Consider the following 56193-nt stretch of genomic DNA (forward strand, 5'->3'; position numbering starts at 1 on the left):
GCGCCCCGGGTGCGCGGTGGCGCGCTCGCGCCCACCGACCACCAGGTCGACCCCCGGTTGCTGGTGCCGGCGCTGCGCACGGCCGCCCGGCGGGCCGGCGCGGTGCTCGTGTCGCAACCCGTCCGGCACCTCGGCGAGGTGGACGCCCGGGTCACCGTGGTCGCCGCCGGCTGCGGCGCCGCCGCCCTCACCGGCCTGCCCGTGCGGCCCGTGAAGGGTCAGATCCTCCGGCTGCGGGCGCCCGGCGGCGTCGCGCCGGGCTTCCGGCACGTGATCCGGGGGTACGCCGACGGCGAGCCCGTCTACCTGGTGCCCCGCGCCGACGGGGAGGTGGTGCTCGGCGCGACGGTCGAGGAACGGTCGGACACCACCGTCACCGCCGGTGCCGTGCAGCGGCTGCTCCGCGCGGGCGTCGACCTGCTCCCGGAGCTGGCGGAGTACGACCTGGTCGAGGCGGTCGCCGGGCTGCGCCCGGGCACCCCGGACAACGCGCCCATCCTCGGGCCGCTGCCCGGCCGGCCGGACGTGCTGGCCGCCACCGGACACCACCGGCACGGCATCGTGCTCACCCCGGTCACCGCCGACCTGATCGCCGACCTGGTGACCACCGGCGTGCCCGATCCGCTGCTCGCGCCCTTCCGGCCCGACCGGTTCGGCAGCGACGCCCCGGCTTCCGTCGGCGCGGCCGGTTCCGGTGCGCCGGCCGGGGCCGACGGGCCCGATTCGACGATGGAGGAGGACCGGTGGAGCTGACGGTGAACGGGGCCGGGCGCAACGTCCCGGGTGGCGCTTCGGTGGCCGACCTCGTCCGCGACATCACCCCCGAGCAGCGCGGGGTGGCGGTCGCGGTCAACGGCGAGGTGGTGCCCCGGGCTGGCTGGCCGGCCACGGTGCTGCGCGACGGTGACCGTGTCGAGGTGCTCACCGCCGCGCAGGGCGGGTGAGCGGGATGCCGTTCGAGCTGGGTGGGGCGACGTTCACCTCGCGGCTGATCCTCGGCACCGGCGGCGCCGCGAACCTGCACGTGCTGGAGCAGGCGATCCGCGCGTCGGGCACCGAACTGGTCACTCTGGCGCTGCGCCGCGTCGACACCGCCCCCGGGTCCGCGGGCGGGCTGCTGGAACTGCTGGACGGGTGCGGGGTACGCCTGCTGCCGAACACCGCCGGCTGCCACACCGCCACCGAGGCGGTGAAGGTGGCCCGGCTCGCCAGGGACGCGTTCGACACCGACTGGGTCAAGCTGGAGGTGATCGGCGACGAGCGGACGCTGCTGCCCGACGGGGTGGAACTGCTCCGCGCCGCCGAGGAGCTGGTCGCCGACGGCTTCACGGTGCTGCCGTACACCAGCGACGACCCCGTGCTCGCGCGCCGGCTGGCCGACGTGGGCTGTGCCGCCGTGATGCCGGCCGGCGCGCCGATCGGCTCGGGACTCGGCATCGGCAACCCGCACCACATTCGACTGATCCGGCAGGCCGTGGACGTGCCGGTGATCCTCGACGCCGGCATCGGCACCGCCTCGGACGCGGCCCTGGCCATGGAGTTGGGCTGCGACGCGGTGCTGCTGGCCAGCGCGGTCACCCGGGCCGCCGACCCGGTGGCGATGGCGACCGCCATGCGGTACGCCGTCGAGGCCGGCCGCCTGGCCGCCGGCGCCGGCCGCATCGCCCGCCGCTTCCACGCCCTCCCCTCCACCCCAGACGAGGGAAGACCCGACCTGTGACCCCGACCCCTGCGCCGCCGGCCCGTCGTTCCCGCACCCTGCCGTCGGGCGTCGTGGTGCTGACGGATCGGCTGCTGACGAAAGGGCCGCTTGATCGGGTCGTGGCGAGGGCTGTGGCCGGGGGAGTGCGTTGGGTGGTGCTGCGGGAGAAGGACCTGCCCCGCGCCGAACGCGCCGCCCTCGCGGCCGACCTGCGCGCGATCCTCACCGAGGTCGGCGGAACCCTGATCGTGGCCGGCCCCGACCCGCTCGGCGGCGACGCCGTCCACCTCCCGGCCGCCGGCCCGTACCCGCCACCGACCCACACACTGGTCGGCCGCTCCTGCCACAACGAAGCCGAGCTGCACCGACTCACCACCGAGCACTACGCCACCCTCTCTCCCGTCTATCCGACCAGGACGAAGCCCGGCTACGGCCCACCCCTCGGACCCGACGGACTGCACAAGCTAATCGGGGCCAGCGGCGTGCCCATCCTCGCGCTCGGCGGCATCGAAACCCCGGCCCACATCGCCGCCTGCGTCGAGGCAGGAGCCGTCGGAGTGGCAGTGCTCGGCGCAGTCATGCGAGCCGCAGACCCCACCGAAACAGCCGCCACCCTGACCGAAGCCTTCCAAGAGGCGGTCACCCCTGAGCCCGCCAAAACCGGCGCGGAGGCACCCAGGTCCCCACGAACGGGGCTGCGGCCGACCGTGCCCACGCAGGGATCAAGCCTGACCGCCCGGAGTGGGCACGGTCGGCCGCAGCCCTCAACCGCAACCGCAGACGGTCGGCCGCAGCCCTCAACCGCAACCAAAGAGGCAGGATGACACCGCGCACAGTGCTCACCATCGCCGGCTCAGACTCCGGCGGCGGCGCGGGCATCCAGGCCGACCTCAAGGTGTTCGCGGCGCTCGGCGCGTACGGCACCAGCGTCCTCACCGCCGTCACCGCGCAGAACACCCGGGGCGTGGACGCCGTCCTGCCACTGCCCCCGCGCACGGTCACCGATCAGTTGGACAGCGTGCTCGCCGACTTCACGGTCCGCGCGGTCAAGACGGGGATGCTCGGCACCCCCGCCGTCGCTGACGCGGTGGCCGAGGCCGCCCGGGACGGCCGGCTGCCCCAGCTCGTCGTCGACCCGGTGCTGGTCGCCACCAGTGGTCACCGGCTCGGCGTGGTCGGTGCGGTCGAGCGGCTGCTCCCGTACGCCAGGGTGGCGACACCGAACTGTGCGGAGGCCGCGGCCATCACCGGACGCCCGGTGGACGACGTGGCCGCGATGGTCGCGGCCGCCGAGGCGCTCGCGGCCGGCGGCCCGGAGCACGTGGTCGTCACCGGCGGTGACCTGGACGGGGGAGAGGCGGTCGACGTCCTGCACGGCGGCGGCGTCACCACCCTGCTGCGCGCCCCTCGCGTCGACACCCGGCACACCCACGGCACCGGGTGCTCGTTCTCGGCGGCGATCGCCGTGCGGCTCGCGCTGGGCGACGAGGTGCCGGCGGCGGTCGGGGCCGCCAAGGAGTACGTGCTCCGTGCGCTGACCGGCGCGCGGGGTTGGGAGCTGGGCGAGGGCCGCGGGCCGCTGGATCACTTCGGCTGGTCCGCTTGATCACCAGGGAGGCTGTCATGCAGGCACGAGGCAAGGTGTACGTCGAGGGGTCCCGCCCGGATGTCCGGGTGCCGTTCGCCGAGGTGACGCTGACCGGGGACCATCCGCCGGTGCGGCTCTACGACACGTCCGGTCCCGGCTCCGACCCGGAGGTGGGGCTGCCGCCGCTGCGCGGGCCGTGGATCGCCGAGCGGGGTGACGTCGCGCCGGTGCGGGGCGCTGGCACGCCGCTGGCCGGGGCTGCCGGGCGTCGCCCGACCCAGCTCGCGTACGCGCGGGCCGGTGTGGTGACGCCGGAGATGGAGTTCGTGGCGATCAGGGAGAACGTCGACCCGGAGCTCGTCCGGTCGGAGATCGCCGCCGGTCGGGCGGTGCTGCCACTCAACGTGAACCACCCCGAGTGTGAGCCGGCCATCATCGGCAAGGCGTTCCTGGTCAAGGTGAACGCCAACATCGGTACCTCGGCGGTCAGCTCGTCGGTCGCCGAGGAGGTGGAGAAGCTGACCTGGGCCACCCGCTGGGGCGCGGACACCGTCATGGACCTGTCGACGGGCAGGCGCATCCACGAGACCCGTGAGGCGATCGTGCGGAACTCGCCGGTGCCCATCGGGACGGTGCCGATCTACCAGGCCCTCGAGAAGGTCGGCGGCGACCCGGTGAAGCTCAGCTGGGAGGTGTTCCGGGACACCGTGGTCGAGCAGGCCGAGCAGGGCGTGGACTACATGACGGTGCACGCCGGGGTGCTGCTGCCGTACGTGCCACTGGCCGTGGACCGGGTGACCGGCATCGTGTCCCGAGGCGGCTCCATCATGGCGGCGTGGTGCCTGGCGCACCACGAGGAGAACTTCCTCTACACGAACTTCGCCGAGCTGTGCGAGATCCTGGCCCGCTACGACGTGACCTTCTCCCTCGGTGACGGGCTGCGGCCCGGCTCGATCGCCGACGCCAACGACGAGGCGCAGTTCGCCGAGCTGCGTACTCTCGGCGAGCTGACCACGGTCGCCTGGGAGCACGACGTGCAGGTGATGATCGAGGGTCCGGGGCACGTGCCCATGCACAAGATCAAGGAGAACGTGGACCTGCAGCAGGAGTGGTGCCACGAGGCGCCGTTCTACACGCTCGGCCCGCTGACCACCGACATCGCGCCCGCGTACGACCACATCACCTCGGCCATCGGCGCCGCGATGATCGGCATGTTCGGCACCGCCATGCTCTGCTACGTCACCCCGAAGGAGCACCTGGGCCTGCCGGACCGGGACGACGTGAAGGCGGGCGTGATCGCCTACAAGATCGCGGCGCACGCGGCGGACCTGGCCAAGGGGCATCCCGGCGCGCAGGACTGGGATGACGCGCTGTCGAAGGCGCGGTTCGAGTTCCGCTGGGAGGACCAGTTCAACCTGTCGCTGGACCCGGAGACCGCGCGCTCGTACCACGACGCGACGCTGCCCGCCGAGCCGGCGAAGACAGCGCACTTCTGCTCGATGTGCGGCCCGAAGTTCTGCTCCATGAAGATCACCCAGGAGCTCAAGGAGTACGCGGCCCGCGGCATGAAGGACAAGTCGGAGGAGTTCGTCTCCGGTGGCGGACGGGTCTACCTGCCGCTGGCCTGACCACCCACCCGGTGTGCCGGCCCGCTGGAACAGGCGGCGGGCCGGCACACCGGTGCGGCGGTCGGTGGACGCGTCAGTCGCGGTGGTGGCGACCGGTGGAGCGCAGCGAGCGGCGGCCGTTCTCCTGCTCGGGCTCGTTGTCCGCCACCGGCTTGCCGAGGCCGGCGACCCAGTCGACGAATTCCTCGTCCTGCGCGGGCAGCGCCTCCGGCGTGTCCGACGGCGTCGCGCTCTCCTCCTCGGTGCGGGACCGGTTGCGGCGGAACAGTCCGCCGAGCCGTCCTCGCCGCGCGGGCTGGTCGGCGTCGCCCCGGGGCGTCGGCGCGGCCGGTCCGGCGTCGGTGCTCGCCGCGTCGCCGGTGTCGCTGGCGGCCTCGGACGGGCCGGTCTGCTCCGGCGCCACCGGAGACGCCGACGTCGGGGTGGTCGGTCCCGTGGGGGTGCCGGGGTCGGAAGCCTCGGCTGCCCGGTCCGACATGCCGGTGGCGCGTCGCCACCGGGCGGCTGCCCGGTCCGACGCGCTGCGACGGCCGGCTGGAGTGGCGGGACCCGCCGGTGCCGTCGGGCTCGACGAGTCGGCGGGAGCCGCGTCCTCGACGGCCGCGGCCGAGCCCGCCGACGCCGTCGGGGAGACGGCCGGCGAGCTGTCCTGCGGGTCCGCCGAGCCGGCGGGGCGGGCGGTCCTGAAGGCGTCCCAGCTGCTGGCACGGCTCAGGTCGGGCAGCGGCGCCCGGTGCCGGGGCCGGGGCGTCCGCTCGGTCGGCTCCTCCGGCCCGGTCGTGGCGTCCGGGGCCGTCGACCCGGCGTCACTCGTCTGGGCCGGAGCCGTCCACGCCGGGGTGACCGGCCAGGCCGGCGCGGCCGGCGTCCACCGGTCCTTCTCCGGTTTGCTGGCGGTCGCCGCCTGGAACAGCGGCTCCACGGGACCACGCCCGGTGTCGGAGCGCTCGGTGTCGGTCGTGTTGGCGGCATCGGTGGCCGCGCCTGCCGGCGTCGAGGTCGCCGTCGGCTCGGCCGCGGCGGGCGGCTCCGAGGTCGCGGCGGGGTCGGTGCCGGCGACCGGAGTGGGCCGGGTGCCCCGACGGGATGCCGGATCGGGGGTCTCCTCGCCGGGCCGGGAAACGCCACCGGCCTTGCCGGACCGGGCGTCGCCGCTCGTCCTTCCCGCTTTGCTGGCGGCGGGTTTCGTAGCGGGGTCAGCGGCAGCTTCCGGGTCGGTCGGCTTCGTGCCGCCGGCGACGGCCGGGGTCGTGGCCGACGGGGTGGACTTCGGCTTGCGGGTGCGACGCGGCTTGGGCGCCGGCGTGGCGGTCGCGCCCGCCTCGCTCGTGGCCGCGCTGGTCGTGCCCGTGCTCGCCGTCCCCGTGTCGGCCGTGGCTGCGCTGGTCGTGCCCGTGCTCGCCGTCCCCGTGTCGGCCATGTCCGCGCTGGTCGGCTGGGCCGTGCCGCTCGTGCCCGTGTCGCTTGCAGCCGCGCTGGCCGGCTGGACCGCGCCGGCCGTGGCGGTGCTGGTCGTGGCCGTGTCGGTCGTGGCCGTGCTGGTCGTGGTCGTGCTGGTCGTGGCGGCGCTGGTTGGCTGGGCCGAGCTGTTCGTGGCCGTCGCCGCGGTGCTGGCTGCGTCGTCATCGTTGCGCGTCGGGCCGTCGGCCCTGGTGCGCGTCGCCGTGGCGGGGGTCGACACCGGGGTCGGCTCGCTCGGGAGGGTGGCATCGCTGGTGGTCGGGGCCGACTCGGTGCCGGTCGGTGCGACATCCGGGCGGCTGGCAGGAACCGTCGGCTCGGGCTCGACGACGGGGGAGGTGCTCGTCTCGTCGTCGCGGCTCGGGCTCGTCCCGTGTCGTGCGGCGGTGAACTCGCCGGTCGGCTCGGTCAGCCAGGCGGCGGGGGCGGTCGGGGTGTGACCACCGGTGCGGCGCGGTGACCGGCCCTCGGCCAGTCGGGAAACGGCGACGTCCTCGGTGGCGGTCGGGTCGGCGGGGCTCGGGCCGTGCTGGCCGCTCGCCGTGGTCGCCGGCCAGTCCCAGTGGGCCGGCACGGTGCGGACGGTGGCGGTCGTGTCGCCGTCGCTCGGGGCGCGCCCGATGCCGGCGGGCTCCACGGCTGCGGCGGTCGGCTTCGCGGCGGCGGCGCGCTCGGCGGCGGCGGTCGGCTCGGCGGAGTCCGCCGACTCGGTGCCGGGCAGGGCCGGGCCGGCGGGCAGCGGGCGCAGGATGTCGGTGGGCTCGATCGGCTGCGCGTCGGTGGCACCGGCACGCACCGGCCAGCGCAGCAGCGCGGCGGCGGCCGCGCCGAGCGCGCCGGCGAGGACGGCGATCAGCGCGCCGTAGTAGGGGGTGGTCTGGTAGCGGTCGACCGCGTCGCCGGGGCCGGCGGTCAGATAGGCGAACGCCACCAGCACCGGGCCGGCGACCCCGGTGGCCCCGCTGATCAGCGGCACCTGGCCCCGCCAGCGGGCCAGCCCGGCGGTCGCCGCACCGGCGAGCAGCGCCCCGATGGGCAGCAGGAGCAACGCCAGCCGCTGTGCCGCGCCGTCGTCGAGCCAGGTCGGTTCGAGCACGCCGAGCCGCACCGTGGGCAGCGGGCCGGTGGTGCCGAGCGACGGCAGGACGGAGACCAGCGCCAGCACCCACACGATGCCGGCCATGGCCGCCACGTTCCAGCCCAGCTCGGGTCGGAGCAGGACGGCGATGGCCGCGCCGGCCCCGATCAGCGCGCCGAGCACCGCGCAGATCCCGACCGCCCAGACCGGGTCGATTGAGATCAACTCGGCGGCCCGGGCTGGCTGCATGCAGAGCGGGGCGACGACGGTGGCGCCGAGCGCGGCGGCGGCACCGACGGCCAACTGCCGTCCGGTGCTGGCCGGCAGCCCGTCCCGGCGGGCCAGGCGTCCGGTCAGGACGGCGCCGGCCACCGCGGCGTTCGCGGCGAACCAGCCCACCCAGACGAGCTGGGCCGGCCACTGGTTGACGGTCGTACCGGTGAAGGCGCCGGTGAGTCGGATGATGCCGAATCCGTACGCGACGCCGAGCTGGCCGGCTCCGGCCAGCACGCTCACCCCGAGCGCCGTGAGCAGCAGTCTGCCCCAGGTCCGAAAGGCCATGTCCGGCACGTTACGCACCTGGTACACCGGATCGCCACCGGCGCGCCGCGCGGCGTGGCGGCCCGCCGTCGGCGGGTCTACTTGAGTTCGACCAGCCGAGCCAGGTAAGTCGTGTCCCCGACATTGGTCAGCATGTGTACGGCTCCGGGGTCCCGGTAGACCACTCCGCCGGTGGGTTCGTCGGCGTCGATCCGGGTGCCGTCGACCGTCTGTACGACGTTCTTCGCGCCCTCGATCGCCACCACCAGATAGGGGTGGTCGTGCCGGTGCAGCGGCTGGCGCTCGCCCGGTTCGAGCCGGATGTGCCAGACCCGGACCCGGTCGTTCTCGTACACGATCTCCTGGCCCACCGGGCCGAGTTCGATCCCGTCGGTCACGTCGCTCATCGTTCTCCGTCCAGTTGCGGGAGCACCTCGGCGGCGATCAGCTCGAGGTGGTCGAGGTCAGCGAAGTCGATCAGGCGCAGGTGGACCCGGGTGGCGCCGACCGCGGCGAACTCGCCGATCCGCTGCACGAGCTGCGCGGGCGAGCCGACCACCGGGTCCTCCGGCGGCAGCGCGCTCTTCTCGTGCAGTGGTGCGGCCCGTCGCTGTGCCTCCGCGTCGGTCCGGCCGATGGCGACCACGATCCCGGCGGAGAGCACCAGGGGAGCGCGCCCGGACTCGGCCCGGCCGGTGCGGTCGCACGCCTCGCGCACCCGGTCGTACGCCCCGGCGGTCTGCTCCACCGACTTGAACGGCATGTTGAACTCGTCGGCGTACCGGGCGGCCAGTTCCGGAGTGCGCTTGGGCCCGCGCCCGCCCACGATGATCGGCGGTCCGGGCACCTGCACGGGCTTGGGCAGGGCCGGGGCGTCCACCAGCCGGTAGTGGTCGCCGGTGTAGCTGTACGTCTCGCCGGGCGGGGTCCGCCACAGCCCGGTGATGACCTCAAGCTGCTCGGCCAGCCGGTCGAAGCGCTCGGCCACGGCCGGAAACGGGATGCCGTACGAGGTGTGCTCGCGCTCGTACCAGCCGGCGCCGATGCCCAGTTCGACCCGGCCGCCGCTCATCTGGTCGACCTGCGCGACCATCACCGCCAGCGGACCGGGCAGCCGGAAGGTGGCCGACGTCACCAGGGTGCCGAGCCGGATCCGTTCGGTCTCGCGGGCCAGCGCGGCGAGGGTCAGCCAGGCGTCCGTGGGGCCGGGCAGGCCGGGGTCGGCGCCCATCGACTGGTAGTGGTCGGCGCGGAGGAACCCCTCGAAGCCGCCGGCCTCGACGAGCCGGGCGAACCGGAGCTGGTCGTCGTAGCTGGCCCCCCGGTGCGGCTCGGTGAAGACCGACACCCGCATGGTCATCGTCCTTCCGCGCCGGCCGCGGCCGGCTGGTCGCGTTCCATCAACAGCTCGTGCAGGTCGGCACTGACCTGGGCGACGTCGGCGAGGTGGGCGTTGCGGCCCAGGGTGCGGGGCCGGGGGATGGTCACCTCGACGACCTTGCGGATCCGACCGGGGCGAGGGCTCAGCACGACCACCCGGTCGGCGAGCAGCACCGCCTCGTCGATCGAGTGGGTGACGAAGACGATGGTCGGCTTGTTCTCCATGTGCACCCGCTGGAGTTCGCCGGAGAGTTCCTCACGGGTGAGCGCGTCGAGCGCGGAGAACGGCTCGTCCATCAGCATCACCCGGGGCTCGCCGATGAGCGACCGGCACAGCGACACCCGCTGCTGCATGCCGCCGGACAGCTCGTGTGGCAGCCGCTTCTCGAAGCCGGCCAGCCCGGCCACGTCGAGCAGTTGCCGGGCCCGTTCGCGGTGCTTGGCGCGGCTCCAGCCGAAGATCTCCACCGGGAGCAGGACGTTGTCCAGCACGGTGCGCCAGGGCAGCAGCGCGGGCTTCTGGAACAGCATGGCGATGTCCCGCCGGGGCCGGGTGATCGGCGTACCGGCCACGGTGATCTCGCCGGCGCTCAGCGGGAGGAGCCCGGCGATCAGCCGCAGCAGGGTGGACTTGCCGCAGCCCGAGCGCCCGAGCACGGCGACGAATTCACCCTCGGCGACGTCGAGGTCGATGCCCCGCAGCGCCTCCACCCGGCCGGATCGGCCTTCGAAGGTACGGGACACCCCGGACAGTCGGATCATCTCGGGTGGACCTCCGCTGAGTGGACGGTCAGGAATCCGGCAAAGGCTAGCCCGCTCGTCTGCGTAACGCACCGTCCGGGGTGGTCGTCAGGTTGTATCCGTTCCGCAACCCGATACGCCTGGCGTCGCAAAGGTGGGTTTCTCGTACGCTGTGCCCGCGAAGAGTCCCCTCACGACGGCGGTGCCCGGCTTCCACCCCTCCCTCCGGTCCCGCCACGACAACCCCCTCCGGTGGCCAGCGGCCCCGGTCGGAAAGGACATGGTGCACTGATGAGAAGGCTGACCCGTACGGTCGCTACGGCCGCGCTGGCCACCGCCCTCGCCCTCGTCTCCGCCTGCAGCAGCGGGTCGGACTCGGCCGACGACGCCAAGGGCGGCAACGGCGGGGCGTTGGAGAAGGTGACCTACCTCACCTCCTTCGGCAACTTCGGCCGTGACTCCTACGCCTGGGTGGCGAAGGAGAAGGGCTTCTTCAAGGAGGCCGGCTTCGACGTCGAGATCAAGGCCGGCCAGGGCACCGGCGGCGTGATCCAGACCGTCGTCGGTGGCCAGGCCGACTTCGGGCCGATCGACCTCACCGGTGGCCTTCTCCAGCTCGGCAACGGCCAGGCGAAGGACTTCATCGCGGTGGCCGCGATCCAGCAGCGCACCATGGCCGGCATCGCCACCGTCGAGGGCAAGAACATCGCCTCCCCGAAGGACCTGGAGGGCAAGAAGCTCGCCGACACCCCCGGGTCCGTGGTCCGCAACCTCTTCCCGACGTACGCCCGGCTCGCCGGTGTGGACGCCAGCAAGGTGACCTGGGTCAACGGTGAGGCGCAGGCGCTCATCGGCACGCTGGCCTCCGGTTCGGTGGACGGCATCGGCCAGTTCGTCGTGGGTCAGCCGACCATCGAGGCGGTGGCCAAGAAGAAGGCCGTCATGCTGCCGTACAGCAACGTGATGCAGGACCTCTACGGCAACGTGCTCATCACCTCGGCGAAGATCGCCAAGGAGAAGCCCGAGATGGTGAAGCGGTTCACCGCTGCGCTGCTCAAGGGTCTGGAGTACAGCCTGGCGAACTCCAAGGAGGCCGCCGACATCCTGAAGAAGAACGTCGACGCCACCAACCCGGTCGCGGCCGCCGCCGAGCTGGACCTGATGGCCGCGTACGTCCGTTCCGGCAACTCCGGCACCGCCATCGGCACCCTGGACAGCGGCCGGGTGGCCAAGAGCATCGCGATCCTGCAGGGTGCTGGCGCGCTGAAGCAGAACGTCACCCCCGAGCAGATCATCGACTTCAGCCTCGCGCCGAAGGCCTGATCGTCCGGTCGTCACCAGGGGGTACGTTCCGCCGATCCGGGTGGGGCGTACCCCCGTCGCTCGTCGGCCCTCGCGGCCGTCGGATATCGAGGAGGACAAGATGACCGACGTCCGGTCAGCGGAGCCGGTGGCGGGGGTGCCCGCAGCCCCGGGCGCCGGCCCCGAGGCGGGGCGGGCGGGTCGGGGTGTCGGCCTCCGCGCGGGGACCGGGGCGGCGCTGCTGCCTGTGGCCGGCCTCCTGGTCGCCCTGGCGGCGTGGTGGCTGATCGCCCGGCTGGAGCTGGTCCACCCGGCCGCGCTGCCACCGCCGGGCGACGTGCTCGCCGCGTTCGTCGACAAGCCTGCCCGGATGCTGGAGCACACCTGGGACACCCTGTTGGAGATCCTGATCGGCTTCGCCCTGTCGGCGGCGGCCGGTGTCCTGATCGGACTCTCCCTGGCCAGCTCCCGCACGGTGGAGCGGATGTTCACCCCGCTGCTGGTCGCCATCAACGCGGTGCCCAAGATCACCCTGGGTCCGCTGCTGGTGGTGGCGCTCGGCTGGGGTCAGAAGCCGATCCTGACCATGGTGTTCCTGCTCTGTTTCTTTCCGATCGTGCTGTCCACCGCGACCGGCCTGACCACCACCCCGGCCGACCTGGCCGAGTTGGTGCGCTCCTGGAACGCCTCCCGTTGGCAGGCGTTCCGCAAGGTGCGCTTCCCGGCCGCGCTGCCGCAGATCTTCGTGGGGCTCAAGGTGGCCATGCCGCTGGCCGCGATCGGTGCGGTGATCGGTGAGTTCCAGGCCGGCGAGAGCGGCCTGGGCTACGTGATCCTCCAGTACGCAGGCGTCGGCGACACCGCCACCGCCTGGGCGGCGATCATGCTGGTGGCGCTGGTGAGCATCCTGCTCTACTCGGCGCTGGTCCTGGTCGAGCGGCTCGCGCTGCCCTGGGTGCGGGAGACCACCAGCCGCTGAGCGGTGTGGCCCGCCGGGTACGGCGGGCCACACCCTCGCGCTATCCGGCCAGTCGCCAGCGGCCGTTGCGGGCGACCAGCGTGGTGAGCGCCTGTGGCATCAGCCCGGAGTGGTTGTCCGGCGTCATCCGGATCGGGCCGGAGAGGCCGTCCATCTGGGACGTCTCCAGCACGTCGCGGATGCCGTCGCGGTCGACCTGCCCGGCCGCACCCCCGGCGCGCAGCTCGGCGTCGGCGATCAGCTGGACCGCGTCGGCGGCGAACGACGAGGACCCGTTGTAGCCGCCGAAGCGTGCGGTGTAGTCCTGGAACCACTGCCGCCGGGCCGCCTTCGCCGGCGTGGTGGCGATGACGTCGTCGATCACCATGGTCTGGGTGAAGATCAGCGTGGCCCGCTCGGTGGCCCGGGCGGCCGCACCGAGGAACAGGTCGCCGGCCGCGCCCGCGTCGAAGAAGAGCGACCCACGGAAGGCGGCCTGCTGGGCGCTGTTCGCGGCGAGCGTCGCCTGCTCCGGCGGGGTCCAGATGACCAGGGCGTCGGGCTTGAGCTTGGTCAGCCGCGTGATCTGCTGGCCGACCTCGGTGTCGGTGGTCTTCACCGACTCCTCGCCGACCGCCTTGATGGTGGTCTTGTCCAGCTCGCGGCGGAGCGCGAGCGCGCCCTCCCGGCCGTAGTCGTCGTCGCTGTAGAGCAGGCCCACCTTGCGGACGTTCTTGCGGCGCAGTTCGGTGGTGAGCGCGGCGGCGCTGTCCACGGCGTTCGGGCCCAGCTTGAACACGTAGCGCCGTTCGGCGACTGGGCTGGCGATGGCCCCGGAAGCGGCGAGCGCAATGGTGGGAATCCGCTTCTCGTTGATGGTGCCGACCGCACCGACCGCACATTCGTTACAGCCGCCCATGATGATGGCGCTGACTTGGGAATCGCTGCTGAAGTCGGCGATGTTGCGCAGTGACTCGGCGGCGTCGGAACGGTTGTCCTTCACCTTCAGCTTGATCTTCCGGTCGTTCAGTGCTCCGGAGGAGTTCAACTGCTCGACCTTGAGATCCAGGGCCCTCTGGTATGCCCGGCCCACCGGTGCGGCGGCGCCGGAGAGTTCGAGGTCCGCAGCGATCACGATCGGACTCGTGTCCTTGTCGTCCCCGCCGAACTGGCAGCCGGTGAGCGTGGTGGCCACAACGGCCGATGCGAGCGCCGCGATGGTCGCGGAGCGGATGGGGCTCAACTCAGTCCTCCAGGTGCGGGCGCGGGCGCTGCCCGGTCACCGCCGCTAATCCGTCCTCAGTGGAGGACGGGATCTCCTCTGCCGTACGGTGTGCGCGAAGCCTGCAAAACCTTGCCAATGGCCAGCGCTGTGGTCAAGCGCGGACGTTGGTCGCATTTTCGGGACGGCCATCCCACATGCTGGGGTAACGCAATGTTTGCAAAAGCTCACTTTGCATACACGCGCGACCACTCTGGAGTTACATGCCCTGTTCAGGGGCTTGCGGAAATGAAGGTATCAGTTGACCGGATCACGGGATGCGCGCCGTCCGACCGTTTCCTACCCCACTGCGGCTTCCCAAAGAGTGTCTTCTCTGATGAAATCGCGGCCGTGCCGCGCGTGGTCCCCTCCGCCCGCGGCATGGTTCGGCGGGTCAGGCGGGGAAGAAACGACGGAGGCGATGTCGTGAGCACCGGACCGACGACCCTGCCCGCGCTCGGCGACAGTGCCGGGCGTACGCGCCGACGGTTGCCGAGACTGCGCGACGCCCGGATCCGGTCCAAGCTGGCGCTGATCCTGGTCGTCCCGGTGGCGGCGGTGATCGCGCTGGCCACGGTCCGGCTCATCTCGGTCGGTGAGGGCGCTCTCGACGCCACCCGGGCACGGTCGCTCACCGCGCTCTCGATCGACGTCAGCGCGCTGACGCAGGACCTCCAGTCCGAGCGGATGGCCGCGGCGGCCTACCTGGCCACGCCGCAGCAGCCGGCCGACGCCTACAACCTGCGGGTCCGCCAGACGCAGCAGCAGGTCGACGAGTACCGCGCCGAGCGGGGCCGGATCGGCGAGGTGCCGGCGGCGCTGCGGGACCGGCTGGCGGCCATCGACGACCACCTCGCCACGCTGGACGGCACCCGTCAGGAGGTGCTGGACCGCCGGCAGATGGCCGTCGCCGAGGCGGTGCTGCGCTACGGCGTGATCCTGACCGACCTGGTCGCGTACGGCGACGGGCTGGCCCAGCTGCCCGGCGAGGAGCGCCTGTCCGACAGCCGCCGCGCGGTCGCCGCGTTCGCGCGGGCCAAGGCGTCCGTCGCCGAGGAGCAGGCCGTCGCCTTCACGGCGCTGACCGCCGGTCAGCTCGACTCGGAGCAGTTCTCGTCCTTCGTGGCGACGCTGACCAGCCAGCAGGAGGCCCTGCTCGCCTTCTCGCTCGCCGCCGACCCGGCGCAGCGGTCCCTGGTCGACAGCACCGTCTCCGGTGACGCGGTCGGCTTGGCCGACCGGGTCGCCACCGACATCACCCGCTCGGTCGGGCAGCGGCCGCTGGTCAGCGTGCAGGACGCCAGCGCCGCCATCGGCGCGGTGAACGACCTGATGCGCTGGGCCGAGGTGCAACTGCAGAACCGGCTGCTGGAGCAGGCCGACTCGGCACGCACGAACGTCATCCGGCAGGCCGTGGTCGAGTCGGTGCTGGTGCTGCTGACCCTGCTCATCGCCGTGTCGCTGGCCGTGGTGCTGGCCCGCTCGCTCAACCACTCGCTGCGCCGGCTGCGTGAGGGCGCGCTCTCGGTGGCCAACCACGACCTGCCCGACGCCGTGAAGCGGCTGCAGAACATGGGCAGCGTGGGCGACGGCGGGGTCGAGGAGATCGTCCGACAGGTCCGGGACCCGATCCAGCTCACCAACCGCGACGAGGTCGGCCAGGTGGCGTTGGCCTTCAACGTCGTACACCGGGAGGCGGTGCGTGTCGCCGCCGAGCAGGCCGCGCTGCGGACCAGCGTCTCGGCGATGTTCCTCAACCTGGCCCGCCGCAGCCAGACCCTGGTCGACCGGATGATCGGCGAGCTGGACGCGATCGAGCGCGGCGAGGAGGACCCGAAGCGGCTGGCGCAGCTCTTCGAGCTGGACCACCTCGCCACCCGGATGCGCCGCAACGACGAGAACCTGCTGGTCCTGGCCGGCGCCGACTCCGCCGTACCGCGTCGTGACGACGCGCTGGTGGTGGACGTGTTGCGCGCCGCCCAGTCCGAGGTGGAGCTCTACAACCGCATCGAGTTCGGCACCGTCGACACCGACATCTCGGTCGCCGCGCACGCCGTCAACGACGTCGTGCGGCTCGTCGCTGAGCTGCTCGACAACGCCACCCGGTTCTCGCCACCGAACACCACCGTGGTCGCTGACGGTCGCCGGATCCGCGACTACGTGCTCATCCAGATCGAGGACCGTGGGCTCGGCCTCACCGACGAGCAGCTCGACTCACTCAACCGGCGGCTGGCCGCGCCACCGAGCGTGGACGTCGCCGCGTTCCGGCTGATGGGTCTGGCCGTGGTGAGCCGGCTCGCCTCCCGGTACGGCATCCGGGTGGAGTTGCGCCGCAACGTCGAGGGCGGCACCGTTGCCCAGGTGACGCTGCCCGCCGCGACCGTGGTGCTGCCGGCCAACCGGGGCCGCGAGCAGGTGCTCACCCGGCCGCGCCAGCCCATGGCGGTCGAGCAGACGCCGCTCACCCCGATCGGCCACGCCGAGCCGTTCGCCGGCGCCACCACCGCGGCGGCAACGCTGCCGGACCAGTGGCGGACCAACGCGCCGGCCCCGGCGCAGTGGCAGTCCCCGCTGGACGCGCGCGACACGACCCCGGCCGTGCAGGCCGGCGGGTTCACCGGTACGCACGCGACGGTGCCGCCCGCCGCGGCTCCGCCCGCCCCGGTCCCGCCCGCCCGACCCTCGTTCGGCACCGGCTCGGGTCGCTCGACGGGCAGCCCCACGGTGGCCTACCCGACCATCGACCCGCTGCCCCGGCGTGGCTCGGCGGACGCCACCGACGGGCGGAACGCACCGGTGCTGCCGGTCGGGCCGGTCGCCGGCCCCGGCGCGGTCGCGCCTCCACCGGCGCCGACGGTGCCGGCCGCCCCGGTCAGCACCCGGCCCGAGTTCCCCGCCGAGGCGCCGATCTTCCGGGAGATGGAGGCGGTCTGGTTCCGGTCGCACGGCGACGACGCCACCGCGATCTTCACCCGGCCGAAGTTCGACGGGCCCCCGCCCGTCGCCAGCGCCACCCCGACCGAGGCACGTGCGGGCAACAGCGGTCAGCCGGCCGCCGCGTCCGCGCCGGCCAAGGCACCGGCCCGGCCGCCGCTTCCCACCCGCACCCCGGGCAGTTCCAACGCCGACGGCATCGGGACGTCGGGCACCGGGACCACCAACGGGTTCGGCACGAGCGGGGCGGGCACGGCGCCGCCGTCGTACACCCCGCCGCCGGCCCGGACGGCCCCGCCCGTACCCGCCGCCCCGAGTGCACCCGCCGCCCCGGCCACGCCCGCCGCGCCGGCCACGGACACGAACTCCTGGCGGACGGCGGCCGACGAGGGCTGGTCCCGGGCCAGCAGGGCCGCGGAGCCGGCCCCCGCCGGGACGACCCGCTCGGGGCTGCCCAAGCGGGTGCCGCAGGCGCAACTCGTGCCGGGCGGCATCGAACCGAAGGGTGGCCGGGACCGCAGCCGGCGGACCCCCGATGAAGTACGCGGCCTGTTGTCGGCCTACCACCGCGGCGTGCAGCGCGGCCGGACGGCCGGAACGGACCTGAACAGCACCTCGACCAAGGAGAGCCGATGAACAGGCCAGCTGCCATGCAGGACATGGGTTGGCTGCTCACCAACTTCGCCGACAGCGTGGCGGGTATCGCCCACGTGGTGGCGGTGTCCGCCGACGGGCTGCTGCTCGCCTCCTCCCGGGATCTTCCGGGGGACCGGGCCGACCAGCTCGCCGCGATCACTTCGGGTGTGGTGAGCCTGACCGAGGGCGCGGCCCGGATGTTCAGCGCGGGCGGGGTGTTGCAGACCGTCATCGAGATGGACAGCGGCTACCTCTTCCTCATGTCGATCAGCGACGGCTCGTCGATGGCCGTGCTCGCGGCGCGTAGCTGCGACGTGGGCCAGGTGGGCTACGAGATGGCGCTGCTGGTCGAACGGGTGGGTGCCGCGCTGGTGCCGTTGCCGCGCGACGCGGTGCGCTCGTAGCACCTAGACACGGCGCGCGGTTCGCGCGCCGGACCAGGGACGGGAGGCGGTGTGGACCGGCTCCGCAGGGGACGAGGAGGTGATCGGGGATGGACCAACGACGCGCTGACCCGCGCGGCGCTCTGGTGCGTCCGTACGCGGTCACCCGTGGTCGTACCGAACCCCGGCAGGACATCGCCCTCGAGGCGGTCCTCACGGCTTCTCCCACCCAGGTCGCCGAGTCCCGCTTCGCCGGGCATGACAAGCACCGCATCGCCACGGTCTGCGAAGGCCGGGCACAGTCGCTGGCGGAGATCGCCGCGTACACCCGGATGCCGCTGGGCGTCGCCCGGGTGTTGGTCGCCGACATGGTGGCCGAGAGCCTGCTGACGTTACACACTGCTGCTCCCGCCGAGGGATTCGAGGAGCGGATGGAACTGCTTGGAAGGGTGCTAAGTGGACTTCGCAGGCTATGACCCCGCTGGGGGGCGGCAGAGCCGGGGAATCGTCTCGGCGAAGATCGTCGTCGCGGGCGGCTTCGGCGTCGGCAAGACGACCCTGGTCGGTTCGATCTCCGAGATCACACCGCTGACCACCGAGGCGGTGATGACCGCGGCCGGTGTCGGCATCGACGACCCGTCCAAGGTGCCGGGCAAGGAGACCACGACCGTCGCCATGGACTTCGGCCGTATCACCATGGCCCAGGACCTGATCCTGTACCTCTTCGGCACACCCGGCCAGACCCGGTTCTGGTTCATGTGGGACGAGATCATCCGGGGTGCGGTGGGTGCGGCCGTGCTGGTGGACACCCGCCGGATCACCGACGCGTTCGCCCCGCTGGACTACTTCGAGAACCGCAACCTGCCGTACGTGGTGGCGCTGAACCGGTTCGACGGCGCTCCGGAGTACGAGCTGGAGGAGATCCGCGAGGCGCTGGCCATCTCGTCGCAGGTGCCGCTGGTGATGACCGACGCCCGGCACCGGGACTCGGTCAAGCAGGTGCTCGTGACGGTGGTCGAGCACGCCATGCTCCGGCTCCAGGCCGAGCACGGTCGGGGCTTCCCCACGCCGGTCGGCTGATCCGGGTGGCCGGCCGGTGCACGCACCGGCCGGCCACGACCCGTCAGTCGACCCGCAGCCGGTAGCCGCGCTTGACCACGGTCTGCACCACGCGGGGGGCGCGCAGGCCGGCCCGGAGGCGGGCCACGGCCATCTCCACCGCGTGCTCGTCGGCGCCCCGGGGCAGGGTCCGCAGCAGCGCCGTGCGGGACAGCACCCGGCCGGGGGACTGGGCCAGGGCCCGCAGCACCGCCATCGGGGCGGGGGCGAGCGGGCGCAGCTCACCGTCGATCACCGCGGCGTGGCCGCGCAGGGTGAGCAGGTGACCGCCGGCCTTGAGTGTCGTCGTCCGGCGCGGCAGCTCGTCGACGATGGTCCGTACCAGTGCGCCCAGTCGGGCCCGACCCGGCGCGCTGACCGGCACTCCGCGCCGCAGCAGCGGCTCGGCGGTCACCGGACCGACGCAGCTTGCCAGCACGTCGCCGCGGAACGCGGACAGCACGGCCTCGGTCCGGTCCCCGGCCGCCCGCAGCAGCGCCTCGGCCGCCGGCGCCGAGGTGAACGTCACGGCGTCCACCAGCCGGCCGGCGATGAGGTCGACCAGCCGGTGCAGCGGTGCGGGATCGGTCGGGGGAGCCCAGCGGTAGACCGGCACCTCGATCACCGTGGCGCCGGCCGCCTCCAGCGCCAGCGTGCACTCGGGCTGCCGCTCGCCGTGCAGCTGCATGGCGATCACCTGCCCGGCCACGCCGCGCCGGCGCAGGTGGTCGACCACCTCGTCGCAGCTCTCCGAGGTCGGCGACCACTGGTCGTGCAGCCCGGCGGCCCGGATCGCGCCGCGCGCCTTGGGACCCCTGGCCACCACGTACGAGCTGGCCAGCACCGAGCGCAGCGACTCGGCCAGCCCCCAGCCCTCGGCGGCCTCCAGCCAACCGCGCATGCCGATGCCGGTGTTGGCCATCAGGATGTCCGGCGGCTGGTCCAGGCAGGCGCGGGTCGCCTCGCGCAGCTCGGTGTCGTCGGACAGCGGCACGATCCGCAGCGCCGGAGCGAGCACCACCCGGGCGCCCCGCCGCTGCAGCAGCGCGGCCAGTTCGTCGCGCCGCCGGTCGGCGGTCACCCCGATGGTGAAGCCGGCCAGTTCCTCCCGCATCAGTCCTCCTGTCGCAGCCGCACCTCGACCAGCCCGTCCCGGCAGCGCACGGCGTGCCGGGTCACCGACACTCCGGGCAGGTCGAGGCAGCGCCCGGTGCGCAGGTCGTACACCTGCTTGTGCAGCGGTGAGGCGACCGTCGGCACGTCGCCGCGGCTGCCCACGATGCCCCGGGACAGCACGTACGCGCCGCTGACGGGGTCGTGGTTGTCGATGGCGAACAGCCCGTCGGCGGTCCGGAAGAGCGCCACCTGCACGCCGTCGACGAGGGCGGCGACGCCCCGGTCGGCTTCCAACCGGTCGAGCCGGCAGACCGGGGTCCAGGTCAGGGTGCCGTTCACCGCCGCACCTCCGGCAGGCCGAGCGCCACCGGCTGCCGCCGCCGACCGGCTTCGACGGGCTCGCGTTCCCGGCCGCTCCGCTCGTCGCGCGCGGTGGGCGTGCCGCCGCGTGTCGGCACCGGCTGGCCCCGCTCCAGCGCGAAGGTGATCGACGGGTCGGGCACGTCCGGGGCGTTGACGAACGAGGTGAACCGGCGCAGGCGCTCCGGGTCGTCCAGCACGTCCCGCCACTCGTCGGAGTACGACCCGACGTGGTGGGCCATCGCCGCGTCGAGGTCGGCGCAGAGCCCCAGCGAGTCGTCGACGATCACCGCGCGCAGGTGGTCGAGGCCGCCGTCCATGGCCTCGATCCAGGCGGCGGTTCGTTGCAGCCGGTCGGCCGTGCGGATGTAGTAGATCAGGAACCTGTCGATCAGTTGGATCAGCGCGTCCGTGGACAGGTCAGAGGCGAACAGGTCGGCGTGCCGGGGTCGGAAGCCGCCGTTGCCGCCGACGTACAGGTTCCAGCCGGTCTCGGTGGCGATGATGCCGAAGTCCTTGCTGCGCGCCTCGGCGCACTCACGGGCGCACCCGGAGACCGCGGACTTGATCTTGTGTGGGGCGCGCAACCCCCGGTAGCGCAGCTCCAGGGCGACGGCCAGGCCCACCGAGTCCTGCACCCCGTACCGGCACCAGGTCTCGCCGACGCAGGACTTCACCGTGCGCAGCGCCTTGCCGTACGCGTGGCCCGACTCGAAGCCCGCGTCGACCAGCCGCCGCCAGATCTGCGGCAACTGCTCCACCCGGGCCCCGAACAGGTCGATCCGCTGGCCGCCCGTGATTTTCGTGTAGAGCTTGAAGTCCCGGGCCACCTCGCCGATGACGATCAGCTTCTCCGGGGTGATCTCTCCACCGGGGATCCGGGGCACCACCGAGTAGCTGCCGTCGCGTTGCAGGTTCGCCAGGAAGTGGTCGTTGGTGTCCTGCAACGACGCCCGCTCACCGTCGAGCACGTGCCCGGCGCCCAACGAGGCGAGGATCGACGCGACCACCGGCTTGCAGATGTCGCAGCCGCGCCCCCGGCCGTGTTCGGCGACCAGCCGGGAGAAGGTGCGGATGCGGCGTACCCGGACGATCTCGAACAGCTCGCGCCGGCTGGCGTCGAAGTGCTCGCAGAGCGCGGTGGACTGCGCCACCCCGGCCGCGTCGAGGAGTTGCTTCAGCATCGGCACACAGGAACCGCAACTGGTGCCGGCCCTGGTGCACGCCTTCAACGACGGCACGTCCGCGCAGCCACCGGCGATGGCGGCGTCCACGTCGCCCCGGGTCACCGCGTTGCACGAACACACCTGGGCGGTGGCGGGCAGGGCACCGGCGTCCGCGCCGCCGCCGTCCGGCGCGAGCAGCGCCAGCGGGGCGGCCGGCAGGGGACCACCGACGCTGGCCCGCAACGTCGGGTACGCGCTCGCGTCGCCGACCAGCACCCCGCCGAGCAGGGTGCGCGCGTCGTCGGAGAGGACCAGCTTGGCGTAGACCCGGGTGGCGGGGTCGGTGAACGTGACGTCCAGGCAGCCCGGGGTCGTGCCGTGCGCGTCGCCGAACGAGGCCACGTCGACGCCGAGCAGTTTCAGCTTGGTGGCGGTGTCCGCGCCCGGGAAGGTCGCCGCGCCGCCGACCAGGCGGTCCGCCACCACCTCGGCCGTCGCGTATCCCGGAGCGACCAGGCCGTGGCAGGTGCCGTCCACCGCCGCGCACTCGCCGACGGCCCAGATCCGCTCGTCGGCGCTGCGGCAGGTGTCGTCGACCAGCACCCCGCCACGCGGTCCCAGTGTCAGGCCGGCGGCCCGGGCCAGCTCGTCCCGGGGCCGGATGCCGGCGGCCACCACCACCAGTTCCGCGTCGACGGTGCGACCGTCGGAGAGTTCCAGGGCGGCCACGGCGCCGTCGGGGCCGGGCCGGATCGCGGTGGTGGCGACCCCGAGATGGGTCCGTACGCCCAGCTCCTCGACGTACCGGCGGAGCATCGCGCCGCCGGCCGGGTCCACCTGCACCGGCATCAGCCGGGGCGCGAACTCGACCACGTCGGTGCTCAGGCCGAGCAGCCGCAGCGCGTTCGCCGCCTCCAGCCCGAGCAGCCCGCCGCCGATCACCGCACCGGCCCGCCGGCCCCGGGCGTACTCCCGGATCGCCGCCAGGTCGTCGAGCGTGCGGTAGACGAAGACCCCGGGCAGGTCCGCGCCGGGCACCGGTGGCACGAACGGGTACGACCCGGTGGCGAGCACCAGTGCGTCGTACCGGTGCTCGCCGGTGGCCGTGCTGACCACCCGCCGGTCGCGGTCGATCGCGGTGGCCGGTTCGCCGAGGCGCAGCCGTACCCCCTCGTGCGGCGTGTGCAGGTTCAACGCGTCCGCGTCCACGCCGTCGAAGAACGCCGAGAGCCGCACCCGGTCGTATGCCGGGCGGCCCTCCTCGGCGAGCACCGTCACCCGCCACCGTCCGTGCGGGTCGCGGGCGCGTAGGGCGTCCACGAAACGCTGCCCGACCATGCCGTTGCCGATGACGACCAGGTCGCCGTTCATCGCGTCACCTCCACCGAGTCTGCCTGGGAGAGCCAGTCGACGATCCCCGCGACGGCGTCCCGGCAGCCGCCGCAGCCGGTGCCGGCCCGGGTCGCCGCCAGGACGGCGTCGACGCTCCGGGCGCCGGCGCGCCAGCACGTCACCAACGCACCCTTGGTCACGTTGTTGCACTGGCAGACCGTGGCCGCGTCCGGCATCAGCGCGGGGGATGCCGCCGGCGCCGCGACGGCGGCGCCCGATGCCCGGCCCAGCAGCAGTGACCGCCGGTCCGCCGGGACCGGCTGGCCCCGGTCGAAGAGCTGGATCACGGTGCCGACCGCCGGGTTGTCGCCGAGCAGGATCGCGCCGGTCAGCCGCTCGTCGCGGATGCGCAGCCGGGCGTAGGTGCCCCGGGTCGGGTCGATGAACGTCAGTTCCTCGCCCGGCCCGCCGTCGGTGGCGTCGCCCATCGCGGCCAGGTCGATCCCGGCCGCCTTGAGCCGGGTCACCGACGGCCGGGGACGGTACCGGGCCAGCGGGTCCGCTCCGCTGAGCACCTGGGCGAGCACCCGTGCCTGGGCCCAGGCCGGCGCGACCAGCCCGGTGAGGACGCCGTCGTGCTCCGCGCAGTCGCCGATCGCGGAGATCCGCCGGTCGTTGGTGCGCAGCCGGTCGTCCACCACGACGCCACGGCGTACGACCAGGCCGGCTTCGGCGGCGAGTGCGGTGTCGGGGCGTACTCCGCAGGAGAGCACCAGCAGGTCGGCGTGGAGCGAGCGGCCGTCGGCCAGGTCGAGGCGGACGCCGGCGGAATCCGCGGCCACGCCGGTGGCCGGCACGGCCAACTGGATGCGGACACCGAGGCCGGCCAGCGTGCCGGCCAGCACCGCGCCGGCCGCCGGATCGAGCTGACGTTCCATCAGGTGCCCGGTGGGGTGGACCACGGTGGTCGCCAGCCCTCGGGTGGCCAGCCCCCGGGCGGCCTCCAGACCGAGCAGTCCGCCGCCGAGGACCAGCGCGCTGCGCGCGCCGTCGGCGACCGCGAGGATCCGCCGGCAGTCGTCCAGGGTCCGGAACGGCACCACGCGGCGTGGCAGCTCTCCGGAGTCCAGGCCGGGCAGCGGCGGCACCGCCGCTCGGCTGCCGGTGGCCAGCACCAGGTGGTCGTAGCCGATCCGGTCGCCGTCGGAGGTCCGGACCGCCCGGCCGACCCGGTCGATGCCGGTGACCGGCACGCCCGTGCGCAGGTCGGTGCCGTGCCCGGCGGCCTCGGCCAGTTCCACGTCCGCTTCGCCGATCCGGCCGGCCAGCAGGGTGGAGAGCATGATCCGGTTGTACGCCCGGTGCGGTTCGGCCCCGAGCACGGTGACCTTCCGGTCGCCGCCGTGGGCGTGCAGCTCGGTGGCGAGCCGGGCGCCCGCCATCCCGTTGCCGATGATCACCACGCGCTCGGTCATGCCTTCTCCACCCGGACGGCGCAGATCTTGAACTCCGGCATGCCGGAGATCGGGTCCACGGCGTCGTTGGTGACGGAGTTGGCCCGGGCGGGGCCCGACCAGTGGAACGGCGCGAAGACCGTGTCCGGCCGGATGGTCGGGCTGAGCCGGGCCGGCGCCCGCAGGTCACCCCGCCGCGAGGTGACCCGTACCGGGTCGCCGTCGTCGATGCCGAGCCGGGCGGCCAGGTCGGGGTGCAGCTCGACGAAGGCGCCCGGGGCGGCCCGGCGCAGCGCGTCCACCCGGCGGGTCTGGGTGCCGGACTGGTACTGGGCGAGCACGCGACCGGTGGTGAAGTGCAGCGGGTAGTCGGCGCAGACCGGCTCGGCGGCGGGGCGGTGGTCCACCGGATGGAACCGGGCCCGTCCGTCCGGGGTGGCGAACCGGTCGGTGAAGAGCCGGGGGGTGTCCGGCCCGTCCTCGGTGGGGCAGGGCCAGAAGACGCCGTCGGCGTCGTCGATCCGGGACCAGCTGATCCCGGCGTAGTCCGCCGGCCCTCCGGCGGAGGCCCGCCGCAGCTCCGCGAAGACGGCGGCCGGGTCGGTCGGGAACCGGGCCGCAGCGGTGGCGACCGGGTCCGCGGCGGCCGGTTGCGTGGCCGGTTCGGCGGCGGCCAACCGGGCTGCCAGGTCGGCGAGGATGGCCAGGTCGGTACGGACTCCGGACGGGGGCTGGCGGAGCGCCCGGCGGCGCAGGACCCGGCCCTCCAGATTGGTCATCGTGCCGTCCTCCTCGGCCCACTGCGCGGTGGGCAGCACCACGTCGGCCAGCGCGGCGGTCTCGGAGAGCAACAGATCGGCCACGACCAGCAGGTCGAGCCCGCGCAGCCGGCCCTCGACCCGGGCGGCCCGAGGCGCGGACACCACCGGGTTGGAGCCGAACACCAGCAGCGCCCGTGGCCCGTCCGGAGTGCCGAGCGAGTCGAGCAACTGGTACGCCGGCACGCCCGGGCCGGGCAGCTCGTCGGCCGGTACGCCCCAGACACCGGCGACGTGCTCCCGCGCGACGGGGTCGTCGATGCGCCGGTACCCGGGCAGCTGGTCGGCCTTCTGCCCGTGCTCCCGTCCACCCTGGCCGTTGCCCTGGCCGGTGAGGCAGCCGTACCCGGAGCCGGGGCGGCCGGGCAGGCCCAGGGCGAGGGCGAGGTTGACGTACGCCGTGACGGTGTCCACGCCCTTGGCGTGCTGTTCGGCCCCGCGAGCGGTGAGGATGACCGCCCGCCCGGCGGTGCCGAGGGCCCGGCCGGTCGCCTCCAGGTCGGCCACCGGCACACCGGAGAGCTGTTCGGCGCGGGCCGGCCACCAGGCCGCCACGCTGCGCCGCACCGCCGGGAAGCCGGTGGTCCGCTCGGCCACGTACGCCTGGTCGATCCAACCCTCGGTGAGCGCGATGTGCAGCAGCGCGTTGGCCACCGCGAGGTCGGTGCCCGGCAGTGGTTGCAGGTGCAGGTCGGCCTGGCGGGCGGTGGCGGTGGCCCGGGGGTCGACCACGATGAGTTGGCCGCCGTTGCGGCGCTGCTCGGTCAGCCAGCGGACCATCGGTGGCATGGTCTCCGCCGGGTTGGCGCCGACCAGCAGCACGGTGTCGGCCCGGGCCAGGTCGGCCAGGGGGAACGGCAGTCCGCGGTCGACGCCGAAGGCGCGCAGCCCGGCGGCCGCGGCGGAGGACATGCAGAACCGTCCGTTGTAGTCGATGTGCCGGGTGCGCAGCGCGATCCGGGCGAACTTCCCCAGCGTGTACGCCTTCTCGTTGGTCAGCCCACCGCCGCCGAACACGGCGACCGCGTCCCGGCCGGACTCGCGCTGGATGGCACGGATGCCGGTGACGATCCGGTCGAGCGCGGCGTCCCAGGTCGCGGGGCGCAGCTCGCCGGTGTGCGGGTCGCGCAGAAGCGGGGTGGTCAGCCGCTCCGGGTGGTCGAGCAGCTCGGCGGCGGTCCAGCCCTTCTGGCAGAGCCCGCCCCGGTTGGTGGGGAACTGGCGGGGAAGCACCGTCACCGCGCCGGCGTCCTCGCGCAGCACCATCCCGCACTGCAGGGCGCAGTACGGGCAGTGCGTCGCGACCTCCCGGGGTGGACGCCCCGGTCGCGTTGCCAACCGCGCACCGTCTGTCATGTCGGGAAAGCGTGCCGTCGGGCGGTTTCCGGTCCGGGTCCCTTCTGTTTCGGTCCTGTCAAGTGGGCCTCACACCGCACCGGGGCAGGGGGAGCGGTCGCGGGACGGCACCCTGGCCTAGAATATGAGAAAACTGTCTCAACTGTTGGGAGAGTGCGATGAGTGTGGCGGACGCGTTCGACGCGGTGGCCGGCAGCTACGACGAGGCCCGCCGACGGCTGGTGCCCTGCTTCGACGCCTTCTACGGCACCGCCGTGCAGGTGGCCACGCCACCACTGCGCGCCGCGCTCGCCGCCGGTCGTACCCCGGAGGTGCTGGACCTGGGCGCCGGCACCGGCCTGCTCTCGCTGCTGCTCGCCGCCGCCGTGCCGGGGGTGCGGCTGACCCTTGTGGACGCCGCTCCGGCGATGCTCGCCCGCGCCGCCGACGAGCTGGACGCCCGGTCCGTGCCGCACCGCACGGTGCGGGCCGACCTGGCCGACCCGCTGCCGGCCGGCCGGTACGACGCGGTGGTCAGCGCGCTGGCGATCCACCACCTGGACGACGCCGGCAAGCGTGCTCTCTACCGGCGGGCAGCCGCCGCGCTGGCGCCCGGCGGGGTGTTCGTCAACGCCGAGCAGGTCGCCGGCCCGACGCCGGCCCTCGACCGGCGCTACGACGAGGTGTGGACCACGCGGATCACCGAGCTGGGCTCGGACCCGGCCGAGATCGCGGCCGCCCGGGAGCGGATGCGACACGACCGGCCGGCGACCGTGGCCGACCAGTGCCGGTGGCTCACCGAGGCCGGCCTGGTCGACGTCGACTGCTTCTTCAAGGAGTGGCGTTTCGCGGTGTTCGGCGGCCGGGCCTGACGGTGACGACGGGCCGGTGCCGGAAACATCACCGGAGTGCCTTTCGACGCCTACGGTGGGCTGACGGCATTCATGGATGACTGACAGTCATACCGCTGGGTAGTCTCAGCGGCATGACTGCCAAGGTGACCCTGTCGTTCACAGACGAGACGATCGAGGAGGCCAGGCGGTTCGCCAAGCGCGAGGGGCTGTCGCTCTCCGCGTGGATGGACCAGGCCGCCCGCGAGAAGGCACTGCGCGAGGTCTTCACCGCGCACGCCGCCGCCGTGGGCCGCGCCGGTCTGGACCTGGAATCCGCCGCCCTCGCCGATGCCCGCGAGGTGGGCATGGTCGACGACCTGCTCTTCCGCGGCCGGCCGCGTGCTGCGTAGAGGTGAGATCTGGCGCATCGAGGGCGCTCGGGAACGCCTCGGACTCGTGATCAGCTCGGACGTCTACAACTCCACCGACGTGCCCATCGTGATCGTGGTGGAGGTGGTCGAGGAGTCGCTGCTGCGCGACTCTCCGCTCGCGGTGTCGATGGGCCGGTACGTGGTGATGCCCGACCGGCTCTCCTCCCCGATGAAGAAGTGGTTCACCGACTGCGTGGACGTCGCCGACACCGACACCATGCTCCGCGTCGGCCGCGCGCTGCGCATCCTCCAGCAGCTCTGAGCGCCGCCGCCGCTGCCCGCCCGGCCCCGTCCGCACGCCAGCCTCACCACCGCCGCCGGGCCGCGGTGCGGCCCCCGTTTCCCCACCGACCCGCGACGGGCACTGCCCGGTAACCCGGTGTTCCTAGCGTTCCCCCTGGTCACATCGACGAGGAGGAGCCACCGTGAGCACCCTCACCAGCACCGCAGTCACCACCGCGCCGCCGGCCGCCGCCGGACGCGGGCGCGAGCTCGACGACTGGCGCCCCGAGGACCCCGACTTCTGGCGGACGACCGGCGCGCCGATCGCCCGGCGCAACCTCTGGGTCTCGATCTTCGCCGAGCACGTCGGCTTCTCGGTGTGGAGCCTCTGGTCGGTGACCGTTCTCTTCCTCGGTCCCGAGTACGGCATCGACCCGGCCGGCAAGTTCCTGCTCACCGCCGTGCCGGCCGCGCTGGGCGCGGTGCTGCGACTGCCGTACACGCTGGCCGTGGCCCGCTTCGGCGGACGGCGGTGGACGACCGTCAGCGCCCTTCTGCTGCTGGTGCCCACCGTGCCGATGGCGATACTGCTCGAACCGGGGGTGTCGTACGCGACCCTGATGGTGCTGGCCTGCCTGACCGGGGTCGGCGGCGGCAACTTCGCCTCCTCGATGGCGAACATCAACCTGTTCTATCCACAGCGGCTCAAGGGTCGGGCCCTCGGGCTCAACGCCGGCGGCGGCAACCTGGGCGTGCCGGCGGTACAGCTGGTCGGGCTGGCGGTGCTGGCCACCGCCGGGGCCGCGTACCCCCGGCTGGTGCCGGCGGTCTACCTGCCGCTGATCGTGCTGGCCGCCCTGGCGGCGACCCGCTGGCTGGACACCGTCCCCGGCGCCCGCAACGAGCCCGGTGCGCTGCGCGAGGCGGCCCGCGACCCGCACACCTGGGTCATGTCTCTGCTGTACATCGGCACCTTCGGGTCGTTCATCGGGTTCGGCTTCGCCTTCGGCCAGGTGCTCCAGCTCCAGTTCGCCGAACGCTTTCCCACCCCGGTCGACGCCGCCTGGCTGACGTTCCTCGGCCCGCTGATCGGCTCACTGATCCGGCCGCTGGGCGGGCACCTCGCCGACCGGCTGGGCGGGGCGCGGGTGACCTTCTGGAACTTCGTGGCGATGGCGGCCGGCGCGGGGGTCGTCCTCTACGCGGCCCGGGAGCACTCGTTCGGGCTCTACCTGACCGGGTTCCTCGCGCTGTTCGTCTTCTCCGGAGTCGGCAACGGCTCCACGTACAAGATGATCCCGGCGATCTTCCGGGCCCGGGCGGCGAGCGCGGTGGCCGACGGCCGGTCCGACCCGGAGGCGGCCGCGCGCCGGGCGCGGCGGATGACCGGCGCGCTCATCGGCATCGCGGGCGCGGTGGGCGCCTCCGGTGGGGTCCTGGTCAACGTCGCGTTCCGCCAGTCGTTCCTCACCTCCGGCACCGCCGACGCCGCCTACCTCGCGTTCATCGGGTGGTACGCGCTCTGTTTCGCGGTGACCTGGTTCGTCTACCGCCGACCGGGGCCGGCCCGGCTGGCCGGCGTGTGACCTGTGCCATGATGGTGGCGCCGGCGCGCGCGGCCGTACCCCCGTTTTGACCTGCCGATGGGGCGCCGGGTATCGTTGCCTGCTGTTGTACGACATCCAGAGGCGTGCCCTATCAGGTACGCTTGGTCGTTCGTGCGCGCTGGTCCGGCCTGCAAGATCTGGTCACCTCGGCGCGCGACCCCAGACCGACGACGAGACAAGGTAGACCTGTGCGTACGTACAGCCCGAAGCCGGGTGAGATCGAGCGTCAGTGGCACGTCATCGACGCCTCTGATGTCGTGCTGGGCCGCCTGGCCACCCACGCCGCCACGTTGCTGCGTGGTAAGCACAAGCCGACTTTCGCGCCGCACGTCGACACGGGCGACTTCGTCGTCATCGTGAACGCGGGCAAGGTTGCGCTGACCGGCAACAAGCGCCAGACCAAGGTCGCTTACCGCCACTCCGGTTACCCGGGTGGCCTGAAGCAGGTCGGCTACGACGAGCTGCTGACCAAGCGCCCCGAGCGGGCCATCGAGCTGGCTGTGAAGGGGATGCTCCCGCACAACAAGCTCGGCCGTCAGCTGATCAAGAAGCTGAAGGTCTACGCCGGCGCCGAGCACCCGCACCTCGCGCAGCAGCCGGTGCCGTTCGAGATCAAGCAGATCGCGCAGTGAGCGCGGGCGAAGGAAGCAGCATGACCGACATCACCGAGACGACCGAGGTTGCCCCCGAGGCCACCGAGGCCACCGAGGCCACCGAGGCGCCGGCGCCCGTCGCCCGCGCGCCTCGTGGTGACCGGCCGATCCAGACCGTGGGCCGCCGCAAGGAGGCCATCGTCCGGGTCCGTATCGTCCCGGGCACCGGCAAGATCACCTGCAACGGCCAGGACCTCGAGGCCTACTTCCCGAGCAAGGTGCACCAGCAGCTCATCAAGGACCCGCTGGTCACCGCCGAGAAGCTCGAGCAGTTCGACGTCATCGCCAACCTGCGTGGCGGCGGCACCACCGGGCAGGCCGGCGCGCTCCGACTGGGCATCGCCCGCGCGCTGATCGTGAACGAGCCGGACGACCGGCCGGCCCTGAAGAAGGCCGGCTTCCTCACCCGGGACGCCCGGGTCAAGGAGAGCAAGAAGTACGGCCTCAAGAAGGCCCGTAAGGCTCCCCAGTACTCGAAGCGCTGATCTTCGCCAGCGCGTTGTACTTCTGACGGACGGCCGGTCCGCCTCCCCTCGAGCGGGGAGGTGGGCCGGCCGTTCCGCTTTCTCCTCATCGGCAGTTTCATCGGAGGTTGGCGGGTATGGGTCGGTTGTTCGGCACGGACGGCGTACGCGGGCGGGCGAACGCGGATCTCACCCCCGAGTTGGCACTCGCGCTCGCGGTGGCCGCCGCGCACACACTCGCGGAGACGGACCGCAGCCATCCGCCACTCGCCGTCGTCGGCCGGGACACCCGGGCCAGCGGCGAGATGCTGGAGGCCGCCGTGGTGGCCGGGCTGACCAGCGCCGGCGCCAACGTCGTGCGGGTCGGCGTCCTGCCCACCCCGGCGGTGGCGTACCTCACCGCAGAGGCCAAGGCCGACCTGGGCGTCATGCTCTCCGCGTCCCACAACCCGATGCCGGACAACGGCATCAAGCTCTTCGCCGCCGGTGGGCACAAGCTGCCCGACGAGATCGAGATGCAGATCGAGGCGGCCGTCGAGACGAACGCCACCACCGCGTGGGACCGGCCGGTCGGCGCCGGCGTCGGCCGGGTGCACGACCTGCTCGACGGCGCGGACCACTACGTCCAGCACCTGGTCGGCACGGTGCCGCACCGGCTCGAAGGAATCAAGGTCGTGGTCGACTGCGCCAACGGCGCCGCCGCCGAGGTCGCCCCGGTCGCCTACCGGGAGGCCGGCGCGGAGGTCATCGCGATCCACGCCGAGCCGGACGGGCTCAACATCAACGACGACTGCGGCTCGAACCACATCGACGCGCTGCGCGAGGCCGTGGTCGAGCACGGCGCCCACCTGGGCATCGCCCACGACGGTGACGCGGACCGCTGCGTGGCGGTCACCGCCGACGGCGACGAGGTCGACGGCGACCAGGTGATGGCGATCCTCGCCCTGGCCATGCGGGACGCCGGCACGCTCACCCGGGACACCCTGGTCGCCACCGTGATGAGCAACCTCGGGCTGCGGCTGGCCATGTCCGCGCAGGGCATCCGGCTGATCGAGACCAAGGTCGGCGACCGGTACGTGCTGGAGGAGCTGCGCGGCTCCGGCCTGGCGCTCGGCGGCGAGCAGAGCGGCCACATCGTCATGCCCGCCCACGCCACCACCGGCGACGGGGTGCTCACCGGCCTGCACCTGATGGCCCGGATGGCGGCCACCGGCCAGTCCCTGGCCGAGCTGGCCTCGGTGGTCACCAAGCTGCCCCAGGTGCTCATCAACGTGCCGGTCGGCGACCGGACCGTCGGCGCCAACGCGCCGGCCGTCCGCGCCGAGGCCGAGCGGGCCGAGGCCGAGCTGGGCGAGACCGGTCGGGTGCTGCTGCGCCCGTCGGGCACCGAGCCGCTGGTCCGGGTGATGGTCGAGGCCGCCACCGAGCAGACCGCCCGGTCTGTCGCCGAGCGCATCGCCGAGCAGGTCCGCACCGCCAGCCCCACGGCGTAACCACCGGCCACCCTCCACCCGCCCCCGTACGCGGGGCGGGTGGGTTGTCAGGAGGTCGAGAGTCGGCGGAGGCGGGTCACCGCTTCGGTCAGGACCTCGGGGCGCTTGCAGAAGGCGAAACGGATCAACCGCCGGCCCGCCTCGGCGTCGTCGTAGAAGACCTGGGTGGGCACCGCCACCACACCGCAGCGCTCCGGCAGCGAGCGGCAGAACTCCACCCCGTCCCGGCCGCCGAGGGCCGTGACGTCGGCCGTGACGAAGTACGTCCCCTCCGGTGCGAGCACGTCGAAGCCGGCGTCGGTGAGACCGCCGACGAGCTGGTCGCGTCGCTGCTGGAGCCCGTCCCGGAAGCCGGTGAAGTAGTCGTCCGGCAGGGCCAGCGCCACGGCGACCGCCGGTTGCAGCGGTGCGGCGTTGACGAAGGTGAGGAACTGCTTCACCCGCAACACCGCCGAGACCAGCGCCGCTGGACCGCTGACCCAGCCGACCTTCCAACCGGTGCAGGAGAACGTCTTGCCCGCCGACGAGATGCGCAACGTGCGCTCCCGCATGCCGGGCAGGCCGGCCAGCGGCACGTGCGGGCTCGCCGCGTCGGTGAAGACCAGGTGCTCGTACACCTCGTCGGTGACCGCGTACGCGCCGTGTTCCTGGCACAGCTCGGCGATCAGCGCCAGCTCGGCCGGCGTGAAGACCTTGCCCGTCGGGTTGTGCGGCGAGTTGAGCAGCACCAGCCGGGTACGCGGCCCGAACGCGGCCCGTAGCGCGGCCGGGTCGAAGGCGTACCGACCGTCCACGGCGGGACGCAGGGTGACCGGCCGCCGGACCGCGCCGGCCAGCGCGACCGAGGCGGCGTACGAGTCGTAGTACGGCTCGAAGCACACCACCTCGTCGCCCGGCTCGCAGAGGGCGAGGATGCTGGCCGCGACCGCCTCGGTCGCCCCGGCGGTGATCACGATCTCGCCGTCCGGGTCGTACACCAGGTCGTGGAACCGCTGCTGGTGGGCCGAGACCGCCGCGCGCAGGGCGCGGATCCCCGGCCCGGGCGGGTACTGGTTCTGCCCGCCACGCAGCGCCTCGGCCGCGGCGGCCAGCATCTCCGGTGGGCCGTCGGTGTCCGGAAAGCCCTGCCCGAGGTTGACCGCGCCGGTCCGTACGGCGAGGGCGGACATCTCGGCGAAGATCGTCGTGCCGAACGGCCGCATCCGGGCCACCAGCGGGTCGACATCGGTGCTCGTCGTCACCTGCGCCAGCCTACGGGCACCCACCGGTCGCAACCCAGCCTCACTCGGGCCTGCAGGTGGTCATCCAGTACCCCCCGGGTCCTGTCGACCACCGGGCTGCCGCTGCCGGTCATGGTGAGCGTGCAGTCGAGCGGGCCGTTGTTGTCGATGTCGGACCAGATGGCCTCCACCATCACCCGGCTCTGGCCGTTGGTCCGGATGGTGGTGCGCCAGGGCAGCTTCGCGCGGTCGACGTGGATGAGGTCGCTCTCGGCGTCGTAGTGCGAGATGTCCGCCTCCCCGTTTCCGGTGATCTCGTAGACCACGGTCACGGGCGCCGGCCCCGACGTCGGTCGGGTGATCGGCTTCTTGCTGGGTGTCGGTGCGGTGGTGGTCGGTGCGGTGGTCGGCGGGGACCAGCGGTCGTCGTCGAAGGGACCATCGTCGTACGGGTCTTCGGCGACCGGGCCCGGGGCCAACAGGCCGATCAGCGGGCCGGCCGCGCAGAGGCAGCCGCAGAGGGCGAGGGTGACCGCCGCGACGACCGCGACGACGATCGCGACCACCCGGCCGTTGCCGCCCGACGGGGGACCGCCCTGCGGATACCCGGGGTAGAGGTAGGGCGGCGGGTAGCCGGGTGGCGGCCAGCCGGACGGTAGTTGGCCGGCGGGCGCCCAGCCCGGCGGTGGATAGCCGGCAGGAGACGGGTCGGGGCCGGTCGACGGGGGCAGCGGCCCGGGCGTCGCCGGCCCGGGCGTCCACGGGGGCGGTGGTGCCCAGGGTCGGCCGGGGGCCAGCGGGTCGGGCGCCGGATACGCGCCCGACGAGGTCCAGTCGGATGTCGGGTTCGTCGGCTGGCTGCCCGCGGCAGACGGGTCCGAGGGCTGCGTCGGGTCCGGGGGTTGCGTCGGGGACGGATCGGGCGGGGACGCGTCGGACATGGCTGCTCCGGACGAGAGGGGGTATGGGACGAACGGGCCAGGGAAGGGACGCGCCGCACCCGCCGAGAGACTGTCGCACCCGCAGGCCCGTCCGCAACCCCGTCGCCCCGGGGCGGTGCGACGGGGCCGGAAACTCGTCCCCGTTGCGACCTGGTAGCCACCGATCGCTCAGATCCAGTGATTGTTTAGCCGACTTTCGAGCAACCATGGTGAGCGAAACTGGGTTAGGCTGCGGGCCATGTGTGGAATCGTGGGATACGCGGGCGCGCGCCCCGCACTCGGCATCGTGCTCGACGGGCTGCGGCGGTTGGAATACCGCGGCTACGACTCGGCGGGCGTCGCGATCGTCTGCGACGACCAACTGCTGACCGAGAAGAAGTCCGGCAAGCTTGCCAACCTGGAGAAGGTGCTCTCCGAGCGGGCCGCCGACGATCCGACGTCCTGCGCGGCGAGCCCGATCGGCATCGGTGACGGCACCACCGGCATCGGGCACACCCGCTGGGCCACCCACGGCGGCCCGACGGACCGCAACGCCCACCCGCACCTCGCCCCCGACGGCCGGGTCGCGGTGATCCACAACGGCATCATCGAGAACTTCGCCAAGCTCCGCGCCGAGCTCGAGGACGACGGCGTCCAGTTCACCAGCGACACCGACACCGAGTGCGCCGCGCACCTGCTCTCCGCCGCTCTGGCCGACCTGCGCGCCGCCGGCCAGTCGGACAGCCCGCACCTGCTCGCTGCCGCCATGCGGGTGGTCTGCCAGCGGCTGGAGGGCGCGTTCACGCTGCTCGCCGTCGACGCCAGCATCCCCGGCGCGGTCGTCGGCGCCCGGCGCAACTCGCCGCTGGTGGTCGGTCGCGGCGAGGGGGAGAACTACCTGGCCAGCGACGTCGCCGCGTTCATCGAGCACACCCGGGAAGCGGTCGAGCTGGGTCAGGACCAGATCGTCCTGATCACCGGTGACAGCATCGAGATCACCGACTTCGACGGCCAGCCCGCCGCCGGCAAGGACTTCCACATCGACTGGGATTCCTCGGCCGCCGAGAAGGGCGGCTACGACTACTTCATGCTCAAGGAGATCGCGGAGCAGCCGCAGGCGATCGCCGACACACTGCTCGGCCGGCTCACCGAGACCGGTGAGATCGCCCTGGACGAGGTCCGCCTCAGCGACCAGGACCTGCGCGACGTCGACAAGATTTTCATCGTGGCCTGCGGCACCTCCTACCACGCCGGGATGGTGGCGAAGTACGCCATCGAGCACTGGACCCGGATCCCCTGCGAGGTGGAGCTGGCCAGCGAGTTCCGCTACCGCGACCCGGTGCTCGACCGCTCCACGCTCATCGTGGTCATCTCGCAGTCCGGCGAGACCATGGACACCCTGATGGCGCTGCGCCACGCCAAGGAGCAGAAGGCCCGGGTGCTGGCCATCTGCAACACCAACGGCTCCACCATCCCCCGCGAGTCCGACGCCGTGCTCTACACCCACGGTGGCCCGGAGATCGCCGTCGCCTCCACCAAGGCGTTCCTCACCCAGCTCGTCGCCTGCTACCTGATCGGCCTGCACCTGGCCCAGGTACGCGGCATCAAGTTCGCCGACGAGGTGGGCGCGGTGGTGGCCCAGCTCCAGGAGATGCCGGGCAAGCTGCGCGAGCTGCTGGACCGGATCGAGCCGGTCCGCGAGCTGGCCCGCGAGCTGAAGTCCGAGCCGACCATCCTGTTCATCGGTCGGCACGTCGGCTACCCGGTGGCCCTGGAGGGTGCGCTGAAGCTCAAGGAGCTGGCGTACATGCACGCCGAGGGCTTCGCCGCCGGTGAGTTGAAGCACGGCCCGATCTCGCTGATCGACGAGGGCACACCGGTGATCTGCGTGGTGCCCTCACCGGTCGGCCGGGGCATGCTGCACGACAAGGTCGTCTCCAACATCCAGGAGGTCCGGGCGCGCGGCGCGCGGACCATCGTGATCGCGGAGGAGGGCGACGAGGCCGTCGTCCGGTACGCCGACGACCTGATCTACGTGCCGCGTACACCGACGCTGCTGGCCCCGCTGGTGACCACGGTGCCGTTGCAGGTGCTCGCCGCCGAGATCGCCGCCGCCCGGGGTCACGACGTGGACCAGCCCCGCAACCTGGCCAAGTCGGTCACCGTCGAGTAGCCATCCGTCGAGGTTCTGAGCCCCGGTCGCCGCACCCGCGGTGGCCGGGGCCTCGTCGTGGGGCGGGCGGACACCGGCTGCGCGGCTGTCGCCCTCAGCGGCCGAGCACGACACGGGCCATGCCGTCGAGGGCCGGATTGCCCGGGTCCCAGTAGCCGGCGTGCCCGCGCCGGTCGCTGGGGAAGACCCGCCCGCCGAACCCGGGATCGGCCGGATCGTGGCCGAACCACAGCTCGTGCCCCGTACGGTCGGGCCAGCCCAGCACGGTGGCGAGCGGAGCCGCGCCGAGCAGCGCCCGCCGGGCCAGCTCGTCGGCGGGCCGGGCCAGCCGGATCACGTCGTCGGGGGCGCTGCTGGCCCAGACCTGCCCGGGCGGCACACCCAGCTCGGCGGCGTGCGTCGCGCCGACCCCGGGCGAACCGACGAAGACCAGCGCATCGGCGGCCAACCCGTGCTCCCGGGCCGCCGTGCCCACCACCAGCGAGCCGTAGCTGTGCCCGAGGACGGTCTGCCGTGCCGGCGGCCCCTCGTGGCTGACCCGCAGCCCCTCCTGGAAACGGTGCAACGCCGGCCCGGCATCCCGGGCCTGGTCGGCCGAGGCCGCCTCGGGCAGGAAGTCCGGTGCGTCGTAGTCGAGCCAGAGCACCGCCGAGCTGCGTTCACCCGGGGCGAGCGCGGCGCACCGGTCCAGGACCCGCGCCGCCCTGCTCAACTCGCCGGGAGCGTCGTCCAACCCGGCCGTCATCCCCGGCACGTAGGTCAGCACCCGGTCGGCGTGGTCCGGGTCGCCGAGCGCCACCACCGCCCGCCCCTCACCGGCCGGGTCCAGCCCGAGCAGGTACGCCCGCGGCTCCCCGGCCGCCGCCAGCCGCCCGGTCAGCGTGTCCAGACCGGCCAGCCGCGCCGCCACCGCGCGCAGCCGCACCGACGCCGCCGGCCCCGGCGGCACCCGGGCCAGCAGCCGCCGGCGCTCGGCCAGCAACTCCTCGCGCCAGGCACCGAGACGCAGCCGGTTGGCCTGGTCGCGGGCGGCCACCGGCACCCCGTCCAGCCGGCCGACCAGGGCCGGCTCGTGCCCGACCAGCCACCGTCGCTGCGCCGGCGTCAACCCGGACCACCAGGCCCGGACCAGCGCGGGAGCGGCACCGGGAGCCGGCCGGCCGGGCGGTGGCGGGGACGCCCAACCGGACCCGGCGGCCCGGGCCAGCTCGTCCAACCGGTCGGCAGCGGTGCGGTCGGCCGCGCCGGCCCGGTCGAGCGCGTCCCGCAGCGCCGCCGCCACCCTCGCCGCCGCCGCGCCGGCCCGCTCGGTCGGCCGGAGCCGGGTCGGATCAACGTGCACCCCGCCCGTCCGGTCCACCACCAGACCGGCCGCGTCGGCCAGGGCGACCGCCTCACCGAGCCGCGCCTTCGCCACCACCAGCCGGCCGGCCAGCTCGGCGAGCACCTGGTCGGCCTCGATCAGGGCTGGCGCGACCGAGGTCAGCTCGTCGCGCAGGCCGACGAGCCGGGCGTCCGCCGCCGTGGCGGCCGCACCGGACCAGCCGCCCCGCAGCCGCCCGGCGGCCCCACCCACCTCGCCGGCACGCCGCTCGACCGGCCCGGTCAACCCCGCCCAGGCAGCCCCCGCGGCCCGCCACCCGGCCGGATCGGCGGCCCAGAGCTGCCGGTAGCCGACGGTGGTCACCGGGGAATTCCGGCGAACCGGCCGGCGGCCCGGTCGTCGACCGTCTCGTACGCCTCCGCCGCCGCCCGGACCCCACCGGCGGTCGCCGCCACCCGGGCGCCCAGCCGGCAGAGCCAGGCGTGGCCGGCCGCCTCCAGCCCGGCCAGGGCGGCGGCGGCCCGCCAGCCCGGCGCCGGCACCAGCAGCCCGGGCACCCCGGCCAGGCCCAGCGCCAGACGGTGCGCCTCACCGTCGAGCGCGACGGCCACGGCGCGCAGCTCCTCCGGTTGAACGGTGAACGGCTCCTCGGTCATGACCACACCCCCGTGGACGATCGACATCGACGCGCCGACGCTAGGCGTGGCAGGGGCGGCCGGGAGTTCCCTGTGGACAGCCGGCGGCGGGCGTACCCCGGCCTGTCCACAGGCGTTGTCCACCGCGGTCCCGACGGCTAATCTGCCGCCTCCACCGCCGGTAGGGTGGTCTGGTGATCGTCGCTGTCGGCATCGACGTCGTCCTGGTGGACCGGTTCGCCCGGGCACTGGCGCGGACGCCGCTGCTCGCCGACCGGCTCTTCACCGAGGCCGAGCGGCACACCAGCTCCGGCAGCCCGCGCTCACCGGAATCGCTCGCCGCCCGCTTCGCCGCCAAGGAGGCCGTCGCCAAGGCGCTCGGCGCGCCGGCTGGGCTGAGCTGGCACGACTGCGAGATCGTGCCCGACCCGGACGGCCGCCCCTGGCTGACGGTCACCGGCACGGTCGCGGCGGTGGCGGTCGAGCGTGGGGTCAACCACTGGCATCTCTCGTTGTCGCACGACGGCGGGATCGCGTCGGCGATGGTGGTCGCGGAACGATGACGTCGGCCGGGTGGGCCGTCGCGGCCCGCCCGAGAAACGGATTGGGACACGCATGAGACCGGTGTGGCGGGTGGCCGACGTACGGGCGGCCGAGGCGGGGCTGATGGGCACGCTGCCGGAGGGCACGCTGATGCAGCGGGCCGCCGCCGGGTTGGCCCGCCGGGCCGCGCTGCTGCTCGCCGAGCGCGGCGGGCTGTACGGCGGGCGGGTCCTGCTGCTGGTCGGCTCCGGTGACAACGGCGGCGACGCGCTGTACGCCGGGGAGCGGCTGGCCCGCCGGGGCGTCGCCGTGACCGCCCTGCTGCTCACCCCCGGGCGGGCGCACGCCGCCGGGCTGGCCGCGCTGCGGGCCGCCGGCGGCCGGCTGGTGGACCGACCGGTCGGGCCGGTGGACGTGGTCCTCGACGGCATCGTCGGCATCGGCGGCAGTGGTGGCCTGCGGACGAACGCCGACGAGGTGGTGCAGCGGCTCGGTGAGCTGCACGGGCGGGACGGCCGTCGGGCCACCGTGCTGGCGGTCGACGTGCCGAGCGGGGTGGCGGTGGACACCGGGCACGTGCCGCTGGCCGCGTCCGGCCGGCCCACCGCGGTCCGCGCCGACGTGACGGTGACCTTCGGCGCACTGAAGCCCGCCCTGGTCGTGGGGCCGGCCGCCGTCCTGGCCGGCCACGTGGAGCTGGTCGACATCGGGTTGCGGCCGTGGCTGCGGGGCACCCCGGCGTTGCGGGTCACCGAGTGGTCCGACCTGGTCGACTGGTGGCCGAGGCTCGGTCCGGCGTCGGAGAAGTACACCCGGGGCGTGGTCGGCGTGGCCACCGGCTCGGCGGTCTACCCGGGCGCGGCGGTGCTCTCCGTCGGTGGGGCGCTGGCCGGGCCGACCGGCATGGTCCGCTACGCCGGCGGCGCCCGGGCGGAGGTGCTGCACCAGCACCCCTCGGTGATCGCCACCGGGCGGGTCGCCGAGGCGGGCCGGGTGCAGGCCTGGGTCTGCGGCTCCGGGTTGGGCACCGGTGAGGATGCGGCCGCCGAGCTGCGCGCCGTGCTCGCCGCACCGGTGCCGGTGGTGCTCGACGCCGACGCGCTGACGCTGCTCGTGGACGGTTCGCTCGCCGACCGGCTGCGCGGCCGGGACGCGCCGATCGTGGTCACGCCGCACGACCGGGAGTTCAGCCGGCTCTGCGGGGAGGAACCCGGCGCCGACCGGGTCGGCGCGGCACTGCGGCTGGCCGCCTGGATGAACGCGGTGGTGCTGCTCAAGGGGGACCGCACGGTGATCGCCACCCCGGACGGCCGGGCGTACGTCAACCCGACCGGCACCTCGGCGCTGGCCACCGGCGGCACCGGTGACGTTCTGGCCGGGCTGCTCGGCTCGCTGCTGGCGGCCGGCCTGCCCCCCGAGCGGGCGGCGGCCGCGGCGGCGTACCTGCACGGCCTGGCGGGCCGGGAGGCGGCTCGCGGCGGGCCGGTGACCGCGCCGGACGTGGCGACGGCCCTGCGCCCGGTCATCGCCCGGTTGGGCTGAACATGCCGGTATCGAGTTGGCCGACCGGATCGGCGGTAGGGACGTGCGTCGCCGCCCACGGTGATCACGGCGGAAAGTAGGCTTGGTGCATGTGGCAGGCCGAGGTACGCGTCGATCTTGACGCGATCCGTGCGAACGTGAGCCGACTCCGCGCCGGCACCACCGCCGAGCTGATGGCGGTGGTCAAGGCCGACGGGTACGGCCACGGCATGCTCCCGGCCGCCCGCGCGGCACTCGACGCCGGAGCGGACTGGCTCGGTGTCTGCACCCTCGACGAGGCGCTCACCCTGCGCCGGGCCGGCGTGACCGCGCCGGTGCTGGCCTGGCTCCTCGCTCCCGGGCTGCCGCTGCACGAGGGCGTCAGCGCCGGGGTGGACCTGGCCGCCGCCAGCCTGGCGCAACTGGACGAGATGATCGAGGCCAGCCGGCGCGCCGAGCGCCCGGCCCGGCTGCACCTGAAGATCGACACCGGGTTGTCCCGGGGCGGGGCGACCGTCGCCGACTGGCCGGCGCTGCTGGACGCCGCCGCCAAGGCGCAGGCCGACGGCCTGATCGAGGTGGTCGGCGTGTGGAGCCACTTCGTGTACGCGGACATGCCCGGCCACCCCACCACGGACCGGCAGTTGGCCGTCTTCCACGAGGGGCTGGCGATGGTCGAGAAGGCCGGCCTGCGCCCGCGCTGGCGGCACCTGGCCAACTCCGCGGCCACCCTGACCCGTCCGGACACCCACTTCGACCTGGTCCGCCCCGGGCTGGCCATCTACGGGCTCTCCCCGGTGGCCGGCGAGACGTACGGGCTGCGGCCGGCGATGACCGCGCGAGCCCGGGTGATGCTCAGCAAGCGGGTGCCGGCCGGCACCGGTGTCTCCTACGGGCACACCTACACGACCGAGACCGACGCGAACCTGGCCGTGGTGCCGCTCGGGTACGCCGACGGGGTGCCCCGCCACGCGTCCAACAGTGGGCCGGTGCAGCTCGCCGGCGCGCGGCGGACCATCTCCGGGCGGGTCTGCATGGATCAGTTCGTGCTCGACTGCGGCGACGACCCGGTGGCCGACGGCGACGTGGCGACGCTCTTCGGCAGCGGCGCCGACGGCGAGCCGACCGCCGACGACTGGGCCGAGGCGGTCGGCACGATCAACTACGAGATCGTCACCCGGTTCGGCAGCACGCGGGTGCCGAGGGTCTATGACGGTGAGCGGCCGTGAGCGCGAGGAGTGAGCCGGGGTTGCGAGCCCCGCAGTCGCGAACCGGGATCGCGCCGTGAGCGCGTACCGCATTCCCCGCCCGCGGACGGCGGCCGGCAAGGTCGCCGGTCTGGTCGGTGCCGCGGTCGGCGTGGCCGCGGCCGGCCTGGCCGCGGGCGTCGCGACCGAGCGCACCCTGGTCCGCCGGCTCAAGGCCGACCCGACCGACCGCTACGCGCACGAGATGTTCGGCGAGCAGCGGTACGACGACGCGTTCCGGCTGGAGCTGCCGGACGGCACGGACATCCACGTCGAGGTGGTCGAGCCGACCCGGCCGGTGCCGGGGCACCCGACGGTGGTGCTGGTGCACGGCTTCTGCCTGGATATGGGCACGTTCCACTTCCAGCGCAAGATGCTCGCCGCGCGCGGCGACTACCGGATCGTGGCGTACGACCAGCCCGGTCACGGCCGGTCGGGGCGGCTGGAGACCGGCGAGTACGACCTCGCGGTGCTCGGCCGGACCCTGCGTCGGGTGATCGACGAGACCGCCCCGGAGGGTCCGCTGGTGCTGGTGGGCCACTCGATGGGCGGCATGACCATCATGGCGTTCGCCGAGTTGTTCCCGGAGCTGTTCGGTGACCGGGTGGTGGGCACGGTGCTGATGGCCACGTCGGGCGGGTTGGTCGCGGAGACGAAGCTCGTGGCACCGGCGCTGCTCGGCCGGGTCGGCGGTCCGGTGCTGTTCATGGTCAGCAACGCCACCCGGTACGGCGGGCCGGTGATCGACAGGGCGCGCAAGTCGACGTCGAACGTCGCCTGGCTGCTCACCCGCAAGTACGGCTTCGGCACCCGCAAGCCCAGCCCGGCGCTGGTGTCCTACGTGGAGACGATGAACTCCCGGACGTCGGCCGACACGGTGACCCGCTACCTGCGGACCCTGGCCACCCACTCGCGTTTCCCGGCGCTCGCGGCCTTGGCGGCCACGCCGGTGCTCGTGGTGGTCGGCGACAAGGACATGATCACTCCGGTGACCCACTCCGAGGAGATCGTCCGGCGGCTGCCGCACGCCGAGTTCGTGAAGATCCAGGACAGCGGGCACGTGGTGATGCTGGAGCATGCGGACGAGGTCAACGCCGCGCTGGCGCGGTTCCTCGAGTCATTGCAGAGCGTGGAGGAACGGTGAGTCACGTCGTCAAGTTGTCGACCGTCGAGGACACCCGGGAGTTCGGTCGCCGGCTGGCCGGGCTGCTGCGCGCCGGTGACCTGGTGCTGTTGACCGGCCCGTTGGGCGCCGGCAAGACCGCGCTGACCCAGGGCATCGGCGCCGGGCTCGGGGTGCTCGGGGACGTCACCTCGCCGACGTTCGTGATCGCCCGGGTGCACCGACCGGACCCGACCCGTGGCGGTCGGGTGGCCCTGGTGCACGCCGACGCGTACCGGCTGGGCGACGCCACCGATCCGCGCGCCGAGATCGACGACCTGGACCTGGACGCCTCGGTCGACGAGTCGGTGACGGTGGTCGAGTGGGGCGAGGGGCTGGTGGAGCAGCTGGTCGACGCGCATCTGCGGGTCCGCATCGACCGCCGCGACGACGACACCCGCGTCGTGGAGTTGGACCCGGTCGGTGGCGACTGGGCCCGGCGGTTGGCCGAACTGGGTTAGGCCGGCGGGCCGCTGTCGTACCCGATGCCTAGAGTGCGGGGGTCCGACCCGCCGTGTGAGAGGTTCCTGATGCCCGACGACGCCCCCGCCCTGGATCTGCTGGCGCTGCTGCCGGAGCAGTGGCGTGCCGTGCTCACCCCGCACCTCGACGCGGCGCGCACCGCCGCACTCGCCGAGTTCGTCGCCCGGGAGTACGCGACGCAGACCGTCTTCCCGCCGCTGACGGACCTGTTCTCGGCCTACCGGCTCTGCCCGCCGCAGGCCACCCGGGTGCTGATCCTCGGGCAGGACCCTTACCACCGGGCCGGGCAGGCGCACGGGCTGAGCTTCAGCGTCCGCGACGGGGTGGCCGTGCCGCCGTCACTGCGCAACGTCTTCAAGGAGCTGGGCGAGGACCTGGGCGTTCCCAAGCCGCCCAACGGCAACCTCAACGGTTGGGCCGCGCAGGGAGTGCTGCTGCTCAACGCGGTCCTGACCGTCCGTCAGGCCACCCCGGGCTCGCACGCGAACGCCGGCTGGGAAGAGTTCACCGACGCCACCATCCGGGCGCTGGACGCGTCGCCGGACCGGGTGGTCTTCCTGCTGTGGGGCGGTTACGCCCGCAAGAAGGCGGCCCTCGTCACCAACCCGCAGCACGTGGTGCTGGAGGCCGGCCACCCCAGCCCGATGAACCCGCGCGGCTTCCTCGGCAGCCGCCCGTTCAGCGCGGCCAACAAGGCGCTCGCCGACGCCGGGCTGCCCACCATCGACTGGGAGCGCACCGCCGGCTGACCGGGCGCCGGCCCACCTGGCTACGGGTTTCGCCCGCCGGCGAGCTGCCTGTCCCGGTAACGGCGCAGCAGGTCGCCGGCCCGCGGCTCGGTCAGCTCCAGCTCGGCGAGGGGCACGACCCGGTAACCGCGCCCAGCGTGGCGCACCTCGATCGTCTCGGGCAGGTCGTCGCACATCGTCGCCCTGATCTCGCCGTAGCGGGTCGACCAGAGGTGCTGGCCCTGCTCCTCGGGCTCCAACCGCACCCCGCCGAACTCACCCCAACGATCGTTCCACCGCTGGCCGTAGGCCTCCTCCAGCCAACGGGTGAACCGTTCCGAGTCGTGCCAACGCACGGCGATGTCGAGTGCGTCGACCGGCACCGGAGCACCCTGCAACAGCGCCGCCGTGCTTCCCGTGATCACCTGCGGGAAGTCGGTGAGTCGGTCCAGCAGCCGATTCAGGCCCAGCTCGTCGACCCGCTCGGCGACCGGCCGGGCGGCCAGTTCGGCGATGCGGGCGTCGAGGTGGGCGTCGAGCGGCTCGACTCCGACGGCCAACTGGACGCCCATGGCGGCGAGCAACCGCTCCAGCACCGGGACGCTGGGTGCCCGGTCACCGCGTTCGATCCGGGCCACCGCCGCCTGGCTGACTCCGGCCAGCTCGGCCAGCTCACGCTGGCTCAGCTCGCGCAGGTGTCGTTGTCGGCGCACCGTGGCGCCGATGAGGGTGACGAGGCGAGTGGAGGACATCCCGGCATGGTGGACCAGGCCGGCCTGACGGCGGTACCGCTGAGCCGGATTGACGACTCGCCGGATCGGTGGTCGCCTGTCGCCGGACGGCGGGCCTCGCCCTGATGAGCGTGATACCTCTGAGGCATAAATATGACTCAGAGGTATCACGCTCTTCGGAGAATGTGCCGCCGACCCGAGAGCGGTGGCTGTGGGGCGGGGCGGGGCGTGACCGGGGCGCCGGGCGGGGCGGCTAGGCTGGCTTACCGTGCTCGTACTCGTGGTGGACAGCTCGACCCCCGCGGTGACCGCCGCGCTGGTGGAGGTCTCGGCGGACGACGTGGCGCTTCGGGCGCACCGGTGCACGGTCGACGCCCGCGCGCACGGCGAACTGCTCGCGCCTCAGGTCGACGCGGTCCTCGCCGACGCCGACGCGCGCCCGCGTGACCTGGGTGCGGTCGTCGCCGGGCTCGGCCCCGGGCCGTTCACCGGGCTGCGGGTCGGCCTGGTCACCGCCGCCACCATGGGCCAGGTGCTCGACATCCCCACGTACGGCGTCTGCTCCCTGGACGGGATCGGCTACCCGGCGGCCACCGGCGACCCGGTGCTGGCCGCGAGCGACGCCCGCCGCAAGGAGCTCTACTGGGCCGTCTACGATGGCGCCGGCCAGCGGATCGTCGGCCCCGAGGTGTCCACGCCGGCGGTCGCCGCCGCGCGCGCCCGTGAGCTTGGGGCGACGGTTGCGGTGGGTGACGGCGCACACCGGTACGCGGACACGCTCGGCCTGCCGGTCCGGGTGGAGCCGCGCTACCCGGACGCCACCGTGCTGGCGCTGCTCGCCGCCGAGCGGATCCGGGCCGCCGCGCCCACCGAGCGGCTCACCCCCCTCTACCTGCGCCGCCCCGACGCCGTGGCGGCGGCCGCCCGCAAACCGGTCCTCCCGTGACGGCTGTCCGGCTGGAGCGGTTCCGCTGGTGGCACATCGACCAGGTGCTACCCATCGAGGCGGACGTCTTCGGCGCCGAACAGTGGTCGCCGGCGATGTTCTGGAACGAGCTGGCCAACGGGCACCACTACCAGGTCGCCACCGACGACGACGGGACGGTGCTCGGCTACGCCGGGCTCGCCGGGGCTCCGCCGGACGAGGTGTGGGTGCAGAACATCGCCGTCCGCCGGGACGCCCAGCGGCGCGGCGTCGGCCGTGCGCTGCTGGAGGAGCTGCTCGCCGAGGCGACCCGGCGCGGCGCCCGCAGCACCCTGTTGGAGGTCGCCGCGGACAACGCACCCGCCCAGCGCCTCTACGCGATGTACGGCTTCGAGCCGATCGGGGTGCGGCGCGGCTACTACCAACCGAGCAACACCGACGCGCTGGTCATGCGGCGCGACACCGAACCGACCGGGGACGGACCACACGACAATGGCTGACGAACCGCTGATCCTGGGCATCGAGACCTCCTGCGACGAGACCGGCGTCGGCATCGTGCGGGGGCACACCCTGCTGGCCGACGCGCTCGCCTCCAGCGTCGAGGAGCACGCCCGGTTCGGGGGCGTGGTGCCCGAGGTGGCAAGCCGGGCCCACCTGGAGGCCATCGTGCCGACCATGGACCGGGCGCTGCGCGAAGCAGGCGTCACCCTCGCCGACATCGACGCGATCGCGGTCACCTCCGGCCCCGGGCTGGCCGGCGCGCTGCTGGTCGGCGTGGCCGCCGCCAAGGGGTACGCGCTGGCCGCCGAAAAACCGGTGTACGGCGTCAACCACCTGGCCGCGCACGTCGCCGTGGACACCCTGGAGCACGGCCCGCTGCCCGAGCCCGCCATCGCGCTGCTGGTCTCCGGTGGGCACTCGTCCCTCCTGCTGGTCGACGACCTGGCCCGGGGCGTCACGCCGCTCGGCGCCACCATCGACGACGCGGCCGGCGAGGCGTTCGACAAGGTCGCCCGGCTACTCGGTCTGCCGTTCCCGGGCGGCCCGCCCATCGACCGCGAGGCGCGGGCGGGGGACGCCGGCTCGATCGCGTTCCCGCGTGGCCTGACCGCCGCCAAGGACCTGGCCGCGCACCGGTACGACTTCTCGTTCTCCGGCTTGAAGACGGCGGTGGCCCGCTGGGTCGAGGCGCGGCAGCGCGACGGCGAGCCGGTGCCGGTGGCCGACGTGGCCGCGTCCTTCCAGGAGGCGGTCTGTGACGTGTTGACCACCAAGGCGCTGGCCGCCTGCCGGGCGAACGGGATCGAGACCCTGGTCATCGGCGGGGGAGTGGCGGCGAACTCGCGGCTGCGGGCGATGGCCGAGCAGCGGGCCGAGAAGTACGGCATCCAGGTCCGGGTGCCCCGGCCGAAACTGTGCACCGACAACGGGGCGATGGTCGCCGCGCTCGGTTCGCACCTGGTCGCCGCGGGGGTCGCGCCGAGCCGGCTGGACCTGCCGGCCGACTCGGCGCTGCCGCTGACCACGGTCAGCGTGTGACGGGGGCCACGGACATGATCGTGCGGATGTGGGAGGCACGCGCGGAGGCGTACGGCGTCGCGGACCTGATCACCTGGGTGTGCGACACCGCCCTGCCGGAGTTGGAGCACGACCCGCTGCACGTGTCCAGTGAGGTCTTCTCCTCCACCGATCACCGGGTGGTGGTGATCTCCAAGTGGCGCAGCAACCCGCGCCCACTGCCCGAGCCACCCGCCCTGCTGGTGGCCCGCGCTCCGCACTCCTGGGACTTCACCCAGGTCGACCGCTGACCTGTCGGACCCGTGTTCGCCGTGAGCTGCGGCACGTCCGGGCGCTAATTGGTTCGCTGGTCCGGTGCCGGCCCCCTAGCGTCGAGCCGTCATGCGCTTCTCACCGGCCGGCGACCCCGGCGTTCCCGATGCCCGGTCGGCCACCCGCTACCTGATCTGGCTGGCCACCCGGCACAAGCGGCTGTTCACCGCCGGCATCGCTCTCGGTGTGGTGTGGATGGTGGCGCAGGCGCTGATGCCGGCCGCCGTCGGCCGGGCCGTCGACGGTCTGGCCCGTCGGGACGAGGACACCCTTCTCACCTGGGGTCTGGTGCTGTTCGGGCTGGGCGTGCTCCAGGCGGTCGCGGGGATCCTGCGGCACCGGTGCGCCGTGCACAACTGGCTGGCCGGGGCGTACCGGACCGTGCAGTTGACCGTCGAGGCGGCGAACCGCCTCGGTGCCGCGCTGCCCCGCCGGGTGGCCGCCGGCGAGGTGGTGAGCATCGGCACGTCCGACATCGGGCAGATCGGGCACGCCATCGACATCACCGCCCGGGGTGCCGGCTCGCTGGTCGCCATCGCCACCGTCGCGGTGATCCTGCTGAACGCCTCGATGCCGCTCGGGCTGGTCGTGGTGCTCGGCGTACCGCTGCTGATGGCGGTGGTGGCGCTGCTCATCCGGCCGCTGCACCGCCAGCAGCAGGCGTACCGGGACGCGGAGGGGGCACTGACGGCCCGGGCCGGCGACATCGTCTCCGGGCTGCGGGTGCTGCGTGGCGTCGGCGGCGAGCCGGTGCTCTCCGCCCACTACCGGAGCCGGTCGCAGGAGCTGCGGACACGTGGCCTGCGGGTGGCCCGGGTGGAGTCGCTGCTGGAGGCGGCGCAGGTGCTGCTGCCCGGTGCCTTCCTGGTGCTGGTGACGTGGCTGGGCGCCCGCTTCGCGCTGCGCGACCAGATCAGCGCCGGGCAACTGGTCGCCTTCTACGGCTACACCGCGTTCCTGGTCAACCCGTTGCGCAACCTCACCGAGGCGGTCGACAAGCTGACCCGTGGGCACGTGTCGGCCCGCCGGGTCGTCCGGCTGCTGCGGCTCACTCCGGAGCTGGTCGATCCGGCGCGGCCGGCGAGGGTGCCGGGCGGGCCGGGGGAGCTGGCCGATTCCGAGTCCGGGGTGGTGCTGCGGCCGGGCCGGTTCACCGCGTTGGCGGCCACCGCCCCCGAGGACGCGGCGGCGATCGTGGACCGGCTCGGCCGGTACACCGACTCGGACGCCACGCTGCACGGCGTACCGCTGCGGGCGCTGGCGCTGGCGACGGTGCGTGAGCGGATCCTGGTGGCCGACAACGACGCACATCTGTTCACCGGCGTGCTCCGCACGGAGCTGGACCCGCACGATCGGGCCGACGACGAGGTGCTCGGCGCGGCCCTGGCGGCGGCGAGCGCCACGGACATCGTCGAGGCGCTGCCCGACGGGCTGGACAGCCCGGTGGCCGAGCGCGGTCGGGAGTTCTCCGGCGGGCAGCGGCAACGGCTGCGGCTGGCCCGCGCACTGGTCGCCGATCCGGAGACGCTGCTGCTGGTCGAGCCGACCAGCGCGGTCGACGCGCATACCGAGGCCCGGATCGCCCAGCGCTTGGCTGACGCCCGCACCGGCCGGACCACCCTGGTCTGCACCACCAGCCCGCTGATGCTCGGCCGGGCCGACCGGGTGATCTTCGTGGAGGACGGCAAGGTGGTGGCCGAGGGGACGCACTCCGAGCTGCTGGACGGCGAGCCGCGCTACCGGGCGACGGTCAGCCGGGAGGAGGACTGATGGCCACCGCACTGCCGGTCGCCGACGCGCAGCAGGTCCGCCGGTACGCGCGGACGCTTGTCCGCCGGCACCCGCGCGCGTTGGCCGTCGCGCTGGGCCTGCACGCACTGGCCGCCGCCGCCGGGCTGGTGGCCCCCCGGCTGCTCGGCGACCTGGTGCAGGGCATCTCCCAGGGTGTCGTGGAGTCCACCGTGGACCGGGTCGCGCTGCTGATCGGCGGGTTCGTGGTAGCCCAGTCGGTGCTGGTGCGGTTCGCTCATCTGGCGTCGTCCCGGCTCGGTGAGCGTGTCCTCGCCGAGCTGCGCGAGGAGTTCGTGGACCGCATCCTCGACCTGCCGCTGGCTACCGTCGAGCGGGCCGGCACCGGGGATCTGCTCACCCGTACGTCCCGGGACGTCTCCGCGCTGTCGCGGACCGTCCGCCTGGCGGTGCCCGAGACGTTGATCGCGGTGGTCACCGCCGGTTTCATCGTCGGCGCGCTGCTGCTGATCGGGCCGCTGCTCGCGCTGCCCTGCCTGCTGGCGGTGCCGCTGCTCCTGGCCGGCACCCGCTGGTACCTGCGCCGCGCGCCGGCCGGCTACCTGCGGGAGAACGCCGCCTACTCGGACATCACCGACGGGATCAGCGAGACCGTGGAGGGTTCGCGGACCACGGAGGCGTTGCGGCAGCAGACGCGCCGCCGGGCCCGCAGTGACGTGGACATCCGCCGGTCGTACGCGGCCGAGCGGTACACGCTGAACCTGCGGACCGTCTTCTTCCCGGTGGCCGAGATCGGGTACGTGGTGCCGGTGGTCGCGACGCTGCTGATCGGCGGCTGGTTCTACCTGCGGGGCTGGGCCACTCTCGGTCAGGTCACCGCGGCCACCCTCTACGTGCAGCAGTTGGTGGACCCGGTCGACCGGCTGCTCTCCTGGTTGGACGAACTCCAGGTGGGGGGCGCCTCGATGGCACGCCTGCTCGGGGTGGCCCGCACCGGGGAGCCTCCCACCGCCGGCGCGTCGGCGCCTGCCGCGCCCTCCGACGGCGGCCCGGCGCAGCTCGTCGCCCGGGACGTGCGGTACGCGTACCGCACGGGGCGGGACGTCCTGCACGGGGTGACACTGGTGCCGCGGCCGGGGGAGAAGCTGGCGATGGTCGGGCCGTCCGGCGCCGGCAAGTCCACGCTGGGCCGGCTGCTGGCCGGGGTGCACGCCCCGCGCAGCGGATCGGTGACCGTGGGCGGGCGTCGACTGGACGAGTTGCCGTTGGACGAGCTGCGCTCGCACGTCGCCCTGGTCACGCAGGAGCACCACGTCTTCATCGGTCCGCTGCGCGAGAACGTGGCCATGGTCCGTCCGGGCGCCGACCTGGCGCGGGTGCGGGCGGCGCTCGCCGCGGTGGCCGCCCTGGAGTGGGCCGAGGCGCTCCCCGACGGGCTGGACACGGTGGTCGGTGCCGGTGGCCACCCGCTCTCCCCGGCGCAGGCGCAACAGGTGGCGCTGGCCCGGCTGGTGCTGGCCGACCCGCACACGCTGGTGCTGGACGAGGCGACCTCGCTGATCGACCCGCGCGCGGCCCGGGAGCTGGAACACTCCCTGGCCGCCGTGCTGGCCGGCCGCACCGTGATCGCCATCGCGCACCGGCTCTTCTCGGCGCACGACGCGGACCGGGTGGCGGTGGTGGAGGACGGCCGGATCACGGAGCTGGGCACCCACGACGAGCTGGTGGCGGCCGGCGGCTCGTACGCGTCGCTGTGGCGCTCCTGGCACCACAGCGACGAGCCCGCCGACCGGCCCGCCACCAGCCAGGTCGACGGTCAGCTGCGGCGCAGCATCCGGTAGGTGGCGATCCCGCCGGTGCCCAGCGCGGCGAGGAACACCAGCCAGACGACGGTGCTGCTGACCCCGACCTGCGGGCCGGTGTTCGCGGCGGCGGCGGCGAGCAGGCCGTCGTTGCCGGGGGCGGGCAGCGCCGCCGGCGGCAGCTCGGGCCAGCGGACCAGCCCGGTGCTCTCCAGCATCTGCATGTGGTGCATCACGAACCCGTTGGCGTCGTCGCAGAGTTTGCGCACGGTGGCGTCCCGGGTGCTGGCCCGTACGGCGCCGATCACCGGGAAGATCTTGCCGTGTGCCACCCGGAGCCGGGTGACGAAGATCTGGTCGAACCGGGCGCCGGAGGCGTTCTGCATCTCCGACAGCCAGCCCTTCTGCTCGGCGGTCGGTTCGCTCGGGATGGTCGCGCCCAGCTTGTTGGCGGCGTCCACGACGAGCTGGTCGAGCCGCTGGTGCTCGTTGGCGATGCCCGCGCCGATCTCCCGGACCTTGGCCGACTGTCCCTTCTCGGCGGCCATCTGACCGGCTGGCATCTCCCACAGTCCGGCCAGCCGCACCCCGTTGAGCAGGGTCATGTCGGCGGCGTTGAGCTGCTGCCCGCCGGCGGGCGCGGCGACGGCCACGCCGGGCAGGACACCGACTCCCGCGATGACGGCGATGAGCAGCATCGCCGCCCGGTGGGTCCGGTTGCCCAGCCGGCGACGGGCGGATCTGAGCGGTGCCATGTCTGCGGTGCCTCCTCGGTGCCGACCGAAACGCGTCCGAACCGGGCAGCCGCACCTGTGCCGGCCGCCCGTCCGTCCACTGATACGGACTGACCGCCCGATCAGTTCACCGGTTGGGGTGGGTCAGCGGGTGACGGCGATGAAGCCGCCGAGCAGCAGCAGCGTGAGCGCGGCGACGGCGAAGAGCACCAGCAGTTCCTGGCGACCGTGGCCCGTCGGGTCGCCGCCGGTCGACGACGCGGTGGCGGGGTCGGGCAGAGCCGGCAGGTCGCGGGTCAGCGCGGCCAGGTCACCGAGTGTGCGCGCGGCCCACACCGCGCCGGCCCGGTCGGAGAACTCGTCGAGGGTGAGCCGGCCGGCGGTGGTGTGCCGGTGCAGCTCGGCGACCACCCGGTGGCGGTCGTCGTCGGAGGCGCGCAGCTCGACATCCACGCCGACAGGGTACGCGGATCAGCCCACGTCGAGGGGGTCGGCGAGGAGCCGTTCGAAGGCCAGTTCGGCGGCGCCGATCAGGGGTGCGTCCGCGCCCAGCTTGGGGGTGCGCAGCCGGACGTGCTCCAGGCAGGCGCCGAGCGCGTTGGAGTTGAGCCGGCTGCGGATCTGGGCCGCCGCGGCGAGGTAGAGGTCGCGCATGGTGCCGCCGAAGATGACCATCTCCGGGTTGAAGACGTTCACCAGGTTGGCGACGCCGAAGCCGAGCCAGTCGCCGGCCTGGCGGACCGCCGTCTGTGCCCGGGCGTCGCCCCGGTCGGCGGCGTCGAAGACGGCCAGCAGGGCGTCCCGGCCCCGGGCGTCGGAGCGGCCGGCGGCACGGAGCAGCCCGTGTTCGCCGATCTCGGTCTCCCAGCAGCCCCGGGAGCCGCACTCGCAGGGCTTGCCGTCGCGGACCACCTTCATGTGGCCGACCTCGCCGCCGTACCCGCCGTGCCCGGTCAGCCGGCGCCCACCGGCGATGATGCCGGCACCGACACCGACGTCGCCGTACAGGTAGATGACGTTGTCGCAGCCGGCGGCCACGCCCCGGGCGTGCTCGGCGAACGCGGCCACGTCGGCCACGTTGCCGACGGTGATCGGCACGCCGATGCCCAGTTCGGCGCTGAGCGCCGCGCCGATCGGCTCGTCCACCCAGCCGGTGGTCGGGCCGAGCCGGACCAGGCCGTCGTGGCGGCGGACCATGCCGCAGACCGCGAGGCCGGCGCCGACGCAGATGGCGTCGGGTGGCACGACCTGCTGCATCTCCTTGACCGCGCCGCCCAGCAGCGGCGCGGCCTCGGCGGCGGTGAGACCCCGCGGCCGGTCCAGTTCACGGCGGTCGAGCACCGCACCGCCGAGACCGATCCGGGCGGCCCGCAGCCGGTCCACCTCCACGGAGTACGCGTACGCGTACACCCGCTCCGACTCGGGTCGGACGACCAGCGAGGGGCGGCCGGCCCGGCCGGTCTCCCTCGGTGCGCCCTCGCTGACCAGCCCCACACCGGCCAGGTCGGCGGTGAGCGCGCCGATGGTGCTCCGGTTCAGGCCCAGCGTGGTGGTCAGCTCGGCACGTGTGGTCGCCCCGTGGACGTGCACGTGTCGCAGCAGTGCCCCAAGGTTCTGCCGCCGGACCTCGTCCTGGCTCGGTGCCGGGCGCATCGTGGTGCTACCTCCCGCGGTCAGCGGGTGCCGGTGGCTGCCGCGCGGCGGCGGGAGAGCGCGTCGACGCTGGCGGCGAGCAGCAGCACGACGCCGGTGACCACGTACTTGACTCCCGCGCTGTACCCCATCAGGCCCATTCCGTTTTCGATGACCGCGACGACCGCCCCGCCGAGCACGGCGTCGAGGACGCGGCCCTTGCCGCCGAAGAGGCTGGTGCCGCCGATCACCGCCGCGCCGACCGCGTAGAGCAGTACGTTACTGCCCCCCGTGTTCGGGTCGACCGAGTTGGCCCGGCTGGCCGCCACGATTCCACCGATGGCGGCCATGGACGAGCAGATGACGAAGACCGATATCCGGATCCGGTCGACGTCGATGCCGGCCCGGCGGGCCGCTTCCCGGTTGCCGCCCACGGCGTAGATGTGCCGGCCGTAGCTGGTGCGTTGCAGCACGAAGGTCCAGACGATCAGCAGCACGGCGATGACCGGCACCACGATCGGCACACCCTTGAGCGAGACGATCAGCACGTTGCGGCTGCGCTCCAGGTTGAGGACGTACACGGCCGTGCCGAGGATGACGGCGAGCCCGGCGATCCGGAGGGCCACCACCGCGATCGGGTCGGTGATCAGACCGCGGGCCACCCGGTTGCGGTGGCGCAGCAGTTGCACCGCCGCGTAGCCGACGACCGCGATGGCGGTCAGCGCCCAGCCCAGGGTGGGGGCGAGGTTGCGGTTGGCGATGGCGACCAGCACCTCGTCGCGGACGGAGATGTTGGTGCCCTCCTTCACCAGCAGCAGCACGATGCCCTGGAAGGCGAGGAAGCCGGCGAGGGTGACCACGAAGGACGGAATGCCGATCTTCGCGACCAGCAGGCCGAGGCTGGTGCCGATGAGCACGCCGGTGGCGACGGCGGCGAGCACGGCCACCCACCAGGGGTAGCCGAGCACGGTGACCACATTGGCCAGCACCGCCGCGCAGACGCCGCTGGCGAAGCCGGCGGAGAGGTCGATCTCGCCGAGCAGCAGCACGAAGACCAGGCCCATGGCGATCAGCGTGACCGCCGCGCCCTGGGTGAAGAGGTTGGCGAAGTTGCCGGCCGACAGGAACGACGACGGCCGCATGACCGCGAAGACGGTGCAGAGCACGATCAGCCCGAGCACGGCCGGCAGCGCGCCGACGTCGCCACCGCGTACCCGGCTCCAGTAGGTGCGGACGTGGCCCCCGACGGTCGGCGGCGGTGTGACGGCCGCGGGGCCGCCCTTCCGCACGGCGGTGGTGGTCATCGGTGGCCTCCTGAGATCGAGTCGGCCGGCTGCGTGCCGTTGCCGTTGCCGCCCGCGCCGGGGTCGTCGGTGAGGCCGAGCGCGCCGGAGCGTCCGGCGGTGATCAGCTCGACGACCTGGGCGTGGGTGATGTCGGTGGTCTTCACCTGGGCGACCATCTGGCCGAGGTACAGCGCGGCGATCCGGTCGGCGACGGCGAAGACGTCGTTCATGTTGTGGGAGATCAGCACCACGGCCAGGCCGTTGTCGGCGAGACGGCGGACCAGTTCGAGCACCTGGGCGGTCTGCGCCACGCCGAGCGCGGCGGTCGGCTCGTCCAGGATGACCAGCTTGCTGTTCCACAGCACCGCCTTGGCGATGGCCACGGTCTGGCGCTGGCCTCCGGAGAGGCTGGAGACGTGTTGGCGCAGTGAGGTGACGGTGCGGATGGAGAGCCCGGCCAGCGTCTCGGCGGCGAGCTGTTCCATGCTCGGCTCGTCCAGGACGATGCCGCTGCGCTTCTCCCGGCCGAGGAACATGTTCTGCACGATGTCCAGGTTGTCGCAGAGCGCGAGGTCCTGGTAGACGACCTCGATGCCGAGTGCGGCGGCGTCGCGGGGGCTGTTGATGTGCACCGGTTCGCCGTTGAACAGGAACTCGCCCGCGTCGGTGGGGTGGATGCCGCTGATGCACTTCACCAGGGTCGACTTGCCGGCGCCGTTGTCGCCGACGAGCGCGGTCACCTCGCCGGGGTGGACGGTCAGGGCGACGTCGCGGAGCACCTGGACGGGACCGAAGCTCTTGTCGATCCCGCGTAGTTCCAGCAGGGGGGTCGCGGACACGGGGGTCTCCTTACGGGAGGGTCGGGGCTCGTCCGGCGGGCGCCGCCCGGCACGGGATCAGGCTCCCGTGCCGGGCGGCGTTGGTCGTCCCGGCGGGTACTGCGGCGTCGGTCAGCTGATGCCGGCGTCGGCGCAGAGCTTGGCGTACGCCCCGGTGCAGACCTCTTCCTTGGTCACGTAGCCGTCGGCGATGACGTCCTTGACGTTCTCCTTGTAGATGGCCTTCGGGGTGAGCAGCACCGAGGGGACGTCCCGGTTGCCCTCCGGGTCCTTCACCGTCTGGCCGGTGTCCTTCCTCTCGCCCTTGGCCAGCGCGATGGCCAGGTCGGAGGCGGCCTTGGCCTCTTCCCGGACGGCCTTGTAGACGGTCATGCACTGGTCACCGGCGAGGATGTTCTGCAGGCCCTCCGGGGTGGCGTCCTGCCCGGTCACCGGCACCTTGCCGTTGAGCTTGTTCTTCTTCAGCACCGAGATGGCGGCGTTGCCCAGACCGTCGTTGGCGGCCAGCACGCCGTCGATCTTGCCGTTGGCCTTGGTGAGCTGCTGCTCGAAGATCGTCGCGGCCTGCGCGTTGTCCCAGGCCGGTACGGCGTCCTCGGGGCCCTTGGTGTACTCCTTGGCGTCGAACTTCGGCTTGAGCACCGAGTCGTAGCCGTTCTTGAAGAGGGTGGCGTTGTTGTCGGTGGGGGAGCCGTTCAGGTACGCCACGACGGGGTTCTTGGCACCCTGGTCGGT

Annotated in this window: 53 protein-coding genes (2 of these 53 cut by a window edge); 32 read left to right on the plus strand and 21 right to left on the minus strand. The window is 73.6% G+C overall.

All coding sequences use genetic code 11. The annotated features are described in order from the left end of the window. The 6 genes in view from thiO to thiC are tightly spaced (at most 17 nt apart) and all read left to right on the plus strand, a layout consistent with a single transcriptional unit that may run on beyond the window. Positions 1-753: the 3' portion of a glycine oxidase ThiO gene (gene thiO / locus ACTWLT_RS02750; RefSeq protein WP_445316971.1), read on the plus strand. It extends 447 nt beyond the left edge of the window; 753 of the gene's 1200 nt are visible here — the last part of the coding sequence; its start codon lies off the left edge, out of view; its stop codon occupies positions 751-753. Beyond that, entirely contained in the window at positions 744-944 is a 201-nt protein-coding gene (thiS, locus tag ACTWLT_RS02755; protein ID WP_445316972.1) for a sulfur carrier protein ThiS, read from the plus strand. Before thiO ends, thiS begins: the two co-directional genes overlap by 10 nt. Then, complete coding sequence (locus ACTWLT_RS02760; RefSeq protein ID WP_445316973.1) at positions 941-1720, plus strand: thiazole synthase; 780 nt, start codon at positions 941-943, stop codon at positions 1718-1720. The genes thiS and ACTWLT_RS02760 overlap by 4 nt, the downstream gene beginning before the upstream one ends. Next, positions 1717-2526, plus strand: a complete 810-nt coding sequence (locus ACTWLT_RS02765; RefSeq protein ID WP_445316974.1) for a thiamine phosphate synthase — start codon at positions 1717-1719, stop codon at positions 2524-2526. Before ACTWLT_RS02760 ends, ACTWLT_RS02765 begins: the two co-directional genes overlap by 4 nt. Beyond that, positions 2523-3308: a bifunctional hydroxymethylpyrimidine kinase/phosphomethylpyrimidine kinase gene (gene thiD / locus ACTWLT_RS02770; RefSeq protein ID WP_445316975.1), complete on the plus strand. Its 786-nt coding sequence runs from the start codon at positions 2523-2525 to the stop codon at positions 3306-3308. Before ACTWLT_RS02765 ends, thiD begins: the two co-directional genes overlap by 4 nt. 17 nt (positions 3309-3325) lie before the next feature. Further along, positions 3326-4918: a phosphomethylpyrimidine synthase ThiC gene (gene thiC / locus ACTWLT_RS02775; RefSeq protein WP_445316976.1), complete on the plus strand. Its 1593-nt coding sequence runs from the start codon at positions 3326-3328 to the stop codon at positions 4916-4918. 73 nt (positions 4919-4991) lie between these two features. Here the strand turns inward: thiC and ACTWLT_RS02780 are convergent, their stop codons facing one another. From ACTWLT_RS02780 to ACTWLT_RS02795, 4 genes are all read right to left on the minus strand, one after another. Beyond that, on the minus strand, positions 4992-8018 hold the full coding sequence (locus ACTWLT_RS02780) for a hypothetical protein (protein ID WP_445316977.1): 3027 nt from the start codon (positions 8016-8018) through the stop codon (positions 4992-4994). Between the two features lie 77 nt (positions 8019-8095). Then, complete coding sequence (locus ACTWLT_RS02785; RefSeq protein ID WP_252418890.1) at positions 8096-8404, minus strand: cupin domain-containing protein; 309 nt, start codon at positions 8402-8404, stop codon at positions 8096-8098. Further along, positions 8401-9351, minus strand: coding sequence for an LLM class F420-dependent oxidoreductase (locus ACTWLT_RS02790; RefSeq protein ID WP_445317049.1), 951 nt, complete (start codon positions 9349-9351; stop codon positions 8401-8403). Before ACTWLT_RS02790 ends, ACTWLT_RS02785 begins: the two co-directional genes overlap by 4 nt. Positions 9352-9353: 2 nt before the next feature. After that, positions 9354-10139 carry an ABC transporter ATP-binding protein gene (locus ACTWLT_RS02795; RefSeq protein ID WP_445316978.1) on the minus strand — a complete coding sequence of 262 codons (786 nt, stop codon included), beginning with the start codon at positions 10137-10139 and terminating at the stop codon, positions 9354-9356. A 270-nt stretch (positions 10140-10409) separates the two neighbouring features. Here ACTWLT_RS02795 and ACTWLT_RS02800 point away from each other — a divergent pair, with 270 nt between their 5' ends. Together ACTWLT_RS02800 and ACTWLT_RS02805 are read left to right on the plus strand one after the other, a co-directional pair. Then, the gene (locus ACTWLT_RS02800) at positions 10410-11441 is read left to right on the plus strand and encodes an ABC transporter substrate-binding protein (RefSeq protein ID WP_252418892.1); all 1032 of its coding nucleotides are present in this window, start codon (positions 10410-10412) and stop codon (positions 11439-11441) included. 100 nt (positions 11442-11541) lie between these two features. Then, the gene (locus ACTWLT_RS02805; RefSeq protein ID WP_252418893.1) at positions 11542-12399 is read left to right on the plus strand and encodes an ABC transporter permease; all 858 of its coding nucleotides are present in this window, start codon (positions 11542-11544) and stop codon (positions 12397-12399) included. A 40-nt stretch (positions 12400-12439) separates the two neighbouring features. On the opposite strand, the gene ACTWLT_RS02810 is transcribed toward ACTWLT_RS02805, so the two are convergent. Then, on the minus strand, positions 12440-13621 hold the full coding sequence (locus tag ACTWLT_RS02810) for an ABC transporter substrate-binding protein (protein WP_445316979.1): 1182 nt from the start codon (positions 13619-13621) through the stop codon (positions 12440-12442). A 444-nt stretch (positions 13622-14065) separates the two neighbouring features. Between ACTWLT_RS02810 and ACTWLT_RS02815 the strand changes: the two genes are divergently transcribed. The 4 genes from ACTWLT_RS02815 to ACTWLT_RS02830 all read left to right on the plus strand — a co-directional run bounded on the left by ACTWLT_RS02815 (position 14066) and on the right by ACTWLT_RS02830 (position 18672). Further along, positions 14066-17209 carry a sensor histidine kinase gene (locus ACTWLT_RS02815; RefSeq protein WP_445316980.1) on the plus strand — a complete coding sequence of 1048 codons (3144 nt, stop codon included), beginning with the start codon at positions 14066-14068 and terminating at the stop codon, positions 17207-17209. After that, complete coding sequence (locus tag ACTWLT_RS02820; protein ID WP_007465177.1) at positions 17206-17613, plus strand: roadblock/LC7 domain-containing protein; 408 nt, start codon at positions 17206-17208, stop codon at positions 17611-17613. The genes ACTWLT_RS02815 and ACTWLT_RS02820 overlap by 4 nt, the downstream gene beginning before the upstream one ends. Positions 17614-17702: 89 nt before the next feature. Continuing rightward, complete coding sequence (locus ACTWLT_RS02825) at positions 17703-18068, plus strand: DUF742 domain-containing protein (protein ID WP_007465174.1); 366 nt, start codon at positions 17703-17705, stop codon at positions 18066-18068. Then, positions 18049-18672, plus strand: coding sequence for a GTP-binding protein (locus tag ACTWLT_RS02830; RefSeq protein ID WP_252418896.1), 624 nt, complete (start codon positions 18049-18051; stop codon positions 18670-18672). The genes ACTWLT_RS02825 and ACTWLT_RS02830 overlap by 20 nt, the downstream gene beginning before the upstream one ends. Positions 18673-18715: 43 nt before the next feature. Here the strand turns inward: ACTWLT_RS02830 and ACTWLT_RS02835 are convergent, their stop codons facing one another. Genes ACTWLT_RS02835 through ACTWLT_RS02855 form a run of 5 tightly spaced genes read right to left on the minus strand, consistent with a single transcriptional unit; the run spans position 18716 to position 26292 of the window. Then, the gene (locus ACTWLT_RS02835; RefSeq protein WP_252418897.1) at positions 18716-19804 is read right to left on the minus strand and encodes a uroporphyrinogen-III synthase; all 1089 of its coding nucleotides are present in this window, start codon (positions 19802-19804) and stop codon (positions 18716-18718) included. After that, entirely contained in the window at positions 19804-20145 is a 342-nt protein-coding gene (gene nirD / locus ACTWLT_RS02840) for a nitrite reductase small subunit NirD (protein ID WP_445316981.1), read from the minus strand. The genes ACTWLT_RS02835 and nirD overlap by 1 nt, the downstream gene beginning before the upstream one ends. Further along, complete coding sequence (gene nirB, locus ACTWLT_RS02845) at positions 20142-22703, minus strand: nitrite reductase large subunit NirB (protein ID WP_445316982.1); 2562 nt, start codon at positions 22701-22703, stop codon at positions 20142-20144. Before nirB ends, nirD begins: the two co-directional genes overlap by 4 nt. Beyond that, positions 22700-24139 (minus strand): FAD-dependent oxidoreductase, encoded by a 1440-nt coding sequence (locus tag ACTWLT_RS02850; RefSeq protein WP_445316983.1) that lies wholly within the window; start codon positions 24137-24139, stop codon positions 22700-22702. Before ACTWLT_RS02850 ends, nirB begins: the two co-directional genes overlap by 4 nt. Further along, entirely contained in the window at positions 24136-26292 is a 2157-nt protein-coding gene (locus tag ACTWLT_RS02855) for a molybdopterin oxidoreductase family protein (RefSeq protein ID WP_510182476.1), read from the minus strand. Before ACTWLT_RS02855 ends, ACTWLT_RS02850 begins: the two co-directional genes overlap by 4 nt. A 158-nt stretch (positions 26293-26450) precedes the next feature. Here ACTWLT_RS02855 and ACTWLT_RS02860 point away from each other — a divergent pair, with 158 nt between their 5' ends. The 7 genes from ACTWLT_RS02860 to glmM all read left to right on the plus strand — a co-directional run bounded on the left by ACTWLT_RS02860 (position 26451) and on the right by glmM (position 31974). Next, entirely contained in the window at positions 26451-27143 is a 693-nt protein-coding gene (locus tag ACTWLT_RS02860; protein WP_445316984.1) for a class I SAM-dependent methyltransferase, read from the plus strand. A 113-nt stretch (positions 27144-27256) separates the two neighbouring features. Next, complete coding sequence (locus ACTWLT_RS02865) at positions 27257-27514, plus strand: DUF6364 family protein (RefSeq protein WP_252418902.1); 258 nt, start codon at positions 27257-27259, stop codon at positions 27512-27514. Continuing rightward, the gene (locus tag ACTWLT_RS02870; RefSeq protein WP_252418903.1) at positions 27453-27797 is read left to right on the plus strand and encodes a hypothetical protein; all 345 of its coding nucleotides are present in this window, start codon (positions 27453-27455) and stop codon (positions 27795-27797) included. Before ACTWLT_RS02865 ends, ACTWLT_RS02870 begins: the two co-directional genes overlap by 62 nt. A gap of 163 nt (positions 27798-27960) precedes the next feature. Next, positions 27961-29343 carry a nitrate/nitrite transporter gene (locus tag ACTWLT_RS02875; protein WP_445316985.1) on the plus strand — a complete coding sequence of 461 codons (1383 nt, stop codon included), beginning with the start codon at positions 27961-27963 and terminating at the stop codon, positions 29341-29343. A gap of 209 nt (positions 29344-29552) precedes the next feature. Next, a complete protein-coding gene (gene rplM, locus ACTWLT_RS02880; RefSeq protein WP_007465158.1) occupies positions 29553-29996 on the plus strand; it encodes a 50S ribosomal protein L13 in 444 nt (147 codons plus the stop codon). A 20-nt stretch (positions 29997-30016) separates the two neighbouring features. After that, positions 30017-30502: a 30S ribosomal protein S9 gene (gene rpsI / locus ACTWLT_RS02885; protein WP_445316986.1), complete on the plus strand. Its 486-nt coding sequence runs from the start codon at positions 30017-30019 to the stop codon at positions 30500-30502. Positions 30503-30618: 116 nt separating this feature from the next. After that, positions 30619-31974, plus strand: coding sequence for a phosphoglucosamine mutase (gene glmM, locus ACTWLT_RS02890; protein ID WP_445316987.1), 1356 nt, complete (start codon positions 30619-30621; stop codon positions 31972-31974). A gap of 47 nt (positions 31975-32021) precedes the next feature. Here the strand turns inward: glmM and ACTWLT_RS02895 are convergent, their stop codons facing one another. Together ACTWLT_RS02895 and ACTWLT_RS02900 are read right to left on the minus strand one after the other, a co-directional pair. After that, complete coding sequence (locus tag ACTWLT_RS02895; RefSeq protein ID WP_445316988.1) at positions 32022-33215, minus strand: pyridoxal phosphate-dependent aminotransferase; 1194 nt, start codon at positions 33213-33215, stop codon at positions 32022-32024. After that, positions 33212-34135 carry an MmpS family transport accessory protein gene (locus tag ACTWLT_RS02900; RefSeq protein ID WP_445316989.1) on the minus strand — a complete coding sequence of 308 codons (924 nt, stop codon included), beginning with the start codon at positions 34133-34135 and terminating at the stop codon, positions 33212-33214. Before ACTWLT_RS02900 ends, ACTWLT_RS02895 begins: the two co-directional genes overlap by 4 nt. 238 nt (positions 34136-34373) lie before the next feature. On the opposite strand from ACTWLT_RS02900, the gene glmS reads away from it, so the two are divergent. Then, positions 34374-36287, plus strand: coding sequence for a glutamine--fructose-6-phosphate transaminase (isomerizing) (glmS, locus tag ACTWLT_RS02905; RefSeq protein WP_445316990.1), 1914 nt, complete (start codon positions 34374-34376; stop codon positions 36285-36287). A gap of 94 nt (positions 36288-36381) precedes the next feature. Here glmS and ACTWLT_RS02910 read toward each other — a convergent pair whose 3' ends face one another. Both ACTWLT_RS02910 and ACTWLT_RS02915 read right to left on the minus strand, forming a co-directional pair. Further along, positions 36382-37974: an alpha/beta hydrolase gene (locus tag ACTWLT_RS02910; protein ID WP_445316991.1), complete on the minus strand. Its 1593-nt coding sequence runs from the start codon at positions 37972-37974 to the stop codon at positions 36382-36384. Next, entirely contained in the window at positions 37971-38267 is a 297-nt protein-coding gene (locus ACTWLT_RS02915) for a hypothetical protein (protein ID WP_445316992.1), read from the minus strand. Before ACTWLT_RS02915 ends, ACTWLT_RS02910 begins: the two co-directional genes overlap by 4 nt. A 173-nt stretch (positions 38268-38440) precedes the next feature. Between ACTWLT_RS02915 and ACTWLT_RS02920 the strand changes: the two genes are divergently transcribed. From ACTWLT_RS02920 to ung, 6 genes are all read left to right on the plus strand, one after another. Further along, a complete protein-coding gene (locus ACTWLT_RS02920) occupies positions 38441-38809 on the plus strand; it encodes a holo-ACP synthase (protein WP_445316993.1) in 369 nt (122 codons plus the stop codon). Between the two features lie 52 nt (positions 38810-38861). Beyond that, on the plus strand, positions 38862-40331 hold the full coding sequence (locus ACTWLT_RS02925) for an NAD(P)H-hydrate dehydratase (protein ID WP_445316994.1): 1470 nt from the start codon (positions 38862-38864) through the stop codon (positions 40329-40331). An 89-nt stretch (positions 40332-40420) separates the two neighbouring features. After that, positions 40421-41539, plus strand: a complete 1119-nt coding sequence (gene alr, locus ACTWLT_RS02930; protein WP_445316995.1) for an alanine racemase — start codon at positions 40421-40423, stop codon at positions 41537-41539. Positions 41540-41594: 55 nt separating this feature from the next. Continuing rightward, complete coding sequence (locus ACTWLT_RS02935) at positions 41595-42701, plus strand: alpha/beta fold hydrolase (RefSeq protein WP_445316996.1); 1107 nt, start codon at positions 41595-41597, stop codon at positions 42699-42701. Next, positions 42698-43180 (plus strand): tRNA (adenosine(37)-N6)-threonylcarbamoyltransferase complex ATPase subunit type 1 TsaE, encoded by a 483-nt coding sequence (tsaE, locus tag ACTWLT_RS02940; protein ID WP_445316997.1) that lies wholly within the window; start codon positions 42698-42700, stop codon positions 43178-43180. The genes ACTWLT_RS02935 and tsaE overlap by 4 nt, the downstream gene beginning before the upstream one ends. Positions 43181-43249: 69 nt before the next feature. Further along, positions 43250-43951, plus strand: coding sequence for a uracil-DNA glycosylase (gene ung / locus ACTWLT_RS02945; protein WP_252418916.1), 702 nt, complete (start codon positions 43250-43252; stop codon positions 43949-43951). 20 nt (positions 43952-43971) lie between these two features. Here ung and ACTWLT_RS02950 read toward each other — a convergent pair whose 3' ends face one another. Further along, positions 43972-44682 (minus strand): helix-turn-helix domain-containing protein, encoded by a 711-nt coding sequence (locus tag ACTWLT_RS02950; protein WP_445316998.1) that lies wholly within the window; start codon positions 44680-44682, stop codon positions 43972-43974. 247 nt (positions 44683-44929) lie between these two features. Here ACTWLT_RS02950 and tsaB point away from each other — a divergent pair, with 247 nt between their 5' ends. The 6 genes from tsaB to ACTWLT_RS02980 all read left to right on the plus strand — a co-directional run bounded on the left by tsaB (position 44930) and on the right by ACTWLT_RS02980 (position 51006). Further along, positions 44930-45607 carry a tRNA (adenosine(37)-N6)-threonylcarbamoyltransferase complex dimerization subunit type 1 TsaB gene (gene tsaB, locus ACTWLT_RS02955; protein ID WP_445316999.1) on the plus strand — a complete coding sequence of 226 codons (678 nt, stop codon included), beginning with the start codon at positions 44930-44932 and terminating at the stop codon, positions 45605-45607. Then, positions 45604-46086 (plus strand): ribosomal protein S18-alanine N-acetyltransferase, encoded by a 483-nt coding sequence (gene rimI / locus ACTWLT_RS02960; protein WP_445317000.1) that lies wholly within the window; start codon positions 45604-45606, stop codon positions 46084-46086. Before tsaB ends, rimI begins: the two co-directional genes overlap by 4 nt. Continuing rightward, positions 46079-47125 carry a tRNA (adenosine(37)-N6)-threonylcarbamoyltransferase complex transferase subunit TsaD gene (gene tsaD, locus ACTWLT_RS02965; protein ID WP_445317001.1) on the plus strand — a complete coding sequence of 349 codons (1047 nt, stop codon included), beginning with the start codon at positions 46079-46081 and terminating at the stop codon, positions 47123-47125. Before rimI ends, tsaD begins: the two co-directional genes overlap by 8 nt. A gap of 14 nt (positions 47126-47139) precedes the next feature. After that, positions 47140-47394, plus strand: coding sequence for a hypothetical protein (locus ACTWLT_RS02970; protein WP_074314499.1), 255 nt, complete (start codon positions 47140-47142; stop codon positions 47392-47394). A gap of 91 nt (positions 47395-47485) precedes the next feature. Continuing rightward, positions 47486-49186, plus strand: coding sequence for an ABC transporter ATP-binding protein (locus ACTWLT_RS02975; RefSeq protein ID WP_445317002.1), 1701 nt, complete (start codon positions 47486-47488; stop codon positions 49184-49186). After that, positions 49186-51006, plus strand: coding sequence for an ABC transporter ATP-binding protein (locus ACTWLT_RS02980; protein ID WP_445317003.1), 1821 nt, complete (start codon positions 49186-49188; stop codon positions 51004-51006). The genes ACTWLT_RS02975 and ACTWLT_RS02980 overlap by 1 nt, the downstream gene beginning before the upstream one ends. On the opposite strand, the gene ACTWLT_RS02985 is transcribed toward ACTWLT_RS02980, so the two are convergent. The 6 genes from ACTWLT_RS02985 to ACTWLT_RS03010 all read right to left on the minus strand — a co-directional run. After that, positions 50982-51722: a DUF4142 domain-containing protein gene (locus ACTWLT_RS02985; protein WP_252418923.1), complete on the minus strand. Its 741-nt coding sequence runs from the start codon at positions 51720-51722 to the stop codon at positions 50982-50984. The genes ACTWLT_RS02980 and ACTWLT_RS02985 overlap by 25 nt on opposite strands. 123 nt (positions 51723-51845) lie before the next feature. Next, entirely contained in the window at positions 51846-52154 is a 309-nt protein-coding gene (locus tag ACTWLT_RS02990; protein ID WP_252418924.1) for a DUF1707 SHOCT-like domain-containing protein, read from the minus strand. A gap of 18 nt (positions 52155-52172) precedes the next feature. After that, positions 52173-53354, minus strand: coding sequence for an ROK family protein (locus ACTWLT_RS02995; protein ID WP_445317004.1), 1182 nt, complete (start codon positions 53352-53354; stop codon positions 52173-52175). Positions 53355-53374: 20 nt separating this feature from the next. Further along, a complete protein-coding gene (locus ACTWLT_RS03000; protein ID WP_445317005.1) occupies positions 53375-54637 on the minus strand; it encodes a sugar ABC transporter permease in 1263 nt (420 codons plus the stop codon). Beyond that, positions 54634-55458, minus strand: coding sequence for an ATP-binding cassette domain-containing protein (locus ACTWLT_RS03005; protein WP_445317006.1), 825 nt, complete (start codon positions 55456-55458; stop codon positions 54634-54636). Before ACTWLT_RS03005 ends, ACTWLT_RS03000 begins: the two co-directional genes overlap by 4 nt. 111 nt (positions 55459-55569) lie before the next feature. Next, on the minus strand, positions 55570-56193 hold the 3' portion of the coding sequence (locus ACTWLT_RS03010) for a sugar ABC transporter substrate-binding protein (RefSeq protein ID WP_445317007.1). 471 nt of this gene lie beyond the right edge of the window; only the last 624 of its 1095 coding nucleotides appear in the window; its start codon lies off the right edge, out of view; the stop codon is at positions 55570-55572.

It is taken from the genome of Micromonospora yongxingensis (assembly GCF_052601155.1).

Bases quoted from the DNA above. Each gene is read 5' to 3' on its own strand.
- ung (WP_252418916.1), top strand. From the start codon at position 43,250: ATGCCCGACGACGCCCCCGCCCTGGATCTGCTGGCGCTGCTGCCGGAG.
- thiC (WP_445316976.1), top strand. From the start codon at position 3,326: ATGCAGGCACGAGGCAAGGTGTACGTCGAGGGGTCCCGCCCGGATGTC.
- ACTWLT_RS02985 (WP_252418923.1), bottom strand. From the start codon at position 51,722: ATGGCACCGCTCAGATCCGCCCGTCGCCGGCTGGGCAACCGGACCCAC.
- ACTWLT_RS02785 (WP_252418890.1), bottom strand. From the start codon at position 8,404: ATGAGCGACGTGACCGACGGGATCGAACTCGGCCCGGTGGGCCAGGAG.
- ACTWLT_RS03000 (WP_445317005.1), bottom strand. From the start codon at position 54,637: ATGACCACCACCGCCGTGCGGAAGGGCGGCCCCGCGGCCGTCACACCG.
- ACTWLT_RS02900 (WP_445316989.1), bottom strand. From the start codon at position 34,135: ATGTCCGACGCGTCCCCGCCCGATCCGTCCCCGACGCAACCCCCGGAC.
- ACTWLT_RS02820 (WP_007465177.1), top strand. From the start codon at position 17,206: ATGAACAGGCCAGCTGCCATGCAGGACATGGGTTGGCTGCTCACCAAC.
- ACTWLT_RS02970 (WP_074314499.1), top strand. From the start codon at position 47,140: ATGATCGTGCGGATGTGGGAGGCACGCGCGGAGGCGTACGGCGTCGCG.
- ACTWLT_RS02825 (WP_007465174.1), top strand. From the start codon at position 17,703: ATGGACCAACGACGCGCTGACCCGCGCGGCGCTCTGGTGCGTCCGTAC.
- ACTWLT_RS02980 (WP_445317003.1), top strand. From the start codon at position 49,186: ATGGCCACCGCACTGCCGGTCGCCGACGCGCAGCAGGTCCGCCGGTAC.
- nirB (WP_445316982.1), bottom strand. From the start codon at position 22,703: ATGAACGGCGACCTGGTCGTCATCGGCAACGGCATGGTCGGGCAGCGT.
- ACTWLT_RS02835 (WP_252418897.1), bottom strand. From the start codon at position 19,804: ATGCGGGAGGAACTGGCCGGCTTCACCATCGGGGTGACCGCCGACCGG.
- glmS (WP_445316990.1), top strand. From the start codon at position 34,374: ATGTGTGGAATCGTGGGATACGCGGGCGCGCGCCCCGCACTCGGCATC.
- tsaD (WP_445317001.1), top strand. From the start codon at position 46,079: ATGGCTGACGAACCGCTGATCCTGGGCATCGAGACCTCCTGCGACGAG.
- rpsI (WP_445316986.1), top strand. From the start codon at position 30,017: ATGACCGACATCACCGAGACGACCGAGGTTGCCCCCGAGGCCACCGAG.
- ACTWLT_RS02805 (WP_252418893.1), top strand. From the start codon at position 11,542: ATGACCGACGTCCGGTCAGCGGAGCCGGTGGCGGGGGTGCCCGCAGCC.
- ACTWLT_RS02975 (WP_445317002.1), top strand. From the start codon at position 47,486: ATGCGCTTCTCACCGGCCGGCGACCCCGGCGTTCCCGATGCCCGGTCG.
- ACTWLT_RS02790 (WP_445317049.1), bottom strand. From the start codon at position 9,351: ATGCGGGTGTCGGTCTTCACCGAGCCGCACCGGGGGGCCAGCTACGAC.
- ACTWLT_RS02800 (WP_252418892.1), top strand. From the start codon at position 10,410: ATGAGAAGGCTGACCCGTACGGTCGCTACGGCCGCGCTGGCCACCGCC.
- ACTWLT_RS02915 (WP_445316992.1), bottom strand. From the start codon at position 38,267: ATGACCGAGGAGCCGTTCACCGTTCAACCGGAGGAGCTGCGCGCCGTG.
- ACTWLT_RS02865 (WP_252418902.1), top strand. From the start codon at position 27,257: ATGACTGCCAAGGTGACCCTGTCGTTCACAGACGAGACGATCGAGGAG.
- ACTWLT_RS02850 (WP_445316983.1), bottom strand. From the start codon at position 24,139: ATGACCGAGCGCGTGGTGATCATCGGCAACGGGATGGCGGGCGCCCGG.
- ACTWLT_RS02780 (WP_445316977.1), bottom strand. From the start codon at position 8,018: ATGGCCTTTCGGACCTGGGGCAGACTGCTGCTCACGGCGCTCGGGGTG.
- ACTWLT_RS02925 (WP_445316994.1), top strand. From the start codon at position 38,862: ATGAGACCGGTGTGGCGGGTGGCCGACGTACGGGCGGCCGAGGCGGGG.
- ACTWLT_RS02950 (WP_445316998.1), bottom strand. From the start codon at position 44,682: ATGTCCTCCACTCGCCTCGTCACCCTCATCGGCGCCACGGTGCGCCGA.
- ACTWLT_RS02860 (WP_445316984.1), top strand. From the start codon at position 26,451: ATGAGTGTGGCGGACGCGTTCGACGCGGTGGCCGGCAGCTACGACGAG.
- ACTWLT_RS02995 (WP_445317004.1), bottom strand. From the start codon at position 53,354: ATGCGCCCGGCACCGAGCCAGGACGAGGTCCGGCGGCAGAACCTTGGG.
- thiD (WP_445316975.1), top strand. From the start codon at position 2,523: ATGACACCGCGCACAGTGCTCACCATCGCCGGCTCAGACTCCGGCGGC.
- ACTWLT_RS02855 (WP_510182476.1), bottom strand. From the start codon at position 26,292: ATGACAGACGGTGCGCGGTTGGCAACGCGACCGGGGCGTCCACCCCGG.
- ACTWLT_RS02870 (WP_252418903.1), top strand. From the start codon at position 27,453: ATGCCCGCGAGGTGGGCATGGTCGACGACCTGCTCTTCCGCGGCCGGC.
- alr (WP_445316995.1), top strand. From the start codon at position 40,421: ATGTGGCAGGCCGAGGTACGCGTCGATCTTGACGCGATCCGTGCGAAC.
- ACTWLT_RS02795 (WP_445316978.1), bottom strand. From the start codon at position 10,139: ATGATCCGACTGTCCGGGGTGTCCCGTACCTTCGAAGGCCGATCCGGC.
- glmM (WP_445316987.1), top strand. From the start codon at position 30,619: ATGGGTCGGTTGTTCGGCACGGACGGCGTACGCGGGCGGGCGAACGCG.